General features: G+C 42.4%; 58 protein-coding genes (1 of these 58 running past the window's edge). 34 read left to right on the top strand and 24 right to left on the bottom strand.

Annotated elements, in window-relative coordinates:
* From Q0541_RS05255 to Q0541_RS05245, 3 genes are all read left to right on the top strand, one after another.
* On the top strand, nucleotides 1-30 hold the 3' portion of the coding sequence (locus Q0541_RS05255) for an alkaline phosphatase (RefSeq protein ID WP_298906557.1). 1,920 nt of this gene lie to the left of the window's left edge; only the last 30 of its 1,950 coding nucleotides appear in the window; its start codon lies beyond the left edge, outside the window; the stop codon is at nucleotides 28-30.
* 123 nt (nucleotides 31-153) lie between these two features.
* Entirely contained in the window at nucleotides 154-645 is a 492-nt protein-coding gene (locus tag Q0541_RS05250) for a PEP-CTERM sorting domain-containing protein (RefSeq protein ID WP_298906555.1), read from the top strand.
* Nucleotides 646-1,291: 646 nt separating this feature from the next.
* Nucleotides 1,292-2,494 carry an argininosuccinate synthase gene (locus Q0541_RS05245; protein ID WP_298906553.1) on the top strand — a complete coding sequence of 401 codons (1,203 nt, stop codon included), beginning with the start codon at nucleotides 1,292-1,294 and terminating at the stop codon, nucleotides 2,492-2,494.
* 88 nt (nucleotides 2,495-2,582) lie between these two features.
* On the opposite strand, the gene Q0541_RS05240 is transcribed toward Q0541_RS05245, so the two are convergent.
* Nucleotides 2,583-3,215 (bottom strand): DedA family protein, encoded by a 633-nt coding sequence (locus Q0541_RS05240; protein ID WP_298906550.1) that lies wholly within the window; start codon nucleotides 3,213-3,215, stop codon nucleotides 2,583-2,585.
* A 486-nt stretch (nucleotides 3,216-3,701) separates the two neighbouring features.
* Here Q0541_RS05240 and Q0541_RS05235 point away from each other — a divergent pair, with 486 nt between their 5' ends.
* Nucleotides 3,702-4,052 (top strand): STAS domain-containing protein, encoded by a 351-nt coding sequence (locus tag Q0541_RS05235; RefSeq protein WP_298906547.1) that lies wholly within the window; start codon nucleotides 3,702-3,704, stop codon nucleotides 4,050-4,052.
* 525 nt (nucleotides 4,053-4,577) lie between these two features.
* Here Q0541_RS05235 and Q0541_RS05230 read toward each other — a convergent pair.
* Both Q0541_RS05230 and rpsF read right to left on the bottom strand, forming a co-directional pair.
* Nucleotides 4,578-5,138: an Npun_F5560 family protein gene (locus Q0541_RS05230; RefSeq protein ID WP_298906545.1), complete on the bottom strand. Its 561-nt coding sequence runs from the start codon at nucleotides 5,136-5,138 to the stop codon at nucleotides 4,578-4,580.
* Between the two features lie 245 nt (nucleotides 5,139-5,383).
* Nucleotides 5,384-5,728, bottom strand: a complete 345-nt coding sequence (gene rpsF / locus Q0541_RS05225; RefSeq protein WP_298906543.1) for a 30S ribosomal protein S6 — start codon at nucleotides 5,726-5,728, stop codon at nucleotides 5,384-5,386.
* Between the two features lie 175 nt (nucleotides 5,729-5,903).
* Between rpsF and Q0541_RS05220 the strand changes: the two genes are divergently transcribed.
* Nucleotides 5,904-6,071, top strand: a complete 168-nt coding sequence (locus Q0541_RS05220; RefSeq protein WP_298906540.1) for a hypothetical protein — start codon at nucleotides 5,904-5,906, stop codon at nucleotides 6,069-6,071.
* A 70-nt stretch (nucleotides 6,072-6,141) separates the two neighbouring features.
* The gene (locus Q0541_RS05215) at nucleotides 6,142-6,915 is read left to right on the top strand and encodes a fumarylacetoacetate hydrolase family protein (protein ID WP_298906537.1); all 774 of its coding nucleotides are present in this window, start codon (nucleotides 6,142-6,144) and stop codon (nucleotides 6,913-6,915) included.
* 3 nt (nucleotides 6,916-6,918) lie between these two features.
* Here the strand turns inward: Q0541_RS05215 and Q0541_RS05210 are convergent, their stop codons facing one another.
* Both Q0541_RS05210 and Q0541_RS05205 read right to left on the bottom strand, forming a co-directional pair.
* Nucleotides 6,919-7,398 (bottom strand): Tic20 family protein, encoded by a 480-nt coding sequence (locus tag Q0541_RS05210; protein ID WP_298906534.1) that lies wholly within the window; start codon nucleotides 7,396-7,398, stop codon nucleotides 6,919-6,921.
* An 81-nt stretch (nucleotides 7,399-7,479) separates the two neighbouring features.
* Nucleotides 7,480-7,677, bottom strand: a complete 198-nt coding sequence (locus Q0541_RS05205) for a hypothetical protein (protein WP_298906531.1) — start codon at nucleotides 7,675-7,677, stop codon at nucleotides 7,480-7,482.
* Nucleotides 7,678-8,274: 597 nt separating this feature from the next.
* Here Q0541_RS05205 and Q0541_RS05200 point away from each other — a divergent pair.
* A complete protein-coding gene (locus Q0541_RS05200; RefSeq protein WP_298906528.1) occupies nucleotides 8,275-11,127 on the top strand; it encodes a hypothetical protein in 2,853 nt (950 codons plus the stop codon).
* Between the two features lie 192 nt (nucleotides 11,128-11,319).
* Nucleotides 11,320-11,466 (top strand): photosystem I reaction center subunit VIII, encoded by a 147-nt coding sequence (gene psaI / locus Q0541_RS05195; protein ID WP_298906526.1) that lies wholly within the window; start codon nucleotides 11,320-11,322, stop codon nucleotides 11,464-11,466.
* Nucleotides 11,467-11,792: 326 nt separating this feature from the next.
* Here psaI and Q0541_RS05190 read toward each other — a convergent pair whose 3' ends face one another.
* From Q0541_RS05190 to Q0541_RS05165, 6 genes are all read right to left on the bottom strand, one after another.
* Nucleotides 11,793-11,912, bottom strand: a complete 120-nt coding sequence (locus Q0541_RS05190; RefSeq protein ID WP_096591750.1) for a photosystem II reaction center protein J — start codon at nucleotides 11,910-11,912, stop codon at nucleotides 11,793-11,795.
* Nucleotides 11,913-11,981: 69 nt separating this feature from the next.
* Nucleotides 11,982-12,104, bottom strand: coding sequence for a photosystem II reaction center protein L (locus Q0541_RS05185; RefSeq protein WP_104908255.1), 123 nt, complete (start codon nucleotides 12,102-12,104; stop codon nucleotides 11,982-11,984).
* 8 nt (nucleotides 12,105-12,112) lie between these two features.
* Nucleotides 12,113-12,250, bottom strand: a complete 138-nt coding sequence (gene psbF, locus Q0541_RS05180; protein ID WP_174708531.1) for a cytochrome b559 subunit beta — start codon at nucleotides 12,248-12,250, stop codon at nucleotides 12,113-12,115.
* A gap of 9 nt (nucleotides 12,251-12,259) precedes the next feature.
* Nucleotides 12,260-12,508 carry a cytochrome b559 subunit alpha gene (psbE, locus tag Q0541_RS05175; protein ID WP_298906511.1) on the bottom strand — a complete coding sequence of 83 codons (249 nt, stop codon included), beginning with the start codon at nucleotides 12,506-12,508 and terminating at the stop codon, nucleotides 12,260-12,262.
* A 178-nt stretch (nucleotides 12,509-12,686) separates the two neighbouring features.
* Complete coding sequence (locus tag Q0541_RS05170) at nucleotides 12,687-13,709, bottom strand: photosynthesis system II assembly factor Ycf48 (RefSeq protein WP_298906507.1); 1,023 nt, start codon at nucleotides 13,707-13,709, stop codon at nucleotides 12,687-12,689.
* A gap of 460 nt (nucleotides 13,710-14,169) precedes the next feature.
* Nucleotides 14,170-14,505 carry a rubredoxin gene (locus tag Q0541_RS05165; RefSeq protein ID WP_298906505.1) on the bottom strand — a complete coding sequence of 112 codons (336 nt, stop codon included), beginning with the start codon at nucleotides 14,503-14,505 and terminating at the stop codon, nucleotides 14,170-14,172.
* A 425-nt stretch (nucleotides 14,506-14,930) separates the two neighbouring features.
* On the opposite strand from Q0541_RS05165, the gene ndhC reads away from it, so the two are divergent.
* The 5 genes from ndhC (at nucleotide 14,931) to Q0541_RS05140 (ending at nucleotide 19,401) form a co-directional block, all read left to right on the top strand.
* Nucleotides 14,931-15,293, top strand: a complete 363-nt coding sequence (ndhC, locus tag Q0541_RS05160) for a photosynthetic/respiratory NAD(P)H-quinone oxidoreductase subunit C (protein WP_196526961.1) — start codon at nucleotides 14,931-14,933, stop codon at nucleotides 15,291-15,293.
* Complete coding sequence (ndhK, locus tag Q0541_RS05155; protein ID WP_298906502.1) at nucleotides 15,284-16,021, top strand: photosynthetic/respiratory NAD(P)H-quinone oxidoreductase subunit K; 738 nt, start codon at nucleotides 15,284-15,286, stop codon at nucleotides 16,019-16,021. The genes ndhC and ndhK overlap by 10 nt, the downstream gene beginning before the upstream one ends.
* A complete protein-coding gene (locus Q0541_RS05150; protein WP_298906499.1) occupies nucleotides 16,014-16,574 on the top strand; it encodes an NAD(P)H-quinone oxidoreductase subunit J in 561 nt (186 codons plus the stop codon). The genes ndhK and Q0541_RS05150 overlap by 8 nt, the downstream gene beginning before the upstream one ends.
* Nucleotides 16,575-16,850: 276 nt before the next feature.
* On the top strand, nucleotides 16,851-17,237 hold the full coding sequence (locus Q0541_RS05145; RefSeq protein WP_298906497.1) for a hypothetical protein: 387 nt from the start codon (nucleotides 16,851-16,853) through the stop codon (nucleotides 17,235-17,237).
* A 10-nt stretch (nucleotides 17,238-17,247) separates the two neighbouring features.
* Entirely contained in the window at nucleotides 17,248-19,401 is a 2,154-nt protein-coding gene (locus tag Q0541_RS05140; protein WP_298906494.1) for an SUMF1/EgtB/PvdO family nonheme iron enzyme, read from the top strand.
* A gap of 203 nt (nucleotides 19,402-19,604) precedes the next feature.
* Here the strand turns inward: Q0541_RS05140 and Q0541_RS05135 are convergent, their stop codons facing one another.
* Together Q0541_RS05135 and Q0541_RS05125 are read right to left on the bottom strand one after the other, a co-directional pair.
* Entirely contained in the window at nucleotides 19,605-19,802 is a 198-nt protein-coding gene (locus Q0541_RS05135) for a hypothetical protein (RefSeq protein WP_298906491.1), read from the bottom strand.
* A gap of 492 nt (nucleotides 19,803-20,294) precedes the next feature.
* Nucleotides 20,295-20,663, bottom strand: coding sequence for a hypothetical protein (locus tag Q0541_RS05125; RefSeq protein WP_298906488.1), 369 nt, complete (start codon nucleotides 20,661-20,663; stop codon nucleotides 20,295-20,297).
* A 177-nt stretch (nucleotides 20,664-20,840) separates the two neighbouring features.
* On the opposite strand from Q0541_RS05125, the gene Q0541_RS05120 reads away from it, so the two are divergent.
* The 5 genes from Q0541_RS05120 (at nucleotide 20,841) to Q0541_RS05095 (ending at nucleotide 25,925) form a co-directional block, all read left to right on the top strand.
* Nucleotides 20,841-21,230 carry a hypothetical protein gene (locus tag Q0541_RS05120; RefSeq protein WP_298906486.1) on the top strand — a complete coding sequence of 130 codons (390 nt, stop codon included), beginning with the start codon at nucleotides 20,841-20,843 and terminating at the stop codon, nucleotides 21,228-21,230.
* 370 nt (nucleotides 21,231-21,600) lie between these two features.
* The gene (locus tag Q0541_RS05115; protein ID WP_298906483.1) at nucleotides 21,601-22,893 is read left to right on the top strand and encodes an ATP-binding protein; all 1,293 of its coding nucleotides are present in this window, start codon (nucleotides 21,601-21,603) and stop codon (nucleotides 22,891-22,893) included.
* A complete protein-coding gene (locus Q0541_RS05110) occupies nucleotides 22,883-24,646 on the top strand; it encodes a tetratricopeptide repeat protein (protein WP_298906481.1) in 1,764 nt (587 codons plus the stop codon). Before Q0541_RS05115 ends, Q0541_RS05110 begins: the two co-directional genes overlap by 11 nt.
* A gap of 773 nt (nucleotides 24,647-25,419) precedes the next feature.
* The gene (locus Q0541_RS05100) at nucleotides 25,420-25,791 is read left to right on the top strand and encodes a P-loop NTPase fold protein (protein WP_298906479.1); all 372 of its coding nucleotides are present in this window, start codon (nucleotides 25,420-25,422) and stop codon (nucleotides 25,789-25,791) included.
* Nucleotides 25,770-25,925: a hypothetical protein gene (locus tag Q0541_RS05095; protein WP_298906476.1), complete on the top strand. Its 156-nt coding sequence runs from the start codon at nucleotides 25,770-25,772 to the stop codon at nucleotides 25,923-25,925. The genes Q0541_RS05100 and Q0541_RS05095 overlap by 22 nt, the downstream gene beginning before the upstream one ends.
* Before the next feature lie 164 nt (nucleotides 25,926-26,089).
* Here Q0541_RS05095 and Q0541_RS05090 read toward each other — a convergent pair whose 3' ends face one another.
* From Q0541_RS05090 to Q0541_RS05070, 5 genes are all read right to left on the bottom strand, one after another.
* Nucleotides 26,090-27,178 carry a substrate-binding domain-containing protein gene (locus Q0541_RS05090; RefSeq protein WP_298906473.1) on the bottom strand — a complete coding sequence of 363 codons (1,089 nt, stop codon included), beginning with the start codon at nucleotides 27,176-27,178 and terminating at the stop codon, nucleotides 26,090-26,092.
* Nucleotides 27,179-27,321: 143 nt separating this feature from the next.
* The gene (locus Q0541_RS05085; RefSeq protein ID WP_298906470.1) at nucleotides 27,322-28,575 is read right to left on the bottom strand and encodes a serine/threonine-protein kinase; all 1,254 of its coding nucleotides are present in this window, start codon (nucleotides 28,573-28,575) and stop codon (nucleotides 27,322-27,324) included.
* Between the two features lie 1,063 nt (nucleotides 28,576-29,638).
* The gene (locus Q0541_RS05080) at nucleotides 29,639-30,265 is read right to left on the bottom strand and encodes a heme-copper oxidase subunit III (RefSeq protein ID WP_229485455.1); all 627 of its coding nucleotides are present in this window, start codon (nucleotides 30,263-30,265) and stop codon (nucleotides 29,639-29,641) included.
* Between the two features lie 98 nt (nucleotides 30,266-30,363).
* The gene (gene ctaD, locus Q0541_RS05075; RefSeq protein ID WP_298906466.1) at nucleotides 30,364-32,100 is read right to left on the bottom strand and encodes a cytochrome c oxidase subunit I; all 1,737 of its coding nucleotides are present in this window, start codon (nucleotides 32,098-32,100) and stop codon (nucleotides 30,364-30,366) included.
* An 83-nt stretch (nucleotides 32,101-32,183) separates the two neighbouring features.
* The gene (locus Q0541_RS05070; RefSeq protein ID WP_298906461.1) at nucleotides 32,184-33,266 is read right to left on the bottom strand and encodes a cytochrome c oxidase subunit II; all 1,083 of its coding nucleotides are present in this window, start codon (nucleotides 33,264-33,266) and stop codon (nucleotides 32,184-32,186) included.
* A gap of 392 nt (nucleotides 33,267-33,658) precedes the next feature.
* On the opposite strand from Q0541_RS05070, the gene Q0541_RS05065 reads away from it, so the two are divergent.
* The 8 genes from Q0541_RS05065 to Q0541_RS05030 all read left to right on the top strand — a co-directional run bounded on the left by Q0541_RS05065 (nucleotide 33,659) and on the right by Q0541_RS05030 (nucleotide 40,246).
* The gene (locus Q0541_RS05065) at nucleotides 33,659-34,594 is read left to right on the top strand and encodes a heme A synthase (RefSeq protein ID WP_298906459.1); all 936 of its coding nucleotides are present in this window, start codon (nucleotides 33,659-33,661) and stop codon (nucleotides 34,592-34,594) included.
* A gap of 236 nt (nucleotides 34,595-34,830) precedes the next feature.
* A complete protein-coding gene (locus tag Q0541_RS05060) occupies nucleotides 34,831-35,787 on the top strand; it encodes a heme o synthase (protein WP_298906457.1) in 957 nt (318 codons plus the stop codon).
* 289 nt (nucleotides 35,788-36,076) lie between these two features.
* Nucleotides 36,077-36,211: a hypothetical protein gene (locus tag Q0541_RS05055; protein ID WP_298906454.1), complete on the top strand. Its 135-nt coding sequence runs from the start codon at nucleotides 36,077-36,079 to the stop codon at nucleotides 36,209-36,211.
* Nucleotides 36,212-36,273: 62 nt separating this feature from the next.
* Complete coding sequence (locus tag Q0541_RS05050) at nucleotides 36,274-36,798, top strand: class I SAM-dependent methyltransferase (protein WP_366941814.1); 525 nt, start codon at nucleotides 36,274-36,276, stop codon at nucleotides 36,796-36,798.
* Entirely contained in the window at nucleotides 36,795-37,355 is a 561-nt protein-coding gene (locus Q0541_RS05045; RefSeq protein ID WP_298906451.1) for a PepSY domain-containing protein, read from the top strand. The genes Q0541_RS05050 and Q0541_RS05045 overlap by 4 nt, the downstream gene beginning before the upstream one ends.
* Nucleotides 37,356-37,709: 354 nt before the next feature.
* Entirely contained in the window at nucleotides 37,710-38,765 is a 1,056-nt protein-coding gene (gene dusB, locus Q0541_RS05040; protein WP_298906448.1) for a tRNA dihydrouridine synthase DusB, read from the top strand.
* A gap of 74 nt (nucleotides 38,766-38,839) precedes the next feature.
* Nucleotides 38,840-39,394, top strand: a complete 555-nt coding sequence (locus tag Q0541_RS05035; RefSeq protein WP_298906445.1) for a Uma2 family endonuclease — start codon at nucleotides 38,840-38,842, stop codon at nucleotides 39,392-39,394.
* Nucleotides 39,395-39,712: 318 nt separating this feature from the next.
* A complete protein-coding gene (locus tag Q0541_RS05030) occupies nucleotides 39,713-40,246 on the top strand; it encodes a hypothetical protein (protein ID WP_298906442.1) in 534 nt (177 codons plus the stop codon).
* A gap of 248 nt (nucleotides 40,247-40,494) precedes the next feature.
* Here Q0541_RS05030 and ald read toward each other — a convergent pair whose 3' ends face one another.
* Complete coding sequence (gene ald, locus Q0541_RS05025) at nucleotides 40,495-41,595, bottom strand: alanine dehydrogenase (protein WP_298906439.1); 1,101 nt, start codon at nucleotides 41,593-41,595, stop codon at nucleotides 40,495-40,497.
* 414 nt (nucleotides 41,596-42,009) lie between these two features.
* Between ald and Q0541_RS05020 the strand changes: the two genes are divergently transcribed.
* The 4 genes from Q0541_RS05020 (at nucleotide 42,010) to Q0541_RS34315 (ending at nucleotide 44,425) form a co-directional block, all read left to right on the top strand.
* A complete protein-coding gene (locus tag Q0541_RS05020) occupies nucleotides 42,010-42,180 on the top strand; it encodes a chlorophyll a/b-binding protein (RefSeq protein WP_273762065.1) in 171 nt (56 codons plus the stop codon).
* A 461-nt stretch (nucleotides 42,181-42,641) separates the two neighbouring features.
* Nucleotides 42,642-42,935: a hypothetical protein gene (locus Q0541_RS05015; protein ID WP_298906423.1), complete on the top strand. Its 294-nt coding sequence runs from the start codon at nucleotides 42,642-42,644 to the stop codon at nucleotides 42,933-42,935.
* Nucleotides 42,936-43,009: 74 nt separating this feature from the next.
* Nucleotides 43,010-44,077 (top strand): WD40 repeat domain-containing protein, encoded by a 1,068-nt coding sequence (locus tag Q0541_RS05010; protein ID WP_298906420.1) that lies wholly within the window; start codon nucleotides 43,010-43,012, stop codon nucleotides 44,075-44,077.
* A gap of 147 nt (nucleotides 44,078-44,224) precedes the next feature.
* Nucleotides 44,225-44,425, top strand: a complete 201-nt coding sequence (locus Q0541_RS34315; RefSeq protein WP_366941813.1) for a muconolactone Delta-isomerase family protein — start codon at nucleotides 44,225-44,227, stop codon at nucleotides 44,423-44,425.
* 527 nt (nucleotides 44,426-44,952) lie between these two features.
* Here Q0541_RS34315 and Q0541_RS05005 read toward each other — a convergent pair.
* Nucleotides 44,953-45,120, bottom strand: a complete 168-nt coding sequence (locus Q0541_RS05005; RefSeq protein WP_298906417.1) for a hypothetical protein — start codon at nucleotides 45,118-45,120, stop codon at nucleotides 44,953-44,955.
* A gap of 512 nt (nucleotides 45,121-45,632) precedes the next feature.
* Between Q0541_RS05005 and Q0541_RS05000 the strand changes: the two genes are divergently transcribed.
* Genes Q0541_RS05000 through Q0541_RS04990 form a run of 3 tightly spaced genes read left to right on the top strand, consistent with a single transcriptional unit; the run spans nucleotide 45,633 to nucleotide 49,054 of the window.
* On the top strand, nucleotides 45,633-46,688 hold the full coding sequence (locus tag Q0541_RS05000) for a permease (protein WP_298906414.1): 1,056 nt from the start codon (nucleotides 45,633-45,635) through the stop codon (nucleotides 46,686-46,688).
* A gap of 53 nt (nucleotides 46,689-46,741) precedes the next feature.
* Nucleotides 46,742-47,515: a TIGR03943 family protein gene (locus tag Q0541_RS04995; protein ID WP_298906411.1), complete on the top strand. Its 774-nt coding sequence runs from the start codon at nucleotides 46,742-46,744 to the stop codon at nucleotides 47,513-47,515.
* A gap of 39 nt (nucleotides 47,516-47,554) precedes the next feature.
* Entirely contained in the window at nucleotides 47,555-49,054 is a 1,500-nt protein-coding gene (locus Q0541_RS04990; protein WP_298906408.1) for an Ig-like domain-containing protein, read from the top strand.
* Between the two features lie 437 nt (nucleotides 49,055-49,491).
* Here Q0541_RS04990 and Q0541_RS04985 read toward each other — a convergent pair whose 3' ends face one another.
* The 3 genes from Q0541_RS04985 to Q0541_RS04975 form a co-directional block, all read right to left on the bottom strand.
* A complete protein-coding gene (locus Q0541_RS04985; protein ID WP_298906405.1) occupies nucleotides 49,492-50,283 on the bottom strand; it encodes a sulfite exporter TauE/SafE family protein in 792 nt (263 codons plus the stop codon).
* Nucleotides 50,284-50,319: 36 nt separating this feature from the next.
* A complete protein-coding gene (locus Q0541_RS04980) occupies nucleotides 50,320-51,606 on the bottom strand; it encodes a sulfite oxidase (RefSeq protein WP_298906402.1) in 1,287 nt (428 codons plus the stop codon).
* A gap of 106 nt (nucleotides 51,607-51,712) precedes the next feature.
* Nucleotides 51,713-53,167, bottom strand: coding sequence for an aminotransferase class V-fold PLP-dependent enzyme (locus Q0541_RS04975; protein WP_298906399.1), 1,455 nt, complete (start codon nucleotides 53,165-53,167; stop codon nucleotides 51,713-51,715).
* Nucleotides 53,168-54,403: 1,236 nt separating this feature from the next.
* On the opposite strand from Q0541_RS04975, the gene Q0541_RS04970 reads away from it, so the two are divergent.
* Nucleotides 54,404-55,954, top strand: coding sequence for a hypothetical protein (locus tag Q0541_RS04970; RefSeq protein ID WP_298906396.1), 1,551 nt, complete (start codon nucleotides 54,404-54,406; stop codon nucleotides 55,952-55,954).
* A 114-nt stretch (nucleotides 55,955-56,068) separates the two neighbouring features.
* On the opposite strand, the gene Q0541_RS04965 is transcribed toward Q0541_RS04970, so the two are convergent.
* The coding region (locus tag Q0541_RS04965) for a flavin-dependent dehydrogenase (protein ID WP_298906393.1) at nucleotides 56,069-57,671 on the bottom strand (1,603 nt) is incomplete at its 5' end.

Below are 57,671 nucleotides of genomic sequence, written 5' to 3'. Positions count from 1 at the left end.
GCAATGAAAACTGCGCTGACGAGTCAGTGATATTTAATCCACTGCTTCACTGAACACTGATTGAAAAGCTTGGTGTTGCAGAGACGTGTAACACACGTCTCTCTCATAAAACTATTTCAGTCTTTTTGTACCTGTTCTCTATCAAGCAAAAAAATGACTGACTCCATCTTCAAGAAATTAGCAGCTGTAACGATGGGAACTGCTCTGATTTTTGCAGCCGGAGAAATTATGCCCGTCCAGGCTGCACAACTCACTTATCATTTCTCTAACACTAATAAAACTCTGACAGGCACTTTTTCGTTTGACCAGGCAGCTGCTGCTGACCAACAAATAACGACTTCAGAAGGCTTAAATATTTTTGCTACCTACAATGGCCAGTCCTATACTGAAGCAAATGATCCATTAGCGTTAGTTTTAACCGACTCTTCAGGAAAAATTCCTGAAGGACAGGGATTAGGGTTGCAATTTACACCGGGCACTTTTGAAGTTTACAGTGGCAATTTTATTGATCTAAATGACGTTCAGATTATCAGTTACACCAGCGTTCCTGAGCCAAATTTTACCCTTGGGTTATCTGTGTTGGGACTGGGTTTATTATTTGCCAAAAAGCAACTATCTTCTAGGTTATCAAGCACAAAAGCTTGAACCAAGTTATCAAGAATAAAGTGTTAGGCAGTTAATTTGCATCTATTTAAAACAGGGTAGAATTATCTACCCTGTTACTAATTTCTTACATTTATAGGACTGATATTTGATTTTTTAAATATACGTAGGGTGCATTACGCCAAAGGCTTACGCACCACCTCTGATCTAGGTGCCGTACTCTCGCCGATAATACACGCTACATATGAATGTCACTGACTTAAGCTGGATTTAGATCCCCGACTTCTTGAAGATGTCGGGGGTCTGGGCAGCAACTTTTGCTTAAGTAAGTGCCATTCCACCCTACATATACTTAAATTTTTTCAAAAATCAAATCGGATTGCTATATAAAAAATGTAATATGTAATACATTGATTATTTAGTCTTGTAAAAATTAATATTTTTAAAGTTATATCTAGCTTTCAGGCACAGATGCTGTACTTCATCTAGTCGCATCTGCTGTATTGATATATAGGCGATCACTCTATTTGCAAACTTCGATTAGAGTTAACCACAAATTAGCCTATACAGATTGTACTGTCCGGGTTTGCTGACAATCTGCCTATAGGTTGTTGCATAAATAAAATATACATGGATTAGTTTAGATATAATAATGACTCATTGTTTGTTTTCCTAACTGGAGAAATTAATGGGTCGCGCCAAAAAGGTTGTCCTGGCATATTCTGGCGGAGTCGATACCTCAGTTTGCATCCCCTACCTCAAAAAGGAGTGGGGTGTGGAAGAGGTGATTACCCTAGCAGCAGATTTAGGTCAGGGAGATGAATTAGAGCCAATTCGAGAAAAAGCTCTGAAATCGGGTGCAAGTGAATCCCTAGTGGCGGATGTCAAAGACAGCTTCGTTAAAGATTATGCCTTTGGATCGATTCAAGCCAACGCCCTCTATGAGAACCGTTATCCTCTAGGAACTGCCCTTGCTCGTCCACTGATCGCTAAAGTATTAGTAGAAACCGCTGAAAAATATGGTGCTGATGCGATCGCTCACGGTTGCACCGGCAAGGGTAACGATCAGGTTCGCTTTGATGTCTCTGTTACCGCCCTGAACCCCAACCTAAAGATCCTCGCACCAGCCAGAGAATGGGGAATGAGCCGTGAAGAAACAATCGCCTATGGGGAAAAGTTTGGTATCCCCTCACCAGTCAAAAAATCCTCTCCCTACAGCATTGATAAGAATTTGCTCGGTCGTAGTATTGAAGCTGGTTTACTCGAAGATCCGTCATTTGAGCCACCAGAAGAAATTTATGAGATGACCAAAGCGATCGCCCACACTCCCAATGAGCCAGAGTACATCGAAATTGGTTTCCACGGTGGTATTCCCACAACCCTTAACGGTATAGCTAAAAAGCCAGTTGAGCTAATTGAACAACTCAATCAGGTGGTAGGAAATCACGGCATCGGACGGATCGATATGATTGAAAACCGTTTGGTGGGGATCAAATCGCGGGAAATCTACGAATCACCCGCGATGTTGGTGCTAATTCAGGCACATCGGGATTTAGAAAGCTTGACTTTAACGGCAGATGTCACCCATTACAAACGTGGGATTGAAGAAACTTACAGCCAAATCGTTTACAACGGTCTCTGGTACAGTCCACTCAAAATTGCCCTGGATGCCTTTATTCAAAAGACACAAGAGCGAGTTTCTGGAACTGTGCGAGTGAAGTTGTTCAAAGGTAACTCTACGATAGTTGGGCGTTCGAGCGATAATTCCCTCTATACTCCTGATTTAGCAACCTACGGAGCCGAAGATCAATTTGACCACAAAGCTGCTGAAGGCTTTATCTACGTTTGGGGACTACCAACTCGCATTTGGTCGCAGCAAGTTAGAGGTTAGGGGTTAGGGGTTAGGGGTTAGGAGTTAGAGTTAAAAATGCAAAATACAAGAAGTGAAAGTTAAAAGAAATAACTTTTCACCTTATTTCTCACTCCTCACTCCTCACTTCCTTAACTTGGCGAGACTCTAGCCACAGGGGCACAACAATTAAGGCAGCGAGGATTAGTAACGCTGCGATCGCAAATTGACCCACCCAAGCAACCAATTGTTCTAAAGAGACAATTTTGCCCGCAAAAAAAGCTAATGTCACCATCAAACTAGCCCAAGCAACTGCTCCTAACAAGTTGTATAAAAAGAATTTTCCAAAGGGCATTTCAGCTATACCAGCTAGTGGTGCCGCAAAAACTCGCAACAACGCCAAAAAACGTCCAAAAAATACTGCTTTAGCAGCATTTTGACTAAATTGATCTTTAATAGTCAGCAGCCGCACTTCCGAAATCCGAAGGATGCTACCAACTTTTACCAGAAAAGGCCAACCGCTAATTCTACCAATCCAATAACCACAAGTGCCACCAATGACAGCACCCATAATTGCGTCACCGAGAACTAGCCAGAAATTTAGTTCATCGCTGCCAGCTAGAAATCCGCCCACTAAGGTCACGGTTTCACCAGGAAGAGGAATGCCTAAATTTTCTAGCAAAATTCCCAAAAAAATTGCCCAATACCCGTATATGTGGGCGACTTTCTGGATGTTTTCTAGTGAAATCAACTCTAAAGACATCCTGCACCGCCGGCTTTACAAATTTTTACTTTTATTATATCTTTGCTTGTTTTTGAGCGGGGTGTCAATCAAACCGCTATATAGAGTTATTGAGTCATTAATTTAATTCTGAATTAACCATAGTTTATAGTCTATGATAACGATGAACTTTTGACTATTAACTATGCAATTTTTATAACTAAGTACCACAATCTCATATTTTTTTTTAAAAAATTAAAAAATTCATAAAAAATTTATAAATATCTAGTTAAATTATAAAAATATTGTAAAAGATACGGTTGATACCGAAATTGTTAGGCGCTTATGCCTATATTGATGAAAGTTATCACAAATTATACGGCATGAATACTGAATTAATCTCTCTCAACTGCACGACTGCAATTGCCCAAATATCTGGGTAAAACAGTAATTTTGCGGTTGAAAGAGAAAAGGTATTGATGTCTTTTTTCAATTTTTTGTCAAGTGTTCCAACTACCCTATAAATTCATGACTCTTACACAAGAACTTCAAGTGATTTTGTTTAAACCCCAAGGAAGCATAGATTTGGAAGGCGGTAAGACTTTGAGTCAACAGATGGCTGGAGTAGTACCCCAAGCTGATCAACTCTGGGTTATCGACCTAGTAGAAGTTAATTTCATGGACAGTTCTGGGTTAGTCCCTTTAGTAAAAGGGTTGAAAGCTGCACGTCAGAGTGGTTGCCGCTTGGTTTTATGCAATGTGCAAGCTCCTGTACGGCTAATTTTTGAACTTACCCACCTAGATTCAGTATTTGAAATTTTTCACACTTACGAAGACATTTTTACTGCCAAAGATAATAGTCTGGTGCTAGCACGCTAACTAATAAATCTACCTTTAGAAGGATGGTAGAGTCAATCAATATTTGCATTTTTTCACATTTACCCAAATATCCTCAGCGAATTTTAGATTTTAAATTTTGGATTTTGGATTGAAGATTCAAAATCCAAAATTTAAAAAGCTATGTTCGCGCAGCGTCTCGTAGAGAAGCCCCCGTTTTATTCGCGAGAATTCTATTATCCAAAATCTAAAATTAATTGACTTTTCAAGTGAATTGATTGCTGAGGTCAATCTAAAATCCAAAATCCAAAATTGATTGACTAAAATCGGTCAAAGCAAATGCAATTCTTTGTGATCCTCCCCAGCCTCTGCAAATTACTCTGAGCTAATTGTTCTATGTCCAACGCAACTAGTACAAGGAAGCAGGAGGTAAGAAAGGTTAGAATATCAGCCTTTGCATTATTTCTAACTCTATAGTTATTTTTGCCTTGATGTACTACTTGGATGTCTCCAAGATTCTTTGCCGCGCCAATTTCTTACCTCTTCGATTCCACCATAATCATAACTTTAGGCATTCTGAGGAGTAGAAATGCTAGTTTCTTCGGATGCTGGGCGGGGGAAATTTGGCAAATCAATGCCGCTGTGACTAGCATTGCGAGTTTTGAGTGCTAAACGGTAACTCACACTTTGCAGTTCTGCTTGTAGTTGGCGGTTTTCCCGTTGTAGCATTGCTACTTTTTCTCTGACTGGCATCATCCGTTCCTCAAACTTGCGACGGTAAATTTGAGGCAACTCTTGTACTACTTGCTCCAACATCCGAGTCCGATCGGTGAGTTCTTGAACTGACTGTCGCAATTGGTAAATTTCAGAGTCACGAGTTGTAATTTGCTCTTGGTAGAACGCCACCTGCTGCTCCACAGCTTGGAGTTGTTCTTGCAAAGCCTGTAACTGGGCCAGATCGCGCTCAACCTCCGGCTGCTGAGGCATAAAACTAGTGTTACCCTTTACTAGCCGGAAGAGTTCTTGAGATAGTTGTTGCACTAATTGATCGCGAAGTTGCAACTCTTGGCGTAGCTGCGATACTTCCGTAGAGAGAACTTGAATATTGGGTGTATCAGATTGGCTCACAGTAGTTTACAGCTCCCATTCAGAATCTTGTCCACTCTTAGGTATAACTGCGGGAGTACTACCTTTGGCAAGTATTTGTTAATTTAGCATTCCCAGACAAGTCACAAAAAAGAAAAAGACAAAATTTCATTGAATGGGATTAGGTACTGAGGATTGGAGATTGGGAATTGGGACTATCCCCTATTCCCTATTCCATATCCCTTAGACGATGTTCAAGGAGTAAATTAGACTTTACAAACATCTTCTTAGACTGTTGCAGCCACTTTAGCGGGTTTTTCCTCTTTAGCGGGTTTTTCTTGTTCGGCTTCCTGCTTAATTGTCAAATAGCGAATCACTTCTTCACTCAAACGCATTGCGCGTTCAAAGGGGGCGATCGCAGTTGCAGGTGCAGTGTAGTTTAACTGGATGTAGATGCCATCACGGTGTTTTTTGATTTCATAAGCGAGGCGACGCTTACCACGATTTTGAATTTGGATATCCTCCGCACCTTGGTCGCGAAGCAAATTCTGATATTTAGTAATTGCTTGCTCTATCAGTTCGTCTCCCAGGTCAGGACGAAGGATGTACATTGTTTCGTAACTTGTAGTCATATTTTTGAGTCTCCTCATGGACAAAAACGGCTGCTGATATTGATTTATACTTAATGTAAATTTTAAATACCAGTATTAATCAACATCTGAAGCAACAAGGAACTATAATCTTACCAGTTTTCAATTTTGTTTCATTAGCCAAATCGCCAAGGTTTGGATTTTTTGGATGTCCTTAATGAAAGTTAGGTTGGGAGACGACCCCGATATTTCTTTAGGAAGTAAGAATCCAGTTTTTGGCGATCGCCAGCAAATTGATCAAGCTATCAGCTTCGCCAACGGGTATATTTCCCTAAAGGCATCTATAGCGATCGCTTTCAAGTTCAAGGCTGAATCGGTTCACTAAAAAGCTAACTGAGGATTGCTACCCGCTCACAGCAACAATAAAAGCAGATAAAAGGATATTCATCAAGGTTATGGCGCAGCGCTATGTGCGAATTCAAAATCAAGAAGGACAAATTTACTATGGGATACTACAACTATCCCTGAATGTGCAGGTACTAGATGCTCCGCCCTGGTTAGAAGGACAACCCACTGATTTAATTTTGACACCAGAAGATTACCAAATTCTGGCTCCCTGCGCTCCCTCAAAAATTGTGGCGGTGGGTAAGAATTATGCAGATCATGCAGCCGAAATGGGAACTCCAGTACCTTCTGAGCCACTAATCTTTCTCAAGCCACCTACGTCTATCATCCCATCTGAGAGGGAAATTAAGTATCCTCCCCAGTCACAAAGAGTTGACTACGAAGGAGAGTTAGCATTAGTGATTGGCGATTACGCCTATGAATGTACACCAGAGGTAGCCCAAACCAAAATTTGGGGCTACACCATTGCCAATGACGTAACAGCGCGAGATTTACAAAAACAGGATGGTCAATGGACACGAGCCAAAGGTTTTGATACTTTTTGTCCCTTGGGTCCTTGGATTGTGCGGGAATTAAATCCAGGAGCGAGATTGCAGACTTTTGTGAATGACGACGCCAATCCAGTTCAATCTGCCTGTATCAATCAGATGGTCTTTTCCCCGGATGTTCTAGTTTCCTATATCAGTCAGGTTATGACGCTATTACCTGGTGATTTGGTGCTTACAGGTACACCTGAGGGTGTAAGTCCATTGCATCCAGGCGATCGCGTCCGCGTAGAAATTGAAGGTATTGGTCGCCTGGAAAACATCGTAGCGGTTCGTTAACTTCTAACGCACTTGCATATACACTGCATCGGAAATCGCCGGAATTTCCGCATAACGTCCGCTCAACGACTGGATGACTGAATATCCAACTGCTGCCACTATCCCTAAAAAGATGGTGTTGGCTACTGTTTCTATTGCAAAGCTAGTACCAGGAACCTTTCCTAAAGCTCCCACCAATATGGAACATAAAAATATAACTATGTCCAGAAGAATTGCCTGCATTGCGTTGAAACGAATGAAGTGACTGATTTTTTCGTTTCTTACCACCAATAGGAACAACGCAAAAAACACAATTATTTGTCCAAATTGTCCTAAACTACCGTAAATTATTAACACTGGTTGTAGTGGTAAAAGCAGGACTTTTAGTGCTGGAAACTGATTTAACAAAAAGCTGCCAAAAACTAAACCATCAATTAGGGGCAGCAAATAAGGCAAGGAAGCAAAAATCCGATCTGAAACCGTTGTAGACCCGCGCCAAGACATTATGCGTTCTCCTGTGGTGAAATTTCTATAGTTACTTGAGCTTAGGATAACGCAGTTAGTTGGTCTTGCTGGCAAATTCAACTATTCTATATGGGCGATGCGAAAGCCCATCATACACTCGTACTGGTCTGGCTGCTGTTGAGTAAGTTTGCGAATGGCTTGACCACAGCGCAGTTTACCCCCACGCCAACGGGGTTGACCGCTCCCGTCAGCAAGTAAACAAGACTGGCAAACTTGCTCAGGGGCAAGGATTTGCTCGTCCATTAAAATGACTAGCATCGAATCCCTCCTGTAAATCCTCATTGTCACCCACATTTCACTCAGGGGAGGACACACTTTGTAGCGGTTTGAACCGCTTCAGGTAGGTTGGGCGCGTTTTACAAAGTGGTTTGTTGTGATTGGCGATGGCGCTTTGCACCCGGCGTGGGCGATCGCAGAGGACACTTAAGAGGCACATCCTAGCTCTTGATAGCAAAAATGTGGGTAATCACAATTCAAGAAAAATTATCAAGTGAATCTTAATTTATTGTATGTGTCTATTGCAAATTGAATATTTTAGTAAAAAAATGATACAAGAATATTCTCACTAAGTTGAGCACAGACAACTAACGGTATTCATTGCATTCCTGTTTATTTAGCACTGGAGAGCGTCAAAGTTAATATTCAGGAAACAACAAAAGCTTTATGCACAAGCAACACGACGAACCAGTGAAATTCCCTTGATGCGACTAGTTAAAGTGCGAGAACTCAAGTAAGTAAAACTGAGTTAACTTGATAGCCATTTAAGGGATGCATTTACAAATTACTGAGGTAAACTTGCAAGCAAGGTAATACACAATATTACTAAGCGACTCGTCGGTCTGAACATCACTTACAATGGAACACTGGCAATTTCTGATACAGAAACAAGGCGCTCGCTCGTGGCATATCCTAGAATCGCCAAATTTGCAAATTTTGGAAGGGCATTATAGAGTTTTAGCTCGTTCTAACCTTCCGAATACAGACGTGGAAGTGCGGGTAACTCACTCTTCAACCCATGAAGTTCAACCAAAGCAGCGAATTTTCAAGCGATCGCGTCGCACTAATTCAGAGGGCTTAATGGCGCTAATTCCCTTTACCTACTTCGCTCCGGGAGTTTGGGAGTTGCGCTGTAGCGGCGATTTAATGTCGGATTTGCTGGGTAAATCTTGGCAATACAGTGTCCAACTTCAAGTCTTGTCCCAGGAAGGAGAGGGGGAGCAGGGGGAGAATGTAGAATCAAATTCACCTGATCACCCAGATCGTGTTTCTGAAAACTTGGAATGCACTGCCTTAGTAGAACCCACAGTTACGTTAGATAAAGTGATCGCTATTTCCACAGAACTGGCAATTGCTACAGACAACAACTCCGCTACCATTGTTCTGCCAGAAGGGAACTTGGAATCTACTGTCCTACGAGAATCGGCAATTACGCTAGATAAAGCGATCGCTGTCTCCACAGAAGTGGCAATTACTACAGACAGTAACCTTAGTACCACTGGTCTGCTAGATGAAAGGGAAGAAGATATAGTTAGCGATGAGCCTGTGAGTCCTGTGTGGCTCAAAGGTGAGACAGTAGAGCAGATTTTACAAAATTTAATAGATTTAGCTTTACCCACCTCTGAACCCCTACCCAAAGATGAAAAGGTTACAGATTCTCTAGCAACACAACCATCGCCACCATTACTGCTAACTTTAGGTGAGGATACTTACATTGCTCGTTGGGGACAAGCTCTTACAATCAATGGACATATAGAACTCAAAGAAAAGATAAATCTAGATCAGGCTGAAACATTATCCCCAAAAAGCCTGCGGGCACTTGAACTAGGAATTGAACTGCGATCGCCCAATAACTTAAAAATCTTGACCCAGGTACGGCAACCCTTACCAGACCAGGAGTTGCCCTTCACCATCAATACCTCAATTGATATTCCCGCTGACTGTGAATCCAAGTTAATTTTGGCAGATATCAGTTTGTATGGTAGATTCGCCGATGTTGCTCAAGTCATCCGGTTAGCCAGCCAGTCGTTCACCATTACAGCAGATGTAACAGAATTACTGGCAATCACAGCCGCAGCAAAATCTAGTACATCTTTAAATGACCCCATAGCACCATCTGACTCGTCTACTGCTTTCACGGAGCCGGAAACCGCTGTGAGGATCGATTTGAAACTATTCAATCTGGTCAAGATTCCAAAAACAGACCAGTCTCAGATCCTTAATCCATCCCCAAATACACCCCTACCACCGCAAATTAACCTGCAAGTTCTGCGAGAAACCACCCTGCGGACATCTAACTTAAAGAATTCAGTCACTTCGCCTCAATTGCCGAAATTGCCACCTGTTCAAACTGATGTTAACCCTGCCACAGATGTTGTTGTAGAACCCCCTACACAGGAGGAGCTTTTAGAAAAGGATGCTCCTATAGCTACCATCAACTTGGAGCAGTTGGTGATCAAGCAACGTCGAATGCCAATACTCGACGCTACTTTTCCATACTTGAGACGGCTACAAGCTTTGCCGGGTGATGCAGAGGAAGTAAAAAACAATGTCGTCCCCCCAGATGCATTGGAAGTTCAAGCGGCTGAAGACTTCCCGCAGTTGGAGGCAATTACAGCTGAAGATGAAAATACACCTGAATTAGTGGTAAGTGATGCACAATTCCAGGAAGAATCTGTTGCTGTACTAGAAGCCCAGCCAAATGCACAATTCCAGGAAGAATCTGTTGCTGTACTAGAAGCCCAGCCAAATGAACAATTCCAGGAAGAATCTATTGCTGTACTAGAAGCCCAGCCAAATGCACAATTGATTAAAACAGGTAACCTTTACTCATCTCCCCTGCTCAGGAAGTGGATGCAGAGCCAAGGATACTCTTTGCCTGAATCCATCAATGAACTGGAACCTGAAGACTACGATAACTATGTTCCAGCCCAGCAGACCCAGCTTTCTCTTAGTGCTGAAACTCCCAATGTTGATGTCAACTTGCCGTTAAGCCTGGATGCTGATATAGAGACACAGGAAGAAGCCCAAGAGGCGGTTTTTAATCTTGGGAACTTTGGGGAAGATGTAGACACAGCAAAGGAAACTGATCTAGAGATAAGGGAAAATACGCTAGGAGAAAAAGTATCTGAACCAACACTCTCAATGGCTCTGGTAAGACAACTACCGCCTCCCCCTCCTCCGATAAAAATAAATATAGCGTCAGCTTGGTTGGGGCAAGAAATCGTTGTAGATGACATATATAGTGAACTGGAAGCCGATGTAAAGAAGAATTACTCCTTTGAAGAACAGAAGCAACCACCGTTAGGTTTATCCCCTTCTCTACCCATAACTGCGGCAGCCATTGAGCCTTTACCAATTCCCCAACTGCATGTACCAGAAGGCGAACTAATCGCCAGCAAGCATATCATAGTGCGCGTAGTACTGCCGGAAGTACCTCCGCAAGTGGTTGTCAAGTTATGGGTTGAAGATTATCAAACTCGCTGGTTACTAGATGGGCCCCATTTATTGACAAATTTACTACCTAATGCATTGGGAGGGTTGGAAGTGATGACCCTATTAAACATTCCCTTTGGCTGTTTGGAAATTCGCTTAGAAGCGATCGCACTTGATCTGACAACCCAACAGGAGAGTCACAAAGTTACAATAGTGCGAACTGTGATTCCTCCAGACTTGCCAGACTTGCAGCTAGATGAACTCCTGGGTATGTGATAGCCAGGAACGAGTAACTTAGGAATCAGCAGGATCAGGGGGACAAGGAAAATAAAGAAAGAGTTTTTCCACTTAAGAGTCTCTATCTGCCAATATTGCCTGTGTTAAAAATATGAAAGAATTTCAAAAATCTGGCAGAATTTGCAGTAAGCTCATTTTGAATTGTAATGTGATTTGATAGGAACCTTTACTATGGCAGCTTATTTTTTGCCTTCTATCTTGGCTAGTACTTCGTACTTGCCCTCTATCTTGATTCCCATAATTGGTTGGGTTTTGCCAGGTGTAGTCTTCGCATTTCTATTTTTATACATTGAAAGCGACGATATCAGTGATATTTAACTGATGTAGTCATTAGGAGCCACTGCGTTGCTCTGGTTTCCAGAGTTGTACCCCTGCTCAAAAGCCAGCTAGCAAGAGCGTCTCACGCCACTTGTTACAACTCATGTCACCACGGCGCAGTGGCTCCCCTTCTCCCAAAAGGAGAAGCAAGTGGCGTTCATTAGTCAAGTTTTCGGACAAGCGAGAGTTATTAATTCTGTCGGATACGTTTATTGACCAAAATTAATACCGCCCATCTCTATGAGACAGGCGGTTTTTTTAACGTTGATTTCTCAACAAATGCTAGAAAATCCTAACTTATAGTGTTCGGTTCAAACTAACTAATGTTAAATCGAAGAACCAAGTCCGGCGTAAGCACCATAAAAGAAAATGCCCAAGACTGTAATTACACCTAAACCTGCGATCGTAGCGACGACCCACAGGGGAATTCTCCCACTTCCAGACACAGCTTCTCTCCTCCCTTAACAACAAATCAACACAGGTTCAATAAACAAAATTAACAACAGTAGTTCCAATTAGTTAAAGAAGTAACTGGAAAACAGAATACCCAGAACGAAAATCATTAGTAATCCCAGGTATAAAGAAGTCCGATTTAGTTCAACCGGCTGATTATTGGGATTGGGGGATCTTTCGGCCATAATTGCTCCTAACGGTGAATAAATTGCATTGCAGCGATCGCGCCTAAAAAGAATACAGTTGGTACACCTAAAGTGTGAACTGCCAGCCATCTAACGGTAAAAATTGGATAGGTAACTGGTTGATTGATGTTATTGCTGCTAGTCATAATCTCAAACTACTTTTCGATAAATTGTTCAACTTGTTTTTTAGCTTCAAAACGGTTCTTCACAATTGGCACTTCTTGCCGCGTTGGTGTGAAATACTCATTGGGACGAGGTGTGCCAAAAGCATCATAAGCCAGCCCAGTTTGTACAAATAGCCAACCTGCAATAAACAATGCCGGGATGGTGATGCTGTGAATTACCCAGTAACGAACGCTGGTAATGATGTCCGAAAACGGACGTTCTCCAGTGGTACCTGACATTAGATGCCTACCTTTACATAGAGTGTTATTGAGTTTATTATCCTACAAAGTTAAGAAAGAGTTACAAGTTGCAACGTTCTTCTCAGAAATAAGATATCGGGCATGGGGCATAGGGCATTGGGTATTGCTTATTCTCCCTCCTCTTCCCCACTCCCCACTCCTTGTGCCTTTTGGGTAACTAAACAGCCTCTGCTGGGGAAGTTGTTTCAGGGTTTGGTAAATATTTGAGCAAAACGCCGCGATCGCCAATTATAAATCCCCGTTCTGGCTCTAAGAACACTATCTTATACAAATTAGCAGCAACTTCTTCCACTGCACGGTCTTTTTCCCACGTTTTGCCACCATCGCCACTCCGTAGCAAATTACCGCTACCGCCACCTATCCAAATTTCATTGGGTGTGCGATATGCTAAATCCAGTAAACCCCAACTGGTGGATACCTCTGGATATTTTGCCTTTTCCCACTCTTCAGGTTTAGTTGGGTCACTAAACTGAATTTGGCCTCCCCTAGCTAGTAACCACAATTGCCCATTGTCAGTAAATCCCATGTTTTCTAGCCGCCGAGAACTATTGCGGTTATGGGGTACCCAAGCATCTTGTCCTGGTTCCCAAGTCGAGTAAAAACTACCTTTAGCCGAAACTGCAATATATTTACCATCAGCAGAACGTTCCAAGTTACGTACCACACCTACTGCTGATTCTACCTGGGCTTTCCAGTTTTTGCCGCCATCTGTGGTCTTATATATTGCTCCGACATCAGTAGCCATTTCAGCTGTCTTGTCTGCCAGTGCCTTAATTGCGATCGGGCTACCTGGTAGCTTTTCGCTCAGGGGAATACGTGACCAAGAACCACCTTCATCGGTAGTGTGCAACAACAGTCCAGGCTCTCCGGCAATCCAGCCTTCTTTACCTGCAAAACTTACTGAGTCAAAGCGATACTTTTGCTCATCCAGTTGTAATATTATCGGTTTCCAGGTATTACCACCGTCATTGGTTTCTAACAAGGTAGCATTGCTACCTACTAAGTAGCCATGCTCAGGATTTTTAGTAAAAGCAATATCCAGGAGATTCGAGTCTGTTGGCACAGAAATGACTTTCCAGGGGTTGTAGCTAACAGATGGGATTTTGCTACAACCTATACACATGAGGACTACTATCAACAAGGCAGCTATTCGTTGCCAACCTTTCACAATTGAATGCATTAGTATTTCTTAAGTTGTTTCTAAATTTCTGTAGCTGTTCTCTAAAAGGTTTACTGATACTTTTCTGCTAACATTTGCTAACAAATACATAAGTTGAGCAGATCAGTCTCAACCAAGGCGTATCAACCGATGCATAAAAACAAGTTTTATACACTCTTACTTTTTTGCTTCTAGCGTGATTCTTGCTTTGAGAAGTAACATGTTTGCGATTACTTGCTGTAACACCTCAGAGGCAACTTATCAGTATAGAGGTTGCTTGACGTTACGGATTCTCACCCGATTTTCTGATATTTTATCAGAGAATACACGGTTAATCAATGTAAAAAAGCAATCATTTCTTAGCTTAATTAAACGCTATACGGAATAGATAAAACAACATATCTGTGTGATTATAATCACACAACCAATAATGAAAATCTCTTTTCCTACTCACTACTCCCTCTTTCTGAGATAACGGCTGTCATTGTAAACCGTAGAGACTGATAAAAAACAAGAAGCCAAGAGCCAAAGCACCAAAAATTAGGATATTCTTTTGGGTTGGCGTTAGGTTATTGACACCCAAACCGTAACCGAGATTTTCTTTGAAGCCGGATGCGGTACCCGTAGGGCCGATGTTGGCAAAAGCGGTCTTCTTCGCGGCACAAACTGGACAGCGCCAATCTATGGGCAGTTCTGCAAAGGTTGTTCCTGAAGGAATATCATCCTTGTCGTCTCCCTTTTCCGGTTCGTAAACATAACCGCAGGCTCGACACTCGTAGCGGTCTAACACCGGAGTCTCAACAGCTGGTTCGCTCATGGCTAAGGCCTCGCAGAGGAGAAATCTTAAATATACGTTAAAAATTATGACATAATTGTTAGACTTTTCTATCACTAGCAAAAGCGAATTAAATAAGCTGTTGTGCGCCTATTTCCCAGATTTCAGAAAAACCAAACAGATATAATGTAAAAGAAAGTAACGTAATTAAAGGGATTGGGCATTGGGGAGCCAGCGCCGTGGGCGGGTTTCCCGACCTGTACGCCTACGGGGAAGCAAGCTACGCGCAGCGTCTCCCTTAAAAGAGGCGACTGGCGTCATGGGGCATAGGGCATAGGGCATTGGGCATTGGTCAAAAATCAATAGTTATTCTCTCCTGCAACGCCAGCTTCCCCTGCTCCTTCATCTCCCCACTCCCCACTCCCCAGTCACTACTTAAAATACTCCATAAGCGGTAGATACTCATTGTGTTTGTCCTCAGCGGTTACGAGTACCTTCTAGGCTTTTTCATCATCTGTAGCCTAGTACCTGCCTTAGCGCTCTCAGCATCCAAGCTCCTACGACCCAGTGGTTACAGCCCAGAACGGCACACTACCTATGAATCTGGTATGGAACCCATCGGGGGAGCTTGGATTCAGTTCAACATCCGTTACTACATGTTTGCTCTGGTCTTCGTCGTTTTTGATGTGGAGACTGTATTCTTGTATCCTTGGGCGGTAGCTTTCCACCGTTTGGGGCTATTAGCATTTATTGAAGCGCTAGTCTTTATTGCAATTCTTGTAGTCGCCTTAGTTTACGCATGGCGTAAAGGAGCTTTGGAATGGTCTTGAATTCTAACTTAACAACCCAGGACAAAGAGCGAATCATCAACCCCATTGAGCGAACTAATGTCACTCAAGACCTTTCAGAAAACGTCATTTTGACGACGGTTGATGATCTCTATGACTGGGCGCGGCTTTCTAGTCTGTGGCCGTTGCTGTTTGGTACTGCTTGCTGCTTTATTGAGTTTGCAGCTTTAATTGGTTCCCGATTTGACTTTGACCGTTTTGGACTAATTCCCCGTTCTAGCCCCCGCCAAGCCGATTTAATTATTACGGCAGGGACTATTACGATGAAGATGGCTCCCCAACTGGTGCGTCTTTATGAACAAATGCCAGAGCCGAAGTATGTAATTGCGATGGGAGCTTGCACAATTACTGGCGGGATGTTCAGCGTTGATTCCCCCACGGCAGTGCGTGGAGTTGATAAACTGATTCCTGTGGATGTGTATTTGCCTGGTTGTCCTCCCCGTCCAGAAGCAATTATCGACGCAATCATTAAGCTGCGGAAGAAAATCGCCAATGAATCGATGCAAGAGCGGTATAAAATTAAGCAAACCCACCGCTACTACAGCACGACTCATAACCTGAAGCCAGTAGAGGAAATCTTAACTGGTAAGTATTTGCAGTCAGAAACTCGCTCTGCACCACCGAAGGAATTGACGGAAGCGATCGGTCTACCGATACCACCTGCACTGCAAACAGCAAAGGCACAAAAGGAGGAACAAATCCGTGGCTGAAGAAGAATCTAAATCAGTACCAGCAGACGAAGAAGAGTCTAAACCAGTAGCAGTAGCCAAAGAAGAGTCACTGGTACAAGCCGGTAAAGTTTCCCAGTGGTTAACGGAAAATGGCTTTGACCATGAGTTTTTAGCACCAGACAAAAATGGTGTAGAGATAATTAAAGTGGGGGCAGATTTCTTGCTTCCCACTGCTACAGCTCTTTATGCCTACGGGTTTAATTATCTCCAGTTTCAAGGTGGTGTTGACCTTGGACCAGGACAGGAATTGGTAAGTGTGTATCACTTGATTAAACTGGGTGATAATAGCGATCGCCCTGAAGAAGTACGCGTGAAGGTGTTCTTACCACGGGAAAACCCTGTAGTCCCTTCTGTGTACTGGATTTGGAAGACCGCAGATTGGCAAGAGCGCGAGTCTTACGATATGTTGGGCATTGTCTACGAAGGACACCCAAATCTCAAGCGGATTTTGATGCCGGAAGATTGGGTAGGTTGGCCTTTGCGGAAGGATTACATCTCGCCTGATTTTTATGAGTTGCAAGACGCTTATTAAAGATTGCTGAATAGAGACGCGATGAATCGCGTCTGTACAATATAGTGCTGAGTTTCGGCAGTGATTAACCCCTTTCCGGTGGCGGAGAGGGGTTATGTTTTTTTAATGCATAGGCGCTTCGTCTTCCCGCAAGGTAGGGGCGCAAAGGGAAGCGCAGAGGTTCGTAAAGGAGGGAGAGGTGCGATGTTCAGTGAGATTTCCTAGTAATCGGAATCGCAATCTCTACGGTTGTATCTATAATTTGTGTGAAAATTTAATGTAAATATTTAAAGTAATATGTCAGAAACACCTCAAGACGATGGCATTTGGATTGTGACGGATGAAACGCCTCAAATATCGATTCCTGACGGTGCTAAAGGCGGGAGTACTAATACACGCAGTTGGGGAGATGAAGCTATCAGGGAAAGTATTGGTAGCAAAGGGGTAGGAGATGCCGTTAAGGTTAGCGCTCAAAAATTAGAGCAAAATATGACTCACTTTCTCAAAGTAGTGGGAAGTTTGTTTACTCAAGCTGAACAGCAAGCAAAAGTCAACTCCAGGATGCAACTAGATGAAATTGAGTTGTCGGTGGAAATTAGTGCCGAAGGAGAAGTTAAATTAATTGGCAATGGTGCCAAAGCTGGTAGCAAAGGAGCAATTAAGCTGAAGTTCAAGCGGCAATAATCACAATGAAATGGCAAAAAATTGGGCGATCGCGATCGGAATTAACCAGTATGATTATCTGCAACCGCTAAACTATGCCAAGCGGGATGCACAGTTAATGCAGGAGTTTCTGAGCAATGAAGCGGGATTTGAGCGGATATATTTCTTTTCTGATGACTCCCCTAATATTGCTGGAAAATCGACTCGCCCAACTCGCATTAACTTGCTGCGAGTCTTGCGACAGTTATTTGACAATCCCTTTATGGGAGCAGGGGATAATTTCTGGTTTTTCTTCAGTGGGCATGGGATAAGATACGCTGACCGTGATTATCTCATGCCCTGTGATGGCGATCCAGAGGATATTGAAAACACGGCAATTGCGATTAACTTTGTGAGTGAACGCCTGCGTCGCTGCGGTGCTGATAATGTTGTCTTGATTCTGGATGCTTGTCGCAATGAAGGCAAAAAAACAGGTGAAGGAATTGGGCGACAAACCGCAGAAGAAGCACGTCAACAAGGAGTTATCAGCATTTTTTCTTGTATTCCTCAAGAGTTTTCTTATGAAATTGAGGCTTTACAACAAGGTGCTTTCACTAGTGCATTATTAGAAGGGTTAGGAATTCAAGGTAAATGCGCTACTGTTGAACGATTGAATCAATATCTCAAGTTTCGTGTGCCTGAACTGGTTCGCCAGTATAAGAATACAAGGCAAACGCCTTATCTTATTGCTGAACCTGTAAATAAATCCCACCTAATACTTGTGCCACGATATGCAACTCTAACGGATATCGCCACGTTGAAAAATGATGCTTACCAAGCAGAAGTAAACAGGAATTTAGATTTAGCAGAGCAATTATGGATTCGGTTATTAGCTGCGGCTTCAGGACAGGATATGGACGCGGTGAGAAGTTTACAAAGAATTGAACGGTTGCGAAATAGTTCTGCAAATCCTGATTTACCTCAGCCAACAATTCCACAAGTATCTAAGTCAGTCACAAATACACCTATAAGTAAATCTCTTCAAATTCCATTTCCCAAGCCAATCTCACCATCCCCTATTACTAATACTCAAACTTCTGGTGCGGGACAAATTGCAACATCTACAAATCCAACACCTTCACCGCCATTAAAAAACCCAATATTACCTAACTGGTCACGGCGAAGGGTGATAACTGTTGGGTTTGCGGGTGCTGGGTTGGGTTTGGCAATTGTAGTACCTCGCATTTGGCGGTCTGATTCAGGAACAACTACACCAGAAGCTACAGGTGAACCAACAGATGCACCAGGAGCTACACCAGCAGCTTCACCAACAGCTTCACCAGAAATAACAAGACCTCCTAGTAACCCGAACCCGTCTGGTGTTTCCTCCAATTTAAAAACCTTTCGATTTGAAACGGTGACTGTCAATGCACAGGGAAGTATGACCAACCGCCGTAATGAGGAAGCGAAATATTTTGAAGAAGACTTAGGGAATGGTGTCACCCTGGAAATGGTGCAGATACCAGGGGGAACCTTTATGATGGGTTCACCGGAAGGAGAAGCAGAGAGAGAGGAAGATGAAAGTCTACAGCGTCAAGTAACAGTTCCTAAGTTCTTCATGGGGAAATATGCAGTTACCCAGGCACAGTATCAAACAATTATGGGGATAAATCCTTCTCATTTCAAAGGTGAGAAACGACCTGTAGAACAAGTAAATTGGGATGAGGCGGTAGAGTTTTGTAAAAAGTTGAGTCAGAAAACAGGAAAAACCTATCGACTACCTAGTGAAGCAGAATGGGAATATGCTTGCCGTGCAGGAACAAGTACACCGTTTTATTTTGGTGAAACGATTAACACAGATTTAGTTAACTACAACGGTAACTATCCTTACGGCTCTGCACCAAAGGGCGAATATCGTCAACAAACAACAGATGTAGGAAAATTTCCGCCTAACTCTTTCGGTTTATACGATATGCATGGTAATGTATATGAGTGGTGTCAAGATGTATATAATGACAATTACCAGGGTGCGCCAAAAGATGGTAGTGCGTGGCTGACTGGTAAAGATAATAACATAAAGCTGCTGCGTTGCGGTAGTTGGTTCGACTATGCCGTGGATTGCCGTTCTTCCTCTCGCGTTAGGCTCCCGCGCACGTATCGTAACAGCAATATTGGTTTTCGCGTGGTAGCGCTGGCTGTGGCGTGAGTACTCCCCAAAGTCAGAGTTAATAAGTGGGAATTTATCAAGCGTACACTAGGGAGTCCAGACCTGAACCAGCGAGGAAGGCGACAACCTCCGAATATAAAACCGAGTCGGATAGCTTGGTAGGTTGCAAAAACGAACAGTTGTTCGACTCAATTAATTCTGCGAGATTTAAAAGAAACTTCTAAAATCTAGCTCATTTTTAATTATTCTAATTTTTGTTTAATCAAAATTTCAACTTCTTCAATCTCAGCATTCGATTTTGGGATGTCAAAAGTCTCTGGAGACGCTTCAGATGTAAAGCGGTCAACAAAAGCACGAAACGCTGCTTTGTTGTTGGGGTGAGCAATGACGAAGGCTCTTAACTCAGTTTTGCTCATGCTGCTAAAGTCTGGCTCAATCACAAGAACCTCCAAAGACCATTGCGATAGATTTCTACCTCTATGTTATCTCCTGCCAAAATAAACACATTACCTGTTTGTTCATCGAGGCGGACAATGTAAATAGGAGTGAATGTATTGGTCAAAGATTGACATATTATGATACACCTGATGCCTTGTTCAGCAGTTGGCAAGATTTGTATACCTCATAACCGCATAGCTTGGAATCAAAATAGCAGATAAGGGAAAAATATCAAACCATTTCTGTTGTAAATTGATAAGGCAGTGCTTCTCAATCTCGCCATCAAATATCACGACAAAATCTGTCACAATCTTACTCTAAGGTTTTGTTTCTGGTAGCTTGAGAAACTTATCTAAAGTTATCGATTTAGATGGGGTTTGTAGCATTAGGGCTTTCTTGTAAAAAAGAGTTTGATTAGCTTTATATTAATTTTAATGATGCGTTGACCTTTGTGACAACGCACCATTATCGAAAGAAACGGCGAGTCCAAACAATTACTTCACAGATGTCACTGTTTGGTTTACTAGTGGACGTGCTTTTTTACGGTCTGACCTGCGCGTTCCACCAGCCATCTCATACTCATCACTATTTTTGCCATAACGAGATGCAACATTCAACAGCATCTGCTCAGTATAAATATTTAACTCACGTTCTGCTTCTATTAATGCATTGTGTGTCTTATCTACTATTGTTTGTGCTTGATTATAAGCGGCTAACTTTTCTCGTAATTCAATGACTCTAGTGTTGTAAGTAGCAATTGAAAACCCATTGCTAAAGTCTAATTGAGAGTTAATTGTCTGCATTCCTTCAATCCGTCGTTCAGCTTTGTTCAGTGCTATGGAGTTTCGTTTGCGTTGCGTCATATAGTTTTCCTGTTTGGATTAATTTATAAATAACCCCGAATCTAAACACTGAGTTATTTATATATCATTAAAATACGCACTAACCAGATGCAGCAGCCACAGTGAAGTTACAGAATTATAAAAGCATTGGATGGCATTAACCAACTAGATAGATGCGGGTATATTTGCTGAAATTCGTTGAGAAAAGCTGGTTTAGAAGTCGCAAAAGCTAGTTTAGAAGTCGCAAAAGCTGGTTTTAAAGTCGAAAAAGTAGGTTTTAAAGTCGAAAAAGAAGATTTTAAAGTCGAAAAAGCTGCTTTACAAGTCGCAAAAGTTAGTTTAGAAGTTCCAAAAGCTAGTTTAGAAGTCGCAAAAGCTGGTTTGATGTACATACAAGTCGAATTACCCCCCTTAATCCCCCCTTGGGAAGGGGGGAAAGAAGAAATCCAGTTCCCTCCCCTTTGCAAGGCGATCGCAGGCGGGTTGTGGGTGTGGTTTCCAGCTAGTGATCGGGAAACAATAAATCCAGTTCCCTCCCCAATACATACGGGGAGGGTTAGGTGGGGTAAAACAGCACGGCGTAAATAAAGCAACTTAGAGGGTGATGAGACGAAGCACACTAAAAATTTATTTTTATAACTGAAAACTTTATTTTATTTATGTGTTAAGTAGCTTTCAGGATGTTATCTGTATAATCTATCATTCAGTTTAAATTATCGAATGTATAATCTATCATTCAGTCTGATTAATTATTGACCTCTGTTACTTATTGATAGGTTGAAACTTTGGGATTAGGGCATCTCTTTTTAAGACATAACATACCACTCACCTAGTAGTTATTTTTTAACGGAATTTGAGAAGTTAGGTAGGCATACTCTATTTTAGACATTAGCTAAACTTTTACTTCAAAAATCATGAGCCATTATATGGATAGTTAGCACCTTTACGGCACTATCCGATGTCTCAAGACTTATTAAACTCCTTTCAAGAAGCATACAGCAATCTCGAATTGTTTCCGTTGATGGAACGGAACGAAATGGAAAGATTCAGAGTCGAATATGGTGATGATTTGATTGCAGACCTTAACCAATTAGTGGAAGATAGTCCGAATGGAGATGGCAAAATTGTCTTTACAGGACATCGGGGATGTGGTAAGTCCACTTTGTTAGCTGAGTTTAGCAGACAAATTCAAAATAAATATTTTGTAGTTCTATTCTCTATTGCTGACAAAATTGAAATGTCGGCGGTTAACCATATTAATATCCTGTTTGCGATCGCAGTTAATTTAATGACAGAGGCAGAAGCACGCCGAGTTGATATTCCTCAATCTACTAAAGAAGCTCTTTATAAGTGGTTTGCTACCCGTACTCGCACTGAAGAATTAAATTTACAAGCAGAAGCTGGAATAGGTTTTGACCTTCTAAAATTGATTAGCTCTAAATTAAAAGCTGATGCTAGTGTTAGGGATGAAATTAAGCAAGAATTTGAACGTAAATTATCAGATTTAGTTGCCAGAATTAATGAAATTGCGGCTCTAATTCAAACTGCAACTCAACAAAACGTTTTAGTAATTATTGATGATTTAGATAAACTTGACTTAGGAAGAGTTAACGAAATTTATCGAGATAATATTAAAGCTCTCTGCCAACCTAACTTTCAAATTATCTACACTATCCCGATTGCAGTCCTTCGGGAAACATTTCTCAGTACAATAATTACCACTGAAACCAACGACCAGGTTGTGGCGATGCCTGTCTTAAAAATCTTTGAGAAAGGTAAAAATCGCTTCCCTAATGCCAAACCTCGCCCGGAAGCAACAAAGATTCTCGGTGAAGTTTTGCAAAAGCGGATTTCCAGTGAATTAATCACAGCAGAAACTGCTGAAAAAATTGTGATTTCCAGTGGTGGTGTATTGCGAGAGTTAATTCGTATTTCTAAGGAATGTTGCCGGATTTGTTTGCGGATGATCCGGCGAAATCCCTCAGCAGAAATTATTATTGATGATAAAATTCTCCTTCAAGCAATCAATAAAATCCGCAATGATTTTTCTATCCGTTTAGGAAAAGCTGATATAGATATTTTGCAGAGTGTTTATGAACAGTTTATGCCCAATGACCCCAAACAAGCAGAGTTTTTGGATTTGCTACATGGGCTGTATGTTCTAGAATATCGCACTGATGAAACTTGGTACGATGTTCATCCAATTATTATCGAAAGCTTAAAAAGACAGGGAGCTATTAATGTTAAATGAAGAATTATTAGATGATGATGGAGAGAATCAAGATGCATACGATGATTTAATTGTTTCTATTGAAGCTCAAAAACGGGGATTAAATTTACTGATTGCAGTTTGCAATGATGCAAGCTTTCGTGATCAGATTATTACTCAGTATGAAGCTGAACTACAACCTGCTTTTCGTCCATATCGAGTGACTTTAGCACGTCAAGAACCGAGTCTAAAAGCTGTTCTTAACCAACTTGTACAACAAGAAGAATATCTTTGTCAGCATAAACAGGCGGTGATCACTGTGACGGGTGCTGAACAACTTTATTTTCTCAGATTGGGAAATGAGCAATCGGAACAGGAGAAATTTTTTGGTTACTTACAGTGGACAAGGGAAGGATTGCGCGAGTTTCCTTTTGCGATCGTGCTTTGGATAACTAACCAAATTTTAGTTAACTTGATTAAAAAAGCCCCTGACTTTTGGAGTTGGCGTAATGGTGTATTCCGGTTTGAATCTAAAAAGACGAATGCTATTCCTGGTAAAGAACTAGAACATATACGCTTTGTTTTTAGAGACACAGAATTAGCTAGCACAGATACTAATGAAAATAACCCCTTTTTCTTGCCCATTCAAGATTTACAAAGGCTAATCGAGAAAGTAGAACAGGAACGGGGAACTAAAGACCCCACCTTGGCTACTTTATACTCAAGGTTGGGCGATATTTACCGCAGCAGATTAGATCGGGGTGAATCTCAAAATTATCAAGAAGAACAGGAATTAGCAATTAAGTATTGGCGGCAGGCGAGTGAATTGCAAAATGAATTAGGTTTGCAGATGGACTTAGCTACTAGCTTCAACAATTTAGCAGGACTATACCGTGCAACAGGACGTTACAACGAAGCTGAACCACTATATCAACAAGCTTTAGAACTAAGGAAACGTCTTTTGGGAGACAGCCATCCTTCTTTTGCTACTAGCTTGAATAATTTGGCTGGACTCTACAAATCTACTGGACAATATAGTAAAGCGGAACTTTTATATCAACAAGCTTTAGAACTGAGGAAACGCCTGTGGGGAGAAAACCATGCCGATGTCGCCGCTAGTCTGAACGATTTGGCACTACTATATGATGAACAAGGACGTTATGACGAAGCAGAACCTTTGTATCTGCAATCATTAGAACTCGAAAAACGTTTGGTTAGCGAAAATCATCTTTCTTTGGCTTTTATATTGAATAATTTAGCGCTACTTTATTATCATCAAGGACGTTACAGTGAAGCTGAACCGTTGTCGCAACAAGCAATAGAACTAGATAAGCGATTTTTGGGAGAAGAAAATCCCGAAGTTGCAACAGATTTGCACAATTTAGGTTTAATATACCGCGCTCAAGGACGCTACGATCAAGCCGAATCTTTGTTTTTGCAATCATTGGAACTTAAGCAGCGTCTATTGCAAAAAGCGCATCCGCTTTTAGCAGATACTATCTATGCTCTTGGTTATATGTATAGGGAGCAGGGACGTTACAATGAAGCGGAACCTTTATGTATAAAAGCCTTAGAACTTGATAAGCACTTATTGGGAGAAAATCATCCCAATGTTGCCGAAAGTCTGAATAATCTGGCAGAAATTTATCGTGAAACTGGACGTTATGATGAAGCGAAACCGCTTTATTTGCAAGCTTTAGATATTTGTGAACGAGTCTGGGGCGTCAATCATATTCGTAGTGTGGCTGTTCGGGAAAATTTAGAAAAACTTAGTGTAGCAATGCGGGAGAATTAAGGTTAGAAAATGTCACGCAGAGGCGCACAGGTGCAGAGAGAAGGATTGAGTTTTAAGACAGTCGCTAGAGTCATTTGATTTTTAGTTGGGTAGCGATCGCCTGTTAAGTAGTCATGCAAAATTAAATATATTCAGATAGTGAACCTGAACCAGCTTAACTTCTGCCTTCACGTTTGCGTGTTTGGGATAGTCTTTAGCAGCTTCCGCAATGCTCTAAATTACTTAAATTTTAGGTTTTTTAATAGAAATGAACAATTTTAGAGACGTTGCATTGCAACGTCTCTACATCTGGGTTATTAGACTTCTTGCATGAATCAAAAGCCCTCACCCTAAATCCCTCTCCCAAGCTTGGGAGAGGGACTTTGAAATTGGCTCCCCTTCTCCCAATTTTGGGAGAAGGGGTTGGGGGATGTAGCTCGCTTCCCGCAGGGTGGGCGAATTTTGCATTTGTGCAAGAGGTCTATTGCATGAGAATTCGACGGATTAAAATGCTCATAACCTCATCTGGGTTATCGGTTGGTTGCAGTGGACTCCAGTCGCCAGGACTAGCGTAGCCAATTACCTGTAAATAGTGGATTGTGCTAGTAACGGCTTTGGCAGAACCAATGAGTAGATGCTTTATCCGTTCTCTCTTGGGAAATGAACTCTCAGGCGATTGCCGATGGGTGGACTAGAATCGTGATCACGACGCAGATACTGTTCTAACTTTGACTTTTGACTTCCCCAACGCGATCGGCTTTTTCTCAAGCCAGGTTTGAGAATCGTGCAAGGTCTTGGTTTTCTGGTTGATGTATGGTAAGTTTAACTATAATCCAGCAGGTAGTCTGTTGTTAAGCTGGCTCAAAAGTTTTATGGCGGACAGCAGTACAGGTAATCCCGATTCTCGACAAGAGTCTATTCTGAATGCTAATGTCAGCGATCAAGCAGCAGAGTTAGACGCTCTTGGTTTTGAACCTTATGTTAGTGCGATCGCAGAGTTTTTAACCAATCCTGTAACTCAACCTCCACTGACTATTTCTATCGAAGGTGCATGGGGTAGTGGTAAGTCTTCTTTTATGAAGCAACTCCAGAAAGTCATTGAAGAAAGTCAACAGAAAAAGTTTGAGGATAAGTTAAAAAACGATTGGAACAACGCACTGATTTGATGCTCTCAACTTTGCGGAAGTACATTGTTGCGATGGGAGGTGAGTTACGGCTTGTTGTTGAATTTCTCAACCGTCCACCTCTAACCCTAGTAGGTATTTCCGAAATTGAAGAATCAGAGGAAGTAGCGATTTAAATGACCTGTGATGGAGAGTGCGGCTTACCCTATATACCCTGCTTGTTACTCTAAAATTACTGTGAATTACCAAAAGTTATTGGTTGTGTTTGCAAGCCAGAACCTCGATTTGTTTAATAAGTCGGGGTTCTGGGGGAAGCTTGCTCAATTTTCCTTCAAATCTCCTAGCGAACTCCAACAAAACCAGCTTGCTGAATTGCCTTTTGCCCCTGGTCAGTTGATAAAAGTTCGGCATAGGCATCCCCAATCTGTTGTTCCCGACCTTTATTCTGCTTAATAATCACAGACAAGTTAGCGATAATGGGATAGCTACCATCTTTGATAGCCTGAGTATTTAGCTGGTTGCGCCGACGTGGACATTGCTCAGGCGACACCATCGGTTCGCGATAAGGGGGAATTAGCTGACCAGAAGTGCGACCCAATGGCAAAGCCTTCACACTGCATTGAAATACTACTGAACGGGCAGAAGCGTAATAGACACCACCAGGGGTTTTACTGAGTTGGCGCACTGCCTCTGTAGTAGAGTAGACATACTGCACATTAGAGCCAAGTGCTTGCTCTTTCAAGTCGCTGTTATTAGAGAATATTACTGTATCTGCGTCCTCTGGGCGTTGAGACAAAGGTGTGATGGGCAGGTTTGGCCCACCTACTTGATTCCAGTTAGTAATTTTCCCCAAATAAATCTGCTGCAATTGGTCAACAGTTAAACCTGACACTTTGAGTGATGGGTTGACTACCACTGCTATGCCATCCTTACCCACCGGACGTTCTTTAAGGGTGAAGCCTCGCTCTTTTGCAATAGCTTGTTCTTCATCTGTAAGAGGACGGGAAGACTGAGCAAAGTCTAGTTTCCCATCAAGCAACATCCGAATGCCTGAGCTAGAACCAGGGCTAGCATTAACAGGGTCTACGTAGCGTAATTGTAGTTCAGGGCGATCGCTCTGGATCTGAGAATCTACCAATTGCCGGATAGATGCCCAAGCTGTACTGCCTCCGTAGTTAAATGAGGCATTGGGGACATTAGCAACTGTCTGAAAAGTTGATCCAGTACTAGGAAGGGTGTTACTAGAGATGGCGTTGGAACTTTGATTGGAGGAATCAACGCTGCTGCGGGACAATAAGTTCGGCTTCAGTAACCACCAAAGCAGTCCCCCAATAACCATAAGTGTCAGCACTTTACCAATAATCAAACCTCTAAGAAAGAGGGCTATTTCACTGTTAATTAAAGCTTTTTTTTGGTTTGTATTGTCCATTAGTTTCAAATATTCTTTATTATATTTATCCTACAGGAATCTATAGATATTTAGGTTAACAAAAATCTGCAATAAGCCAGTTAATAGCCAGTTTTATAAGTGCTGGTAGATAATTTACTCTTTTTAATGTAGTGAGATTCAATTTATTCTTTGGTAGTTTTTGCAATGATGGAATTACTTTTATAGACTCCTCTATTAACTGCTAATTTGGCTACGATGCTATTCAGATTAACATTAGTGAACCGTCGCTCAATAAATTTTTCTCTAAAATTATTTAATTGAGTAGGTTGCTTTGGAGGCGATGTCCCTGTATTAATAAATGTATAAATTAAAACTATTACTATCAAACTAGTGATAGCACCAAGCCCTATTCCCAGCAGCAAAATAAAATTTCTATAAGTTAGCAAGTAGCTATCATCACTATTTTGGTTTATGACAGCAGATTGTGAAGACTGTGACAACACCAGATCAGAATTAAGCGCTTGCAAAGCTTCTGCGGCAGTCTGGTAACGCTGATTATAGCGATCGCGAACCATTGTATCTAAAATATTTGCAAGACCGTCACTTACTTGTGCTTTATCGCGCCAGATAACTTCTCCAGTATTAGGATCATCTTGGAGTTGCTCAGGTATTAAGCCTGTCAAAGCTTGAATGGCAATCATCCCTACTGCATAGATATCGCTGCAAAGTTTTGGCTTTCCCTTAGCCTGTTCGCTTGGCATATAGCCAGGAGTCCCAACAGCAATTGTTAAGCCTGCTCCCAAAGCACCAATTTTCTTAATACTCCCAAAGTCAATTAGGACAATCTTCTGATCGGAGTGCCGCCGCATTAAATTTTGGGGCTTGATATCCCGGTGAATAATATTGTGTTGGTGGACGAAGGCTAGCACTTCCAGGATGTCTTTTAATAAATTTAAGACTGTATTCTCGCTAAGACGCTGACCTAATACAATTTCTTGAGTCAAGGCATGACCGTCAATAAATTCCTGGACTAAATAAAAATCTCCATCTTCATTAAAATGGGCAAACAATCTAGGAATTTGATCATGAGCGTTGCCTAGCTGGTATAAAACTTCCGCTTCCCGATCAAATAGACTTTTAGCGATGGGTAGAACAGCAGGATTGCGATCTTTTGGGTGGAAATGTTTGACAACACAATGGGGTTGTCCTGGTAAATCCAGGTCTACGGCTAAGTAGGTATCACCAGAACCTCCGCTTCCTAAGTGTTTGACAATCTCAAAGCGATTCCGAAGTGTTTTTCTGGCGAGAGAGTATTGATGTCTCTTACGTCTAGCACCTGCTAACAAGTAAGTATTACCATATCCTCCGCTTTTGTGCAGTTTGACAGTCTCAAAGCGACTTCGGAGTGTTTTTCTGACTAGAGGGTTCTGGCTCATATGGTGTCTACTACTTGTTAATTTGCTGACCATTCAGAGCTTGGGTGAGGTTATGAATACCTGCTGCTAGATTTGTTAGTATTTGAGGCAGTCAGCTTTTCATACAACCTATGCTTTGGAGCAGTTTTATGGTTAGCCGCTTGATTAGTTCATTTAATACCTTTATAGGTATCTTACATATAAAATTTATTTCTGGAATAGTTCAAATAATTTTATCACTTAAGTAAGTTTAACACTAGTCCCCAGTATTTATAACTGCGCCACGAAGACAACATTCAGGAGCCAGGAGATTTATTTACTGGAGTTGAGACTAATTCTATCCATTAAACCGTTAAACCCTTATCCAGAAAGGCTTTAATGATTTTTATGATTGATTTAAATCAGAAGTCGATAACCCTTGTCACATAAGGGTTGTAGCCTTAAAATTCCAATTTAGTCTAAACTCCAGGATTTATTCATTTTAACTGTTGGGTCTGATTACTGACAAAACCTTGAACAGTGGAATTTAAAGCTACAAATATCCCTTCCGATGTCCACCACAATTTTGTTACCAGATTTTAGTCATTACTAACCGCGATCGCGTCGTCAGATCAACGTGATTTCCACAAAACTAAAAAAGAGCAGGTAAGTTCTTGAGGTAAATATTGAGTGATGGTTTTTAAGGCAATAAGTGTTAGTTGTCAATCACTGAGATATCAAGTTACAGCATATTAACTAGTTATTCAATAATTTCTCCAAAATATCCAACTTTTCCGACTTTTCCCACTTTTTACTCGCGTCTGTATCACTTGCAATAACTCAGTTACATTTAGCAAAACTTCTAGTGGGAAAAGTCTAAGCTGGTTTTAATATATTTTCGTCAATAAATAACAGTTTAGATAACTTCCCAGATATGTAATCTTTTAGAAACTGTCCTAATTTAGGTTTTGCTGCCAGCCGATAGATAAAATAATGTGACATCAGGCCAGCTAGCGGCAACAGTAGCGTTATTGTTAATAAAAAAAGCCCCCGAATGGGGGCCGATTAACTTGTTAGCGTGGAGTGAACAACTAATAATTAATACTCACAGTAGATACAGTAATCCGAACAAAATAATCCAAATCACGTCAACGAAGTGCCAGTAGATTTCGGCTGCTTCAATGCCAAAGTGCTTTTCGTTACTGTAGTGACCCGGAACGCGCGATCGCCATAACACAGCAACAATTGCCAAAACGCCGATGGTAACGTGCAATCCGTGGAAACCAGTCAAAACGTAAAATGCACTGGCAAATAAATTGGTAGTTAAACCAAATTCTAAATGGGTATATTCATATACTTGACCCACCAAGAAAATAGCACCCATTGCAGCAGTAATTGCTAACCAGATTCGCGCACCCCGCGCATCGTTCTTTTTGATTGCAGTGTCAGCATTGTGCATGACAAAACTACTAGAAATCAGATTGATGGTGTTGACTCCAGGTAGCAATAGCTCTAACTCTGGGGTACCTGCTGGGGGCCATGCAGGTAAGGTAGCACGGAAAGCCAAGTAGGCTCCGAACAACCCCATAAAAATCATCCCTTCAGCAATCAGGAAGACAATTAGCCCAAACAGGCGATGGTCTGGATGTTCTTCGTGATGAGCGACGGACGCTTCCGCCGCGTGGTGATGATTTAGTTCGGTTTTAGCTGGGTCAATAGTTTGACTTTGCATGAATTTTTAATGCCTAGAGGAGAAGGGGGGAGGGAGAGCAGGGGGGAAGAACTATTGATTATTGACCAATGCCCCATACCCCATGCCCAATGCCCTGTTTATTTGCGGTCTTCGGGATTGGCAGCAACCGCTGGGTCGGGTTCTGCTCTTAACACTGAGTTTGGCCCAGCAGATAAGACTGGATTGGGATCAGACAAAGGTACACCTTCGCTAGCCCTTTCCAAACCATAGTCGTAGGGGCCGGTAGCCAGTACTGGGGTTTGATCAAAATTCTCGATCGCTGGCGGTGAGGTTGTCATCCACTCTAAGGTAAGTGCCCTCCAGGGATTATTAGCAGCTTTCTCTCCATACAACCAACTCCAAATCGCATTGAAGATGAAGGGGAATGTCGAAACTGCTAGTATGTAAGCGCCATAAGTGCAGATTTCGTTGAGAAAGGTAAATTTAGGGTCATACTGGGCGATACGGCGGTTCATACCCATTAATCCCAGCTTGTGCATGGGTAAGAAGGTCATGTTTAGACCAACAATTGTCAAGGCAAAGTGAACCTTACCCCAAAATTCGTTCAGCATCCGTCCCGTCATTTTCGGGAACCAGTGGTAAATCGCCGCATAAATGCCGAGAACACTACCACCAAATAAGACATAGTGCAAGTGTGCAACTACAAAATAGGTGTCGTGAACGTGAATGTCAAAGGGCACTGCTGCCAACATCACGCCACTGATACCACCAATCACAAAGGTGCCAACAAAGCCCATTGCGAATAGCATGGCACTATTGAGTTGGATTTTTCCACCCCACATGGTTGCTAACCAGCTGAAAATTTTAATTCCCGTGGGTACGGCAATGATCATGGTGGTGATCATAAAGAACATCCGTAACCAACCGGGGATACCGCTGGTAAACATGTGGTGTGCCCAAACAATTAGCCCCAGAAAGCTAATGGCAAGAGAGGAATAGGCGATCGCTTTATAGCCAAAAATCGGCTTGCGGGAATGCACCGGGATAATTTCCGAAATTGCCCCAAAAAAGGGCAAAATCATGATATATACCGCTGGGTGGGAGTAAAACCAGAACATGTGCTGGTATACCACTGGGTCACCACCGCCAGTTGGGTTAAAAAATGTTGTCCCGGCAATTAAGTCAAAGGAAAGCAGAATTAGACCTGCTGCTAATACTGGCGTAGATACCAGAGTCAGTGCCGAGGTAGCAAACATCGCCCAGCAGAACAAGGGCATTTGGTGAACCCCCATACCAGGGATACGCATCTTCAGCAATGTGACGAGGAAATTGATTGCCCCCAAAATTGATGACGTACCTAGTAGGAGGACGCTCATAATCCAAATTCCCTCACCTACTTGACCTGTTACCAAGCTCAGGGGAGGGTAGGAAGTCCAACCCGCATCCGGTGCATCGCCTACCACTAAACTAGTGATCAACAATAAACCCGCAGGGGGAATCATCCAAAAGGCAACAGCATTCAAGCGCGGGAAGGCCATATCCTTGGCCCCAATCATCAAGGGGATGAGGAAGTTAGCAAAACCTGCACCAGCTGGCACGATCCACAAGAAAATCATGATCGTGGCGTGTAGCGTAAATAAGCTGTTGTAGACTTCAGGGGTGACAAAATCGACTTCTGGGGTTCGCAGTTCTGTACGAACTAAGTCAGCCATCACGCCACCAATACAGTAGAAAATGAACGTAGTGACTAGGTATTGAATCCCAATCACCTTATGGTCGGTGTTGAAGCCAAAGTAGTCTTGCCATTTTCTAACCCCTGGTTCCTCAAGAAGGGCGGGGATATTGGCAGTTTCTTGCAACCGAGCTTGTGTCATAAGAGTTTTGAGTCTTGAGTCCTGTTAGCGATAGCGGGGCGTTTAGCCCGTTGTGAGTTATTACTTTTGACGTGGACTGTTGACTATTTGTGAATTTGATGTAACATTTCTGGCTGAATTCCCATGTCCTTGGTGTAAGGGGCGAGAAATTCATTTGGGGAAAGATCCGCAGGGTTAACAGCAACAGCTTGATTTAGCGTTTCTTTGCTGGCAACTAGCTGCTCTTGCTGCCATTTATCAAAGGCTTCTTCTGTCTCAACTACTACTGATGCTCTCATCGCACCGTGATATGGGCCACAAAGTTCAGCACAAATCAGGGTATAATCGCCTGCTTTTTTGGGCGTGAAACGAATCTCGCTTTGTCTACCAGGGATCGCATCTTGTTTCAGACGGAACTCTGGCACCCAGAAGGCGTGAATAACATCGTTGGCTGTCATATTGATTTGCACTTCTCGCCCGATGGGGACGTGCATTTCACCTGTAGTTATACCAGTTTCAGGATAGGTGAAAATCCAGGCATATTGTAGACCTGTGACGTTGACCCGCAATTCTGGTGGTTTGCCTGCTCTATCAGGACTGCCCCCAATTGTCGGAGCAACAATACCTACACCTGGGGCATTCCGCAGTTGGGGAATTTGGTCAGCATTGCGAACTTCTGCGGTAGCTGGGTCTTGCATTGCCTCGTCAGATTTTTCTTGATTGAGGTTGGGTTCGGTGCTAGGAGGAGTATCGCTTAAAGTCGCTGCCATCGCACTTCCAGGCATTGCCATTGACTCCTGATTCATCGGCGCTTCATGGATAGCATGGGGATCGAAGCCACCGATTTCGTTGTACACATCAAAACTGTAAACAGAAATACCAATAACGATAATTGCTGGGATCGCCGTCCAGAGAATTTCTAGAGGTACATTGCCCTCAACTGGTGGGCCGTCTTGATTATCACCTGCACGGCGACGGTATTTGAATGCAGAGTAAATTAAAATACCTTCTACGAGCAGGAATATACCTGTAGAAATGATCATCATCGCGTTGAACAGACCATCCACTAATACGGCTTCATCCGTGGCTGCTGTTGGCAACAGACCGTGATTTTGACCGTACCAAAGGCTGACTAGCGTTAGCACGATGCCAATGAGTAATGTCCAGATTGAACTTGGAATCTTCACGGCTTACTTAATTTAATTTACTACGTTATCTCAAAGCTACTCACTTACTAAGGTAGTCTAGGCCAGAAGGCATGGAATCCAAAGGTCTGAAATTTTTATTAATTTTTTTAACTATTTTACTAATTTTGGGTAGAAGGTGACTATCAAATCCTGCCAAAAGTAGATGTAAATCAGTGGAAAAATTTAGGATGCTTAAATTAATTGTGATTAATCAATTTTTCACATCTTGAAAAATACCTAAAGCTTCAGGCAAAACGTCGCTAAAGTGATTCAAAGTATAAGTGAGTGCTAATCTATAAACCTTTAGCCTATACGCTAGGGTGAAGATGGGACGCTAAAAGAAAATTGAAAATTTTAAGAGATCCACCAAGAGCGGGCAGAAGGTATCGTTAATGAGCGAATTTGTCCTACAACAACAAAATGAAGCGGCACTTCAGCAGCAAAAGCCCAAGGAAATGATTCGGCGCTTGGTGTGGAAAATGTGCATAGCCACCTTAATTTTGATGGCAATAGGCAGTGCCACCCGCGTGATGAATGCTGGACTTGCTTGCCCAGACTGGCCCTTATGCTATGGCGAACTCGTGCCAGCCAAGCAAATGAATCTCCAGGTGTTCCTGGAGTGGTTTCACAGATTGGATGCAGCTTTAATTGGTGTAAGCGCGATCGCACTCTTCGGTTTGTCGTGGTGGCATCGTCGTTTCTTACCCTCTTGGCTACCTTGGGCATCCACATTCGCCCTATTTTTAATCGTCTTCCAAGGTATCTTGGGGGGACTCACCGTTACCGAACTGTTGCGGTTTGATATCGTTACCGCTCATTTAGGAACGGCGCTGTTGTTTTTTACCACCCTCCTGATTGTCGGCACAGCACTCACTCCCTATCAAGGGACTGGAACCGTTGGTAATTTACCTTGGGTAGGTTTAACTGCCGCTATTCTGGTTTACCTGCAAAGTCTGCTAGGTGCTTTGGTAGGCTCTCGCTGGGCGCTACACCAATGCCTCGGCGGTTCTCAACTTTGTACTGTGATGTACAGCCATATTGCTGGTTTGGTGCCGCCAACGGTGACAACCTTGGCAATGGTATTTATCTGTTGGCGTACACCAGCACTACATCCAGCCTTGCGGCGACTGGCAAATATGGCTGGTGCGTTGTTGAGCTTACAAATCTTGTTGGGATTCGCCACTTTCAAATTACATCTCCAAGTCGAGCCTCTGACCGTCTCTCACCAAGCTATAGGAGCTGCTTTGCTGGGTACTTTAGTGGCTTTCACAGTTCTCGCACTGCGTGACTCAGTGAGTGCTGAGTCACGGGTGCTGAGTCACGGGTAAGGAATGAGGGAGCAGGGGAGGCAGGGGAAACTCTTGTACAGACGCGATTAATCGCGTCTCTCCTAACAAACGCGATTAATCGCGTCTCTACTCCTAACTCAGCACTGATGGAAGGCGCAACGGCGAGTATTGCGACCCACGCAGGTGCAGAAAATCTGTGTTTTCGTTTGCCTGAAAGAGCCAGCTTGAGCGGGGGCTGCATATAATTTGTTGAAAAATAAGGAACCAGAGCCAAAATGATTGAGACTAATGTCTCTCGCCACCACGAAACATTTTTACAGGTAATTCAAAGTTACTACCAGCTAACGAAGCCTCGGATTATTCCGTTGCTTTTGATTACCACAGCTGGGAGTATGTGGATTGCTGCTAAGGGAGAAGTAGATCCATTGCTGTTGCTAGTAACTCTCACTGGCGGCACCTTGGCGGCTGCAAGCGCCCAGACGATTAACTGTGTCTATGACCGGGATATTGATTATGACATGGAGCGGACGCGCCATCGTCCCATGCCTTCGGGTAAGGTGCAGCCGCGCGATGCTCTAATTTTTGCGATCGCACTGGCGACGATTTCCTTTACACTCCTGACAGTATTTGCTAACCTGTTAGCCGCCCTGCTAGCCTTCTCTGGAATCGTCTTTTATATTTTGGTCTATACCCACTGGCTGAAACGCCACACCACCCAGAATATCGTTGTTGGTGGGGCCGCTGGGGCAATTCCGGCGTTAGTGGGTTGGGCTGCTGTCACGGGCACATTAAGCTGGTCAGCATGGCTGATTTTTGCGATCGTCTTTTTATGGACACCGCCCCATTTTTGGGCGTTAGCTCTGATGATTAAAGATGACTACGCAAAAGTTGGGATACCAATGTTACCTGTGATTGAAGGTACTACGGCAACCGTGAAGCAGATTTGGTACTATACCCTGCTTACCGTAGTTGCAACCGTGTTATTGGTTTATCCCTTGGGAGCAAGTGGAATTCTTTATGCTGCGATCGCCCTAATTCTGGGAGGATTATTTATTTACAAATCTTGGCGTTTGTTGCAAAATCCAGAGGATCGCACTGTAGCTAGAGAGTTGTTTCTCTATTCCATTTCCTACATGATGCTGTTGTGCCTGGGTATGGTGGTAGATAGCCTTCCCGTTACCCATCATCTAATTAGTGCAGGGATCAATCAGCTGCATCTATTAATCGGCTAATTCTTAGCTGGGGATTTCAGCCTCCAGAAATCGGGTTTGAGAAAAACCCGGTTTCTCCAAGGCGCGTAGGCGTAGCCCGCCGGAGGAAAATTTAGCCGTTAAGGGGACTGCCCTGGCAAGAAATGTTACCACCATCCACCATCGAAGAAGTCCTGGAATCTTTACTGATTTTATAGCGCCTTCCGAAGGTTGCCGTACTCGGCATCGTTTTTTTAATCCCATAGTCACACTGTGGGCATAGATATACCAAGTTCTGGATGATAAAAGTTGTCGCAACGCAGTCAGTCGAGTGATTGCATGTGTACAAAAACTGCTGACCTCTGGTAGCGATCGCATTCAGCCAAGAGTACTCAAACGCCGACCCAAGTCATATCCTCGCATGACCAAACCACGACGCGCGATCAAATTCCAGATGGCTGCATAAAAATCTTAAGTAAGTGCCATTCTATTGTAGGGTGTGTTATGCCGTAGGCTAACGCACCTTGAATCAACGATAAATACATTCCCATTGAAAGGGATCAAGGGGAATTAATGTATTTGATAGCCCGTTCTATTGGCGCTAAAACAATTGTTGAATTTGGCACTTCATTTGGAATTTCCACTATATATCTAGCTACTGCTGTGAGGGACAACGGCGGCGGCGTTGTTATTGGCACAGAAATTGTGCATGAAAAAGTTGTGCAAGCCAGAAAAAATGTTGCCGAAGCCGGACTAGAAACCTATGTCGATATTCGAGAAGGGGATGCTTTAGAAACCCTAAAAACCTTTAATAAAACAGTTGATTTAGTATTGATTGATGGCTGGACGCACTTAGCCTTGGATGTGTTAAAAATTCTAGATCCGTTGATCCGACCAGGCGGAATCGTTATCTCTGATAATGTCAAAATCTTTAAGGACTCCCTCAAAAGTTATGTTGATTTTTTACAGAATCCTGCCAATGGTTATCGGTCATCAACTTTAAATTTAAACGGCGGAACAGAATTTTCGATAAAGGTTAAGGAGGCATCATGAAAATTAAGCAGTTTCTATCAAGATGGTCAAGAACAATTCACCGATGGGTTGGCCTTTACTTTGCTATGGTCATTGCAATTTACCTAATTGAAATAATTGCCCTTCCATCTGTCTTCAGTTCTGGTTTACCTACAGTTGACGGGAAACCACCTACTCAAACTGTTGCAGAAAATACCAAATCTTTACTTTCTCTGGAACAGGCTTCGCAAGCATTAATCTCTCTGCATCCAGAGGGGATTAATACGCTAGAAGACATTGATGAAATTGCCTATCTACCAACTTTAGGCGTTTATCGATTTGAAAATCAAAAACGTTTGTTTGAATGGTATATCGATGCTCATAACGGCAAATTAGTAAAGTATGGCTTCAACTCCACCGATTTTTTAGAATATCGAGGATTGCTGGGATGGTTTGCTCCCTGGATTCACGATCTGATTGAAATGTCCTTTTTGTTTTTTATGTCAACACTGGCAGTCAGCGGTGTTTATCTGTTCATTTATCCGTTTCTAGTCAGAAAAAATTCAGAGACTAATTCAAGCCTAAAGGAAACCCTTTAAGTCGGGTAAATCATCGTTCGCTTAGATACGCATCTGTGTAAACACGAACCGCTTGAGTTCAAATGGCGCATCGTCGTAGCGTTTATTTGCAGTAGCAGGCATTGTAGTAGTGCTAGGATCTAGAACATGGGCTGCTTGTACCTATTGAGTTGTCGTTGTGGAAGACAACAACTTTATCTTAATTATTGGTATTGGGTTTGACAGCCAAACAAATCTCGCAGGCGTTGGATTTGGAAGTTGAACAGGCTCGGTAAGCTGCAAAAATAGCTTCCAAGTCAAGATACATCAACAAAAATAAACAGTATCTCTAAATATCCTAGCTATCTTCGGTTCCCACAATTTTTAATTTTTTCTATGATTTCTCTGTCTCCCATTCTTCAAGCTAGGCTCTCCCAACCCTTAAAAATTGGCTCATTTGAGGTAAAAAGCCGGGTTCTCCAGTCGCCTCTATCTGGGGTGACAGATATGGTGTTTCGCCGTCTCGTGCGTCGCTATGCCCCAGATTCGATGATGTATACCGAAATGGTGAATGCTACGGGGTTGCATTATGTCAAGCAGTTACCCAAAATCATGGAGGTAGACCCTAACGAACGCCCAATTAGCGTTCAACTATTTGATTGCCGTCCAGATTTTCTGGCAGAAGCAGCAATCAAGGCAGTTGCAGAAGGTGCTGATACTGTTGATATTAATATGGGTTGTCCGGTAAATAAAATCACTAAAAATGGTGGTGGTTCTTCGTTGTTGCGGCAACCAGAAGTAGCAGAGGCAATTGTGCGGGAAGTGGTAAAAGCTGTTGATGTCCCTGTGACAGTAAAAACCCGTATTGGCTGGAATGACAACGAAATTACTATTCTCGACTTTGCGAAGCGGATGGAAGATGCAGGGGCAAAAATGATCACAGTACATGGACGCACCCGCGCCCAAGGATACAATGGCAATGCCCGTTGGGAATGGATTGCCCGTGTAAAAGAAGTGCTTTCTATCCCAGTGATTGGGAATGGAGATATTTTCTGTGTTGAAGCAGCTGTGAAATGTTTAGAGCAAACTGGCGCTGATGGTGTGATGTGTTCCCGTGGAACTTTGGGTTATCCGTTTTTGGTGGGAGAAATTGATCACTTCCTGAAAACTGGGGAGATATTACCGCCACCAACCCCAATTGGGCGTCTGGAATGTGCAAGAGATCATTTACAAGCCTTATGGGAATATAAAGGCGATCGCGGTGTGCGTCAAGCCCGTAAGCATATGACTTGGTATGCTAAAGGTTTCGTTGGTGCTGCTGAACTTCGAGGACAGTTAAGTTTAGTTGAAAGGGTAGATCAAGGTTTGGCAATGATTGACCAAGCAATTGAAAAATTAGCTAATGGTTATGAATTAGAGGAAGAAGCACAAGGTAGTTTGGTAATGCTTTAAAAAATGAATATTATAAAAATTTTCTTTATCACTGTATGTATTGTGTATTTAACTAATTAATGTGGAGGCTTGCAATGTTAGTTTCCAAACACAATGAGATTGTATCTATTCCCGAAATCCACTCTTTAGAAGACTTCATCGCAAATCCTCCAGACGGGATGGAGTGGGTGGATGAGCAACTGATAGAAAAAACAGGGATGACATTAAAGCATAGTGAAATTGAAGTTAATCTAAGCTTTTATTGGAGAAGTTACATCAACACCAATCAACTAGGTGGCAAAGTTTACACTGAAGTACCTTGTCGCACATTTAAACAGGGTCGGCGTCCTGATGTGGCTTATCTGACGCCTGAATTGGTAGCTCAATTTGACAATGTTCCCACTTTGCCACAGAGTTTCCCACTAATTGTTGAGATAGTTTCACCCACCGATTTAGCTGAAGAATTATTTCTCAAAGCACAGGAGTATTTGCAGTCTGGTTGCGAAGAAATTTGGCTGGTATTTCCTGACAGTCGGTTAATTTTTGTAATAACTGATAATCAGGTTTTAGGATTTAAAGCTAGTGATGTGATTAGCACTCAAAAAGTATTACTGGGTTTTAGTGTAGCTGTAGACAAATTGTTGGCTTGAAAATGAATTAGAACTTACACTTCAGAGAGTCAAAAAGTTTCAATTCCCAATAGGGATTTTATTGAATTGCAATTTGTGCAAAAGAAGCTATCAACACCTGCCGCAGTAACAATTGCAACCCCAATTAACAATTATTCCCTGCTACTCTCAACCCCAAAGATGTTGCATTCGGTAATACTTAGGCAGCTATAAAAGAACTGTACGAATTTGGAATACTCCTAAAAAGGAGTTAAAAAGGATTCAGCAACTTCAGTGATTTTCCTGCACCGCTAGCGCCTGCAAACCAGTACAACTAGATTAAGTGCATGGTGCTACTTAATGTCTGATAATATACAGAAATTTGCAAAAATTGGTGATATCCTTGGTATTTCTAAGCTGGTGGAAGAGTCAATTTCTCTTGACGGAACGACAATAGAATCCAAAATCCATCATGGTGTAACTTTAGAGTTGAATGTCAAATCTACCAAAACACTAGATCCCAAGATTTGTACCCAAGCAATTATAAAAACTTTAAACGAAATTCAACCAGCCAAAATCACCACTGTGATGATTTTTGGAATATCAAATAAACAAAAATGGAGTAAATTTTTAACTCTTAAGTCTGGGAAATATGCAGAAAATACTGGTGCAGTCAAGGGAGCTATATTTGTTACACTGGCTACATTTGCTTGCATGATTTGTTGGGCTGCTTTGCATCCAGATAAAAAAGAAACTCAGCAAGAGTGTATAAAGCGCGTAGGGGATGAAATTATATCAAGGAAAAGAGCTTCTGGGGACACAGTTGTTAGGGACAGGGCGGAAATAGAAGCTTACGGAGAAGAGTTTAAGCGTAAATGTAATTTAGTTTTTTAAGGGCGATGGGCTTCATCCTCCAACATCTACTTCTGCTAAAGCATTAAAAAATTACAACTCAAAACCAGTCCCCATAAGGTGCGCGGATGGTTTAAAAGTAGCATTGCCCTGAAAGTATTGTATAGAGGAAGCGTGCAGCCATTTTTTGCCCCTTCTGATTTTGTACACCTACCCATCCGCGCATTTGGTAAGGAAATTAGTCTAATTACCGATCGCTACCACCACTAAAATAAGCGATCGCCTTATACTTACACACCTGAGTTTACCAAATCAGGGAATACCTCTTGCACAGCCGGATGCACTAAGCGATGATCCTGCACATTCACACCCTTAGCTAATGCTGGGTTAACTTCTAGTGCCAAAATTCCTAAATTTGCCAACTGCACAACATAAGGTAATGTACTGTTGTTCAGTGCCTGAGTTGCTGTCCAAGGTACTGCTCCTGGCATATTGGGAACGCCATAATGCACCACACCCTCTTCAATGTATACCGGATTTGTGTGGGATGTGGGGTGTAAAGTTTCTATGCAACCGCCTTGGTCAACAGCAACATCAACTATTACAGAACCAGGACGCATTTGTTTGACCAATTCACGGGATACTAATATTGGTGCTCTACGTCCTAAGACTAAAACTGCACCGATGAGCAAGTCGGCTTCAATGACTGCGGCTTCAATATGAGCAGAGTTGCTGTAAAGCAATTCGACTCTAGAGCCAAAGAGGGTTTCTAGGTAAGATAAGCGCTCGACACTTACATCTAAAATCTGGACGCTAGCACCCACGCCTACAGCAATTTTAGCTGCTTCTGTGCCGACAACGCCGCCACCGAGAATTACTACTTTACCTGGTTTAACTCCAGGTACACCGCCCAAAAGCACTCCTCTACCACCTTGCTGACGTTCTAGAAATCTGGCCCCAAATTGTACTGCTAGCCGACCGGCAATAACGCTCATGGGGGTGAGCAAAGGAAGTCTGTTAGCACCAGGTTGTTCTACAGTTTCGTAGGCGATCGCACAAGTGCCACAATCAATTAAATGCTCTGTCAATTTGCGATCGGCTGCTAAATGTAAATAAGTAAATAATATCTGCCCTTTCTGCAAAAATTTATACTCAGATGTCAGCGGCTCTTTGACTTTAACAACTAATTCCCGATTCCAAGCCGTTTCTGATGTGGGGACAATCTCCGCTCCAGCACTTCTGTAGTCATTATCTGAGAATCCAGCACCATTACCTGCTTGCGTCTCGACGAAGATGCTATGACCATTTTCTCGCAGCACCCGCACACTAGAAGGACTTAACCCTACCCGAAACTCTTGATCCTTATTTTCCTTGGGAACGCCGATTTCCATATACCGCCTCTGATAATTTTTTTGTTTAACTCTAGCCTGCTAATCTCAAGCTTGCTACTGATCTATTCGAGTAGCTGTATTAGAGATAGCTAATCTCTGGACTCAGTTTCTCAATTTCATCTGAGTAGCCCTAAACTCTTACCCTTGACTATTGCTCCAGTATTTATACAATATATAAAGAATAGTAACAATTTATTAAAAAAGTGATTGTATAGCTCCCTACTAGGAGGCTTTTGCTGGATTTCTCAAGTCATCAAGGCATTCAAGCACTGCAATCAGATCATAAGTTGCCGAAGTAGGGTAAAGGTTAAAGGGAAAGAACGGGTCAATTTCTTTAACCTTTAACGCTTATCCCCTACAACTGCTGTAAAGTCTAATATCAAGTCCCGTTTGGCGAAAAAAGGTTTCTTAAAAATGACACAAACACAACCAACGATTACACCTAAACTAGTGGAGCCGAAGTTTGGCTTTAACGAATATGCTGAACGCTTGAATGGTCGAGCCGCAATGATTGGCTTCGCTTTGATGCTGGTGATTGAATATGTCACCAATCAAGGGGTGCTATCATGGCTGGGTCTGAAGTAGTGCTACCAACAAGCCGAAGGTGGAAATTGTAAGCTAGTAGTTAAAAGAGTTTCAACCAGCTGGAACAAGCAGTTGGTTTTGACTTTAACAATTGAAAGCGAAGTACTTCGCCCTAGATAGTTTAATTAGACTTATTCCTAAATTATTGCCCTAGAATGTAAGCAAGAGAGGAATCGAAATATTTATTAGTGATTGAAATATCAATAGACTTGCAATTACTACAGCACAGCAGAAATCCAGCCCCCATCTTAATTAACAAGACTTGGGGCAAAGTCCCCTTGTTAAAGGTAGGCAAATTTCTGCCACTGTCTACTATTATATGCAAGGCGATTAATGAGTACACTTCCTCCCCTACTAAAGAAAATCATAATAGTGTTTGCCTTGGATGAGAAAGGCAAATTACGGGTGAGGTATTCTTGGTAAATATACACGAAAGGTGAACTGGAACCAATCAAGCTGTGATGAATGCTGTATTACCTCGTTTTTTAAAGTTAACCTACCGAAAAGAGCCACTAATCAGTGTATTGATGACGATGGGCGTTATGGATGCCCTGATTGGCGGATTGAATGATAGCTGGTCGTTGTTTGCTTTTGGTTTAGGAACAACAGGCATAGCGCTAGCCTTTAAGTTGTGGCGTTTCCAGCAGCGCCATTCTCTACCAGAGGAGCCTGTAGTGCAACATTATTTGCCCTCTCGTTCTTCTAGTCCGCCTTTACCAATGTTAAGCGTTTCTAAGAAAAAACCACCTCTTTAGGAAGTGCAGAGTTATTAGTTAATAACTCTGCAAAATTTATTGGCTAACCGTATATATAAAAGTGAGGAAAAAGAGTGAGTAGTGAGGGAAGAGGTGGGGGTAATTTTCTGCGGCCATATATTATCCTGGCATTTATGGCAGCTGTTGCCCTTCCAGTGATTACCTGGGAAGGGTTTTACATTCATCAAGCTCATGCTGCTATTGAAGTAACACCAAATTCCCAAACTACCAATAGCTTTGCTAATGCACAACTACTTTACACACTCAGAGGACATAGAGGAACTGTTAAATCCCTGGCTTTCAGCCCAGATAGCAGAATTCTTGTGAGTGGAGGTGCAGAAAATGAGGGTGTAATTCGCCTGTGGAATCCAGCAAACGGCAAAAAGTTGGCGGATATTAACAAAGCACACCAAACAGCCGTAGAATCTTTAGTAATTTCGCCAGATGGGCAAACCCTCGCTAGCTGTAGTGATGACAATACGATTAACCTCTGGAATCTAAGAAATTTAAAATTTAGTCGTTCTTTTGTTGGACACACCAGTAACGTATTATCTTTAGCGGTGTCTCCTGATAGTAAAGTTCTAATCAGTGGAGCTTTGGATGGGATTCGTCTATGGGATTTGCTACAGCAGCGCCCTTTAGGGACTCTAGTAGGCTTTGATAATTTGATTTATACCCTAGCCATTAGTCCTGATGGGCAGACTTTGGCTAGTGGTGACAATAAGGGTGTAATCAAGTTGTGGAATTTGAGTACTGGTAAATTAATTAATGAATTTGTAGCTCATTCTAATACTGTTAGCGCTGTTATCTTTACACCAGATGGAGAAACATTAGCTAGTGCAAGCCGCGATCGCACAGTCAAACTGTGGAATATTAATACTGGAGAATTAGTCCGCACCCTTACAGGACATAATAACTGGGTGAATGCGATCGCCATTAACCCCGATGGACAAACCCTTGCTAGTGCCGGCAAAGATGGGATTAAATTATGGAATTTAACTACAGGTGAGTTACTAAATACACTAAGTGGACATACAGACTGGGTGAGTGCGATCGCTTTTAGTCCAAATGGTAAAATTCTTGCCAGTGGTGGATTTGATCAACAAATCAAGATTTGGGGAACTCCACAAAAACCTAATTAATAGCGAACACCAGAACCCCGACTTATTAAAGAAGTCGGGATATGAATATTGAGCAAGCTAGTCTTGGAGAAATTGCGCCAGCTACCTATAGATAAGCAGCAAGAAGTACTTCGCTGCCAAAAAAAATCACGATTTAGGGGTGGTTAAATATCTCCGAAAACGGAGGGATGTCTGCGTCAAGTGTGGGCGCTAGACACGAAAAACAAGGGTGCAGTCGTTTTCTTTGAAGCGGAGTCACAGAACCATCTGCAAAAGATGATCGATAGATTTCCACTTGTCAAGGTTGATTACGTTGACTACCAGATATTTCCGCTCGCACCGTATCCAGCATTCGCGAAGAAGTCCTAATCCAGAAGTGTTAAATGTTAAAAGAATATTAAACTCTTAGATTTTTTTGAATCTTATGCACTGGCAAAAAAAGAACATTTTGAAGCTCATTTAAGCCTATTTCCTTCATTCAATGTCAACAATCAGACTTAAATGACTTCTGTCTATCTTAGGAACGTGGATTAAATAAAATGCAAAACTTCATCCTGTATCTAGCTTTCCTCTCCTTTATAAGGAGAGGAATTGAGGATGAGGTAAGTCAAGGACATAAATTGTATGTTATTTAATTCTTATTCCTTAGAGGATGTTTTAAAAGTCCCGAAAGGTATAATTTTGCAGTTCTGCACTGGGTTAAATGCAACGCAAAATCAAGGTTGCGCCATGTACTGAGATGCCTTGCTGTACTAACTATGAGAGCAAAAGACCCTTTTGAAACATTTTTGTAGTACATAAGTCAAATATTGTCTACATTTATCTATAAAAGTTTAAAAATTTATCAACACTTTGTGCTACGGAACACGCTACGCGATCGCCAAAATAGCCTCACTCTAGAAAAGGGAGGCTATAGAAAGAAAGGCTATTTCCCCAGTCTGTAAGGATTTCAGCCCACGCAGGTGGGCTAAAGCTTTGCCTACGTTTGTGAGATGGCCTGTAGGGCTTTTCGGAAATTGGCGATCGCGGACAGCGTGTTTTTTAGGATAAGGTATTGCAAGCATTTACCGTGTTTGCTAAAGTTTGGTCTTGCCTTTTTAGAGTTTTTATAGTATAAAATCAACCAAAACTCAGATAAAGTTTTCCCAGAACTAGCCAAAACCAATGATAGTAGCAACCAAGAGCGATGTCTAAGGGCGGGCTACGCCTACCCCAAATGTTGAAGAACTGTGAATACTTGATGAAAATACAGCCGAGCTAATATCTTATCTAGCATATTACTGTAAGTATAAACATAGGTAATTTGAAATCATCTATGCAGCTACTTGCCCTCTACAATTGGAACAATTTCTGAACTTAGACAATCTTAGAAATGGTCATCGTCAGAAAATGCACTCAGGTAAAACTTACTATTTCGTCTGAAGCAAAGGTTTGTAGCGCTTAAGCGCTACTCGAAACATCGGACAACTTGCTACTTAAATGATGTTTAATTTTCCTGATCTGCTTTTGATCCCCATTTCGATAGAATGACTAGGCAGAACCCTAAAACTCAAAATCGCTTTTGACTGCGACGCCCATGAATCAACTGAACAATGGTTTTACGATATTTCTAAGTCTGCTAGTCGAGGCGATGCCTTTTTTGCTTCTTGGGGTTTTATTCTCCAGTTTGCTGCTGTTTTTTGTTGATGAGCGCAAATTAGTAGAAAAAATGCCCAAAAATCCGCTGTTGGGTGCTTTAGTTGGCAGCATGATCGGCTTTTTATTTCCAGTGTGTGAGTGCGGGAATGTACCGGTAGCGCGGCGGTTCTTAATTCAGGGAGTACCCACACCAGTGGCAATTGGTTTTTTGCTAGCAGCACCAACAATTAACCCAGTTGTAATTTGGGCAACTTGGACAGCATTTCGAGATCAGCCAGAAATAGTCGTTTTACGAGTCGTATTTTCCCTAGCAATTGCCACAATTATCGGTTTTGTTTTCAGTTTTCAAAAGGACTTAAATCCCATAGTCCAACCTGCGATCGCTCGATATATGAAGTTTAATCCACCCGCACAGCCCCAAACCAAACGCCGTGGGAAACGTTACCAAGTACAACACCAAGAAGCGATACCAAATATCTTGCAATCCGGGACTTATATCTTAGGAGGAAAAGCAGGTGTACCTCTGCGGATAGATCCTAATTTGGTACAAGCGACTACGCCAATTTCTAATACCAATAAACCCCTTGCAGAGAAACTGCGTCTAGTGGTAGATAATAGCATCCAAGAATTCCGGGAATTGGGCGGAGTGATGATTTTAGGAAGTGCGATCGCTGCTGCTATTCAAGTGCTAGCCCCACGGGAATTAATTCTCAGTTTGGGTGCTGGGCCTATTAGCTCGATTGTGGTCATGCTGATATTAGCAGTAGTGGTGTCAATTTGTTCTACAGTCGATTCTTTCTTTGCCCTATCTTTTGCCTCAACCTTTAGCAGTGGTTCTTTATTAGCATTTCTGGTGTTTGGCCCAATGATTGATATCAAAGGCATTGGTTTGATGTTATCCATTTTTAAACCCAAAACTGTCTTTTACTTATTTGCTTTAGCGGCACAATTAACATTTGTGTTTACTCTTTTCATGAACTTGCATGTTCTTTAAAAAATTAGTCATTTGTCTTTTATTCTTTGCTAATAACCAATGCCCAATAACTAATGGCTAGCAAAAATCCCAAATCTAAAATCTCAAATCTGTTACTCCCTTGGCTGGATGCCTTAGCAATTACAGCTTGGGGCATTTTGATGTTGAGATATTGGCTAACTAACAAGCTGAATCTATTGATTCATCCAAATTACATTTGGTTAGTGGTTGTAACTGGTATCAGCTTGATCATTATTGGTTTTTTCAAGATGCAGGAACTTTGGCTGCGGCGTCGCCCTGATGTTATGCCAAACACCCAGCATATTAGTTTATTTCCCCCTGGTTGGGGCAGTTCTGTGTTATTGATTGCAGCGATTTTGGGTTTCATCTTTACACCGCAAGTTTTTGCTAGTGACAAAGCACTCCAAAGAGGTGTGACGGCTGATTTATTGGGAACTACACGCGTCAAACCCCAAGCTTTTCGGGCTACTGTTCGTCCAGAGGAGCGATCGCTTGTAGACTGGGTACGCACTGTCAATGTCTATCCAGAGCCAGATACATATACAGGACAAAAAGTCAAGGTGCAGGGATTTGTCATCCATCCGCCAGATATAGGAAAAGAATATTTGTTCTTAGCCCGATTTGTCTTAACTTGCTGTGCAGCAGATGCTTACCCTGTGGGATTACCCGTCAAACTGCCAAACAATCAAGAACCTTATTCCCCTGACACTTGGCTGGAAGTAGAAGGACAAATGGTGACAGAAAATCTGGCAGGTAAACGCCAACTTACCATTGCCGCTACCTCTCTTAAAAAGATTCCTCAACCACAGAATCCTTATAGTTATTAGTTATTTCTCCAATGCCCAATGCTTAATGCTTAACGACAAATGACTAAATCTAAAGCATTTATCGAACCACTGGATCGGATAGCGATCGGACTGATGCTACTGCTGAGTGTGCTGATTGGGTTAATAATATTGCAAGGTGACGTGGTGACTGCTCGTGTCCGGGACTTTACCTGGCAAAATCAACAAATTGGGGCAGAAGATAACTCCTTCACCCTCACGTTTAGCCGCCCAATGGAAATAAAAAGCGTAGAGGATAACTTGAAAATCGAGCCACCCCTAGCAGGTAAATTCAGTTGGGCTGGGCGGCGGATGGTTTATACACTCGTGACACCAGCCCCCTACGGCACGAATTATAAAGTGCAGTTACAGGGAGCGAAAGATAAGTTTGCAGAGGAAGAAGGCAAAAATCGGGTAATCCAGCCCTTTATTGGTAGCTTCCGCACACGCGATCGCGTCATCCTTTACATAGGAACCAATCAAGAAGAACAGGGACGATTAGTTCTTTACAACTTAACCCAAGAGCAAAAAACGATACTTACCCCCAAAGACTTGATAGTAATGGACTTTGAGTCGTTTCCAGATGGGGAGAAAATTTTATTTTCCGCTCGTGCTGCTAAGAACGAAGACTTACTTTCAGCTCAACTTTACAGAGTGACAACAGGCGTTTCTGGTAAATCTGGACAACAAGCAGAGCCAGGAGGCAAAGTTGACCTAACTTTAGATAGTAAAGATTATCAAAACCTGAAATTTGACTTATCACCTGATGGGCAAACTATTGTCATCCAGCGGGGAAACAAAACTAATCCCGGCGACTTTGGACTATGGTTTATGCCAGCAACCAGCGACGGTTCAGCAGAAAAACCCACCCCTAAACGTCTGAAAAGCCAACCGGGGGGAGACTTTATGATCACGCCAGATAGTAAAGCTGTAGCAGTTGCCCAAGGACAGGGGGCAGCAATTCTACCACTGCAAGGTGATGCCAGTAAACCCCTAGATTTTCTGCCGCAGTTTGGCTTGGTACAGGCTTTCTCCAAAGATGGCTCTCAAGCAGCGATGGTAAAGTTTAATACAGATTACACACGAGATTTGTTTTTAGTGACAAACCAAGGTGTGCAGAAACAACTATTAAAAACAACAGGCTCAATTCTCAACTGCCAATTTGACATCGCCTCACCCACCCTCTACTGCTTGCTGACACAGTTAGTATCCAAGGAACAATACATAGAACAGCCTTATGTGGTGGCAATTGATCTGAAAACCGGGCAACAGAAACCACTGCTAGTACTGCCTCCCGATCAACGGAATGTGCAAATGAGTTTATCTGCCGACGGTTTGGGCTTGTTATTTGACCAAGTAGTACCGCAGACAAACTCAACAACATCATTACCTACAAACACTTTGAAAACTGATGATGGAGATGTTATTGCTACCAGTAGCCTGTGGTTAATGCCTCTGTTACCCATCGCTGATGCTGCGACTGTGGAAATTAGACCAGAACAACTCCCCTTAGCTGGATTTCATCCCCGATGGCTACCTTGACCGAGTAATTCGTAATTCGTAATTAGTTTTGGTAGGGTGGATTACGCTAAAGGCTAACGCACCGCTTTACTTAACTTTTAGTATTCGATGGTAGTGGTGGGTTACGGCTAGCGCCTAACCCACCTTACAAAAAACCTTGAGGTATAGAAAGTAGATTTTGTATGGCTTTCACCTTAAGAGACCATTTATAAAGTAAATCAAAAGTTAGGGTGTGTTACGGCTTTAGCCTAACGCACCATGTTATAAGGGGTGCGTTAGGCGTGAGAGTCATATTTTTCGTGACAAATCATCTCGAAAAATCGCTTAAAACACTACAGTAATTTTATTTTTACTTTACTTTATAGATAACCTCTAAGTTGACACGTATGATCATTGCTGTGTCCCAACAATGTATGTGGTTAAAATAAATAAAAAATGCTGTAATTACGAATTATGAATTACAAATTAGGAATTATTTGTTGATAATTTGTCCAAGCTTCCCAAAAAATATAAATTGATAGTATTCCTAAGAAAATCCGAAGCACTAAACTTACAGTGGAATCTGGTAGTTTTGGCAATGTGCGAGTACTCATTTGAACGCCTAAAAGACCACCGCATCCCAAAACTATACCTTGAACAAACAGAATATTTCCCTCTAATGCGTGTCCTGTGCAGGCAGCTAATGCAGTGATGACAATCACACCCAAACTAGTTTGAATTGCTACTTTAATTTCTTCTTTTAGTAGTAAGATTTGTAGTGGCACCATAATCGTACCGCCACCTAAGCCAAATAAACCTGCTAAAATTCCTGCTGCTCCCCCAGTACCAATTTTAGAAATTAATGGGTTAAATACTGGTGGTGTATTCTCTATCTCCTTGAAAGCCAGTTGTTTACGAAGCTCAATCAAATAGATATTAGCAAGTAGTATAATGCCAAATGTAAAGAGTATTACATAGGATGGGATTTGATTGGCGAAATATACACCGATTCCAGTACTTAGAAAAGCTGGAATTCCTAAATAAATTACTCGTTTAAAGTCAAAGTAGCCCATCCACCAATTCTGTAAACTTCCAGAAATTGAAGTAATTACAATAGCAAGGCTACTAGTAGCGATCGCCTGAACGGGAGTATAACCTAGTGTGACTAAAAGAGGAATTGTGATAATACCGCCACCTATTCCTAAAAGCCCAGCTATGACTCCAGATATTAGACCTCCAGTCACCAAAATCAACCAACTATAATCAATCATAAATAGGTCTTTTTCTAGAGAACTGATTTGGTGTGATTAACCTCGTACTGTTACCGGATGGCTAACAACGCCTCCATAGAGCAATCCAGAATCATTCCACGGAACTGTACTTGGTTGTATGTTACCTAAATTGTCAGTAGCACGAGCTTGGAGAAAATATTCCCCAGGAGTTGGGTTCCATTCAATGTCCCACCGTGTCCATGCAAATGGAAAATTTGGTTCTCTTAGTCGTGCAAATTGCCAAGTTCTACCGCCATCTAGGCTGACTTCCACACGGACAATTTTTCCTTTCCCAGACCAAGAACGTCCACGTAATAAGTGAGTTCGAGCCGAAAGCGTAGCTGGCCAAGCCAACTCAAAAGCGCTCTTAACATTTTGATAGGTAATCAGCTTACCTTTATACGGAGCGATCGCTGGGTAGTCTGCACCAACCAGCACCATTTGCTCCGTCACCCACTGGGTATATAACGGTGTTTGGGAAACCTCAATCCGCTCAATCCATTTAACGTTGGCGTTTCCTCCCCAACCAGGGAATAAGGCACGGCATGGCTGACCATGATCTGGAGGTAATGGTTCTCCGTTCATTGCATAGACAAGAAGCGAGTTATCTGCTAATGCTTTGGCAATTGGAACTACATTGTTGAACTTGGATTTATTCGTCCCCTTTGAGTCCAGCGAATCCACATCTGCACCCTCAACGAGTACGTCTTTTGCTGTGGATTTCAAGCCAGCTCGCTCTAATAACATGCCAAGTGGTACACCAGTCCACTCAGCCACACCAATAGCTCCAAGCCTCCATCGTGTTCCAGGGAGTGGTGTGTTGTAAGCCTCTTCAAAGAAACGCCGACCATTAGCAGCACACTCAATAGCGCAAGTGACTGAGATGGATGGCATGGCGATGATTTCATCGTAAGTAAACTCACAGGGGGCAGAAACGCCAGTTCCATGAATTTGCAAACGCCATGTAGATGGGTCAAACGGGGGAGGTGTACTGCGGTTATGAACATAGAACCAATCATTTGGTACTAAATAACCACGCCCATACATCGCTTCCCAGTTCATCTCTAATGTGCCTTTGCTATGAGAGATATACCCTGGTGGCAATGGCTTAAGTATTTTACTGCCCTTGGTTTTAATAGCTGCCTGACTGTGAGCAGGCGCAGGTTTAGCTAACCCCCCGATGGCTGTTGCACCAACCATAGTGGCTAGTATTTGCAGAAAGCGCTGGCGCGAAATACCTGCATCTGTACTTTTTTGCCACATGCACTGCTCAACCCGTGCCTGTAGATACTCCTCCTGGTCAAAGAGGTTTTCATCGCTCAAGCTATTACCCCCTTGTAATTATTTGTAATTTTCAGTGGGTAGGGGCACGGCATTGCCGTGCCCCTACAAGCTGCCATATATCTTTTGGCGAGAAAAAGGGGCGAGATTAGCTGTCTATCGCTGTCCAAACACCAGTGATTTCATCTTGTGTGTAGTTGGGCAAATAGTGAGCCAATCCGTTTTTAGCAATTTGAGCGATCGCATCAATAAAGCGATCGCAATCTTCTAATGTATTATATACAGCAAAGCTGGCTCGGATAATACTAGGAATGTTGCGCGTGATTCCTCTGTCTACTTCCTGAGCAATTTCGTAGTCTTGCTCATCTGAAATATTCTTAAGTTTGCGAATATATTCATAAGTGCAGAAAGCCCCAGCCCGAACCCCAATGCCGTATTCTTGTGCCAGAATCTCTGCCACTAAGCGTCCATCAAACCCATCAATATCAAAGGGAATAACATGGGCTAAATTATCTCCTGGAATATGTACTTTCACCCCAGGAATCAGCCCAAGCCGTGTATATGTAAATTCAACTAAAGAGTGTTCATACTGAGCAATGCGATCACGCCCAAGGCCTTCGATAATTTGAATCGCCTTGGCAATGGCGATCGCACCCATTGCGTTTGGTGTTCCAGGGTCATGGGCCCCTTCTGTGTAAAAACGCTTGATTTCTAAATTTCTGGTGATATAAGGCAGGTTCCCACCGCCGATTTGATAAGGGTAAGAGCTATCAAAAAATTCTTTCGGCCCCAGCAAAACCCCAGTTCCATAAGGTGCATACATTTTGTGTCCAGAAAAAGCCACAAAATCTAAATGACATGGGTCCTCATCAGCACGCATATCTACTCGTTCATGCTGAATCAACTGACACACGTCGGCAAAAATCTTAGCACCATATCGATGTGCTAAAGCTGCAATTTCGTAAATCGGGGGTCTGTAACCTGTAATTGTCGAAGCACCTGTAATAGTCACTAACTTAATTTGTTCGGCTTTAGGGAGATTTTGGTGTGCCTTGAAGATATCTTCAATTTCTGTGACACTTACACTTCCATCCGGCTGCGTTCTGTACTGCACAACTTCGTCTCTAGTAACCCAAGGCAGCAGGTTTGATGAATGCTCAATATCAGAAACTAAGATTTTCCCAGGTTTTTTTGCCCAAAGTGTGGCGGCTCCATTAATTGCTTCTGTTGTATTCTTCGCAAAGATTACATAGTTGTCTAAAGATGACCCCACAAAGTCCCGAATGACGTTCCTGCTGGCGTCATATTCTCGTGTAGTGATGATGGACTTTTGCCCAGAACCTCGATGCACGCTGCCATAGGTGTCAAGCATCTCGTCCACATGCTGCTTAAGGGTTGCAAAGGGAGTGGTTGTAGCTCCATTGTCCAAGTTGACGTACTTGACATAGTTTCCCTTAAGAGTCTTCACTCTAAAAGATAGAGACTCATCTGTGAATAACGGTTTAATTTCTTTGTTCCAAAAACTGTCACAATTTTCTGCAACTAGCAGTAATTGGGCAGCTTCTTGCTTTATATTTGTACCCATTGCAACTATATCGGTCATCTTTAGCACCCTATTTTAAACTTTTAATTTTTGGACAAACCTAACTGCCACACTGCTTTCTCTAACGCAACAATCAGATTAGTTAGCAGTAATTATGGTCTTTAAAATTACTTTGTTACTACTAGAAAACTCGGTTATTCCAATTATTCTTTAATAAACTAATTAAAAAGTATATCCGTATTAATATTGAAATAAATTATTTTATTTGTAATTTAATATACTTTGTATTTAATATTTACAAGTAATTAAGTATACTTTAAAGAATTTTCTTCTAGTCATTAAACAAACTTGACGTATTGAAAGCAAGTTGATAGAAAAGCCTCTGACTAACTAAGCCTGAAATTGCTTACTAGGACTGCATTTACCTAGAAAAAAGCCCGTACTAAATTGAGATTATTCTTTAAAAAAATTTTATTATTTTACTTAGATAAATTATTACTTACAAAAAGTTTTTGTAAGTATTTTTTCTTACAGAGCATAATTTCCTAACATTGCAGTTCTGGCAGAAGCTCTTAGTTGTTTGCTGACACTAAATAGCGATCGCCCAAGATTATAGAATTAGCTTGAATAACAGATACTTGTACTGACATCGCTCCTAAGTAATAAATAAGTCAATATAAAAATATATTGAAGGAGATATTTACAATATATATCTTAAGAAAGATGCTATTACAGAAAATAAAGTATATATAGTTTTTTCATGTAGAAAAACTTCATCAGCCAATACAGTTTAGTTTTTAAGGTGGACGCGGTTTAGTGCGTTAAAACAGACTTTAGTTATGATCTGCGGAACTTTAATTCTGGGCGGTTTATGTCTAGAAGGAAATAGCCAGGCTGGCGGCCCCAGTTTCCCTTCCGCCTGCTTCTTGACCTGAAAAGGACAAAGGGAATTGTCCCTCCATCTTCAAGACAAGGGCGGTAACTAAAGAGAGTTTTAGAGCAAGCACGCTCATCTTAGTGATGAACGTGGACTGTAATCAGGTGGGGACACAAGATTACTCCCCAAGTCGTCTCCCTGTCTCCTTGTCCCCCCATCCTCTTCTTGACGGACGAGAGCATCATAGTGTTATAACGGCATCAGTCTAGATACAAAATGGGAAACACCAATTGATGATTAATTGCTGGTGGCTGGAGAGAGTTAAACTTAGCTTCTAGAGCAACCCTGATTAGACACAGTTGATAAGCAATGCTAATGCCAGCACTGCTGAATATTTTTAAGCAGGTGGGTCAAGAGTGATGAATGAAGCTGACACCTCAAACAAGGCGGCTGTGATGGAATCCTTAAATTCTGCTAATTCGCCACAATCGGAGCAGGCGAGTTGTCCCTTTTACTCAGTTGTGCCTAATGACAATATGGCAGTTAAAAAACTGCCACTCCTCATGGCAGCTGAAGATACACAATTTTCAAAAGATACTACCCAGCAGGACTGGGTTGCAGAGCCTGAAAGCGGCAAGCAAGCACTTATTGACTCCGAGTTTCAGAACCTGCTGGCATTGAACGAAGAATTGCGTACAGCTAACAATAACTTGTATGAACAAGTGGAGCAGCTAAAAGACAACCTAGCTGAGTCAGAAAAGGTTTTGCAGTGGCAGAAAACGCGTTCTAGCGTTACTGAGTCGATGCTCAACCAACATACTCAAGAATTGGCCGCAGCTCAAGAACAGATAAAGTCCCTATTTCAACAATTAGAAACTGCTGTACAAACTGTTCAACGCCAGGAAATTTTTATTGATACTCATAAAGCACAGCTACAAATTAGTCAACAACGTCTTGCCCAGTTAGAGCGAGAATGTACGTTGTTACACACTAACAACAGCGAACAGTCTCAGCAGCTATTGCAATCAGAAAATACTTGTCGGGAGTTACGTACTAGACTGATGCGACAACAACGCCAGACCCTGCAATTTAAAGCAGCTCTAGAAAAATGTTTAGATACATCAGTTCCTAGTTATGACTCCTTAGAGGATACTGCAAAACATCCCAAAGACATAACTAGCGGACAAGGAAGATTTTCTCGAAAAGCTCGGTCTTTGTTTCCTAACGCCCAGCCAATTCAACCTTGGTCAGCAGAACCAGAATCCTTGACTGAGAATCTAGATAATTCTTGGGGCGAACCGTCAGCACCAATCCCATTCCAAAGAAATGAACCGACTCCGACACCATCTTCTTGGAACTGGTCAGTTAAGCAAAATACTCCAACACCAGCAGAAACCGGCCCCTCTCCAAAAATTGATGATTCCCCAGATACACCAGAAGCTGTTTCAACTTCGGGTTCATCAAATTTAGATCAGCAATTAGATAGTCTGATTCAAATGTTTTTCACCTCCCAGCCTGCATCTGCATCACCACCACCTACTGCGAAAACGGATGTGGATAGTAATCAGGGTGATGCACCGATCTGGGAGACTTTAGCAACAATCTTAGAAGACGATGAAGAACTAGAAAATCCACAAAAGGAGCAGTTGGAAGCAGAAATTAATCCCCCTGCAACTACCTCCACTTCTGGGATGACAGATTCTGTGGTTTCACCAGCCAATAACTTACTGGTTTCCTCTACTCAACCTCATACTGAGACGCCTGCTCGAGAAACTGAAGACTACTGGTTAGAAGTTTCACAATTGACGCAGTTGGAATTGTCGGCAACTGATTTGTCCCCAGATTTATCAGGTGATAACACCAATGATACCAATTCGCCCTCACCGGTAGTTTATCCCCAGCGTCCACCTAAGGGGCGTAAGTCATTGGCATCTGTGGAACTACCAAATTTTCACCCCAAGAGTCAATAGTTAGGAGTAGAGACGCGATTAATCGCGTTTGTATAGGAATTAGGAGTACAGACGCAATTAATCGCATCTGTACAGGAGTTAGGAGTCAAATGATTAATGCCCAATGCCTAATAACTAATTCAGAATCCTTGCTTCTGACTTCGGAATTATGGCTTCTGGGCTAATTTTGGCTACCTGACTGGGCGATCGCGGTTTGCCTGTAGCGATCGCATAATTAATCGTCAACAGCCACAACCACAATCCCGGATTCCGAGGTTCCAGCCAAAAACCTACCCGATTCAAGAAGCGCCCGAACCACGGACTCAGCAAAGCACTAACCAGGGCATGACGACCGAAGTTAAAATAACTACCAAGCCATCTGAGCAAATCCCTTGGGCCAGCAAGTTCCCAGATCCATAAAAGCAAGGCAGGATTTGTCCTCGCTGCTTTGAGTGCTAGGCGGTTAAAGGTTAACCAATCACACCTATCTTTAATGAAATTATCTGCCACCTCTAAAGGTTCGTCTGCTAACAGCCCAAAAAAGGTATTGAGCATGGAGTTGATCCGTTGGGGTGGTAAAAATTTCCCTGTGGGCACCATCATCCCTTTGGAAAATAGCCAAGTCACTGAAACGTTGCTTTGATAAGCGCGAATTTGGTTCAAGTGTCGGAAACTCAACAAGTCATGTTTGAGAGCAGTATCCAACAGCGTTGTTAAGCGCTCTAAGTTGCGAACTAGAGAACCAAAACCGGTGAAGACCAGGGGAGACTGGAGTGATGCCGCATCACCGATCGCAATCAATCGATCAAAGGCAACTTTGCGATCGCTACTCCCTACACTAAAATGTCCCGGTATATACCCAAATGTCGGCTTCTTCCACACCAACTTGTCCATATCGCACCTGCGATACTCTGGCAAAATCGTGAAAAAGTCCTCGTACATCTCCAGCAAGGAACCGGGATTTTCAGCATTGACTTCATGGTAATGAAATAAATAAATCGTCAGTTCATCCCCTGCTCCAGGAAATAATTCCCAAATCAGCTGCCTTCCCCGCGAAATATCCCCATGACTATAAAGAACGTCTCCATATTGGGAATCCCACACCCCCGGCTCAAATCCGCTCTCAATTGCCGCTCCCACTGTCGGACATACACTATCAAAAGCCCGACCACCATTTAATTGCCAAGCGATGGGGGAAGCAGTTCCCATTGCATCTATTAACAGTCGTCCACTTACTTGCTTCTCAATCTGACTGGGTAAGTGCTTGACTTGCAGAATCACTTGTGATATATCAATATCTGCGCGGATAAATTCTGTTTCATCCCAGATTTCACCACCTGCCGCTTGCAGTTTTTGCCCACACATTTGGAGCCATTTTTCGGAATCTAAGCCTAAATTTAGGACTGTGGGTGTGTGAAGAACAGGTGATCGCAGTTTGGATGGATTATTAGCATCAAAAAACTTATTGAATCCATCTTTGTATTCCCTGGCAATGATGGTTTCTAACTCAGCGGGGGTGACTAAACCCAGGTTAACTAAGCTTTGAATCTCATCGCGAGAAATATTCCATTCTCGGTTCATCCGCCCAAAGGGCATTCGTTCCACCAACAGGACTTTATATCCCAGTTTTGCCATCAGTGCTGCATGGATGGCGCCTAGTGCGCCACCGATGTAGATGATGTCGTAGTGGGCATTGGTTATTTCCCCGCTGCTCCCCTGCTCCCCTGCTCCCCTGCTC

The sequence above is a fragment of the uncultured Nostoc sp. genome (assembly GCF_937863485.1).
In the GTDB taxonomy this organism is placed as follows: domain Bacteria; phylum Cyanobacteriota; class Cyanobacteriia; order Cyanobacteriales; family Nostocaceae; genus Nostoc.
The sequence above is the reverse complement of the archived record's forward strand: the minus strand, read 5'-3'. Positions and strand labels throughout refer to the sequence as shown.

What these genes read in the sequence shown, in the direction of transcription:
- Q0541_RS05125 (WP_298906488.1), bottom strand. Translation starts at nt 20,663, where the DNA reads ATGACGCAACGCAAACGAAACTCCATAGCACTGAACAAAGCTGAACGA.
- Q0541_RS05045 (WP_298906451.1), top strand. Translation starts at nt 36,795, where the DNA reads ATGAAAATTAAGCAGTTTCTATCAAGATGGTCAAGAACAATTCACCGA.
- Q0541_RS05185 (WP_104908255.1), bottom strand. Translation starts at nt 12,104, where the DNA reads ATGGCCGAAAGATCCCCCAATCCCAATAATCAGCCGGTTGAACTAAAT.
- Q0541_RS05140 (WP_298906494.1), top strand. Translation starts at nt 17,248, where the DNA reads ATGGCAAAAAATTGGGCGATCGCGATCGGAATTAACCAGTATGATTAT.
- Q0541_RS05240 (WP_298906550.1), bottom strand. Translation starts at nt 3,215, where the DNA reads ATGTCTTTAGAGTTGATTTCACTAGAAAACATCCAGAAAGTCGCCCAC.
- psaI (WP_298906526.1), top strand. Translation starts at nt 11,320, where the DNA reads ATGGCAGCTTATTTTTTGCCTTCTATCTTGGCTAGTACTTCGTACTTG.
- Q0541_RS05015 (WP_298906423.1), top strand. Translation starts at nt 42,642, where the DNA reads ATGAATGCTGTATTACCTCGTTTTTTAAAGTTAACCTACCGAAAAGAG.
- Q0541_RS05085 (WP_298906470.1), bottom strand. Translation starts at nt 28,575, where the DNA reads ATGAGCCAGAACCCTCTAGTCAGAAAAACACTCCGAAGTCGCTTTGAG.
- Q0541_RS05115 (WP_298906483.1), top strand. Translation starts at nt 21,601, where the DNA reads ATGTCTCAAGACTTATTAAACTCCTTTCAAGAAGCATACAGCAATCTC.
- Q0541_RS05090 (WP_298906473.1), bottom strand. Translation starts at nt 27,178, where the DNA reads ATGGACAATACAAACCAAAAAAAAGCTTTAATTAACAGTGAAATAGCC.
- Q0541_RS05245 (WP_298906553.1), top strand. Translation starts at nt 1,292, where the DNA reads ATGGGTCGCGCCAAAAAGGTTGTCCTGGCATATTCTGGCGGAGTCGAT.
- Q0541_RS05030 (WP_298906442.1), top strand. Translation starts at nt 39,713, where the DNA reads ATGTCTGATAATATACAGAAATTTGCAAAAATTGGTGATATCCTTGGT.
- Q0541_RS05220 (WP_298906540.1), top strand. Translation starts at nt 5,904, where the DNA reads ATGAAAGTTAGGTTGGGAGACGACCCCGATATTTCTTTAGGAAGTAAG.
- Q0541_RS05200 (WP_298906528.1), top strand. Translation starts at nt 8,275, where the DNA reads ATGGAACACTGGCAATTTCTGATACAGAAACAAGGCGCTCGCTCGTGG.
- Q0541_RS05165 (WP_298906505.1), bottom strand. Translation starts at nt 14,505, where the DNA reads ATGAGCGAACCAGCTGTTGAGACTCCGGTGTTAGACCGCTACGAGTGT.
- psbF (WP_174708531.1), bottom strand. Translation starts at nt 12,250, where the DNA reads ATGACTAGCAGCAATAACATCAATCAACCAGTTACCTATCCAATTTTT.
- Q0541_RS05080 (WP_229485455.1), bottom strand. Translation starts at nt 30,265, where the DNA reads ATGCAAAGTCAAACTATTGACCCAGCTAAAACCGAACTAAATCATCAC.
- Q0541_RS05065 (WP_298906459.1), top strand. Translation starts at nt 33,659, where the DNA reads ATGAGCGAATTTGTCCTACAACAACAAAATGAAGCGGCACTTCAGCAG.
- Q0541_RS05235 (WP_298906547.1), top strand. Translation starts at nt 3,702, where the DNA reads ATGACTCTTACACAAGAACTTCAAGTGATTTTGTTTAAACCCCAAGGA.
- Q0541_RS04995 (WP_298906411.1), top strand. Translation starts at nt 46,742, where the DNA reads ATGGCTAGCAAAAATCCCAAATCTAAAATCTCAAATCTGTTACTCCCT.
- Q0541_RS04985 (WP_298906405.1), bottom strand. Translation starts at nt 50,283, where the DNA reads ATGATTGATTATAGTTGGTTGATTTTGGTGACTGGAGGTCTAATATCT.
- Q0541_RS05060 (WP_298906457.1), top strand. Translation starts at nt 34,831, where the DNA reads ATGATTGAGACTAATGTCTCTCGCCACCACGAAACATTTTTACAGGTA.
- Q0541_RS05110 (WP_298906481.1), top strand. Translation starts at nt 22,883, where the DNA reads ATGTTAAATGAAGAATTATTAGATGATGATGGAGAGAATCAAGATGCA.
- psbE (WP_298906511.1), bottom strand. Translation starts at nt 12,508, where the DNA reads ATGTCAGGTACCACTGGAGAACGTCCGTTTTCGGACATCATTACCAGC.
- ald (WP_298906439.1), bottom strand. Translation starts at nt 41,595, where the DNA reads ATGGAAATCGGCGTTCCCAAGGAAAATAAGGATCAAGAGTTTCGGGTA.
- ctaD (WP_298906466.1), bottom strand. Translation starts at nt 32,100, where the DNA reads ATGACACAAGCTCGGTTGCAAGAAACTGCCAATATCCCCGCCCTTCTT.
- dusB (WP_298906448.1), top strand. Translation starts at nt 37,710, where the DNA reads ATGATTTCTCTGTCTCCCATTCTTCAAGCTAGGCTCTCCCAACCCTTA.
- Q0541_RS05170 (WP_298906507.1), bottom strand. Translation starts at nt 13,709, where the DNA reads ATGCATTCAATTGTGAAAGGTTGGCAACGAATAGCTGCCTTGTTGATA.
- Q0541_RS05035 (WP_298906445.1), top strand. Translation starts at nt 38,840, where the DNA reads ATGTTAGTTTCCAAACACAATGAGATTGTATCTATTCCCGAAATCCAC.
- Q0541_RS05145 (WP_298906497.1), top strand. Translation starts at nt 16,851, where the DNA reads ATGTCAGAAACACCTCAAGACGATGGCATTTGGATTGTGACGGATGAA.
- Q0541_RS05205 (WP_298906531.1), bottom strand. Translation starts at nt 7,677, where the DNA reads ATGCTAGTCATTTTAATGGACGAGCAAATCCTTGCCCCTGAGCAAGTT.
- Q0541_RS05000 (WP_298906414.1), top strand. Translation starts at nt 45,633, where the DNA reads ATGAATCAACTGAACAATGGTTTTACGATATTTCTAAGTCTGCTAGTC.
- Q0541_RS04975 (WP_298906399.1), bottom strand. Translation starts at nt 53,167, where the DNA reads ATGACCGATATAGTTGCAATGGGTACAAATATAAAGCAAGAAGCTGCC.
- Q0541_RS05005 (WP_298906417.1), bottom strand. Translation starts at nt 45,120, where the DNA reads ATGCTTGCAATACCTTATCCTAAAAAACACGCTGTCCGCGATCGCCAA.
- Q0541_RS05020 (WP_273762065.1), top strand. Translation starts at nt 42,010, where the DNA reads ATGACACAAACACAACCAACGATTACACCTAAACTAGTGGAGCCGAAG.
- Q0541_RS05210 (WP_298906534.1), bottom strand. Translation starts at nt 7,398, where the DNA reads ATGTCTTGGCGCGGGTCTACAACGGTTTCAGATCGGATTTTTGCTTCC.
- Q0541_RS04970 (WP_298906396.1), top strand. Translation starts at nt 54,404, where the DNA reads ATGAATGAAGCTGACACCTCAAACAAGGCGGCTGTGATGGAATCCTTA.
- rpsF (WP_298906543.1), bottom strand. Translation starts at nt 5,728, where the DNA reads ATGACTACAAGTTACGAAACAATGTACATCCTTCGTCCTGACCTGGGA.
- Q0541_RS05215 (WP_298906537.1), top strand. Translation starts at nt 6,142, where the DNA reads ATGGCGCAGCGCTATGTGCGAATTCAAAATCAAGAAGGACAAATTTAC.
- ndhK (WP_298906502.1), top strand. Translation starts at nt 15,284, where the DNA reads ATGGTCTTGAATTCTAACTTAACAACCCAGGACAAAGAGCGAATCATC.
- Q0541_RS05250 (WP_298906555.1), top strand. Translation starts at nt 154, where the DNA reads ATGACTGACTCCATCTTCAAGAAATTAGCAGCTGTAACGATGGGAACT.
- Q0541_RS04990 (WP_298906408.1), top strand. Translation starts at nt 47,555, where the DNA reads ATGACTAAATCTAAAGCATTTATCGAACCACTGGATCGGATAGCGATC.